The organism is Pseudomonas sp. ZY71 (assembly GCF_036542145.1).
GTDB classification, from domain to species: Bacteria; Pseudomonadota; Gammaproteobacteria; order Pseudomonadales; family Pseudomonadaceae; genus Aquipseudomonas; species Aquipseudomonas koreensis_A.
The window spans coordinates 3444786-3502456 of sequence record NZ_CP144274.1 but is presented as its reverse complement, the minus strand read 5'-3'; the positions used below and the strand labels follow the sequence as shown (position 1 = coordinate 3502456).

Genomic DNA, 57671 nt, shown 5'->3' with positions numbered 1-57671 from the left:
AGTTCGAACAGCAGCAACGAGCGGCCGGTCACCGAGTACTCGTGGCCGAAATCGAAGCGTTCCTGGCCACGGATCGACGGCTGATTGGTGTCGATCATGCACGTCCAGAAGCTGCCTTCCGGTACTTCCGGCAAGGTGAAATTGACGATGTCGTGATGGGCGTTGACCACCAGCAGCAGCGTCGCATCCGCCCCCTTGCGGCGAATCCCGGTTTCCTGTGCGCGACCGTCGAGCAACATGCCCAGGCAGCGGTTGTGCGCATCGTGCCAATGCTCGGTGGTCATCTCGGTGGCATCCGGCGCCAGCCAGGTGATGTCCTTGACGCCGATGTCCTCGTTGTATTCGCCTACCAGGAAACGGCCGCGACGGAGGATTGGGTAAGTCAGGCGCAACTTGATCAGGCGTTTGACGAATTTCAGCAGTGCTTTGCCATCCTCGCTCAGGTCCCAGTTGACCCAACCGATCTCGCTGTCCTGGCAATAGGCGTTGTTGTTGCCGTCCTGGGTGCGGGCGAACTCGTCGCCGGCGACGATCATCGGCGTGCCTTGGGCGAGCAGCAGGGTGGCGAAGAAATTGCGCATCTGCCGATGGCGCAGGGCGTTGATTTCCGGATCGTCGGTCGGACCTTCGACACCATGGTTCCACGACAGGTTGTTATTGCTGCCGTCCTGATTGTTCTCGTCGTTGGCTTCGTTGTGTTTGTCGTTGTACGAGACCAGGTCGTTGAGGGTGAAACCGTCGTGCGCGGTGATGAAGTTCACCGAGGAATACGGACGCCGCCCGCGCTGGTTGAACATCTCGCCGGACGCGGTCATGCGACTGGCGAAATCGGCAACCTGAGCGTCGTCACCTTTCCAGAAGGCGCGCACGGTGTCGCGGAACTTGTCGTTCCACTCGACCCAGCCCGGCGGGAAGTTGCCGACCTGATAGCCGCCGGGACCGCAGTCCCACGGTTCGGCGATCATTTTCACCTGACGCAGCACCGGGTCCTGACGGCAAGCGACGAGGAAGCTGTGACGCTCGTCGAAACCATCGTGATAGCGGCCGAGAATGGTTGCCAGGTCGAAACGGAAACCGTCGACGTGCATCTCGCTGGCCCAGTAACGCAACGAGTCGGTGACCATTTGCAGCACGCACGGGTGGCTCAGGTCGAGGGTGTTGCCGGTGCCGGAATCGTTGATGTAGTAGCGCTTGTCGTCGGGCATCAAGCGGTAGTACGAGGCGTTGTCGATGCCGCGCATCGACAGGGTCGGACCTTGCTCGTTGCCCTCGGCGGTGTGGTTGTAGACCACGTCGAGGATCACTTCGAGGTTGGCTTCGTGCAGGTGCGCGACCATCTCCTTGAACTCGGCGATCTTGCCGCTGGCGAGGTAGCGCGGGTCCGGGGCGAAGAAGGCGATGCTGTTGTAGCCCCAGTAATTGGTCATGCCTTTGTGCAGCAAATGCTGGTCGTTGACGAACGCATGGATCGGCAGCAACTCGACGGTGGACACGCCGAGCTTGCGAATGTGTTCGAGCACGTCGTCGACCATCAGCCCGGCGAAAGTGCCGCGCACGTTCTCCGGCACCGACGGGTGACGCATGCTGATGCCGCGCACGTGGGTTTCGTAAATGATGGTTTTGTCCCACGGCACGCTGACACGGTGGTCGTTGCCCCAGGTGTGCGCCGGGTCGATGACTTTGCACTTGGGCACGAAGGGCGCGCTGTCACGTTCATCGAAACTGAGGTCGGCGTCGGGGTGGCCGATGGTGTAGCCGAACAGTGCTTCCGACCATTTCAATTGGCCGACGAGTTGCTTGGCGTACGGGTCGATGAGCAATTTGTTGTGGTTGAAGCGGTGACCGTTGGCCGGGTCGTACGGGCCGTAGACACGATAGCCGTAAATCAGCCCCGGATGCGCATCGGGCAGGTAGCCGTGGTAAATCTCGTCGGTGTATTCCGGCAGTTCGATGCGTTCGAGTTCGACTTCGCCGGCATCGTCGAAGATGCACAGTTCGACCTTGGTGGCGTTGGCGGAAAACAGAGCAAAGTTCACCCCCAGACCATCCCAGGTCGCACCGAGCGGGAAGGGCAGGCCTTCACGGATTCTCGACGGCTCGGCGTGCGCGGTGGGTTCGGCTTTCTTTGGACGGGTCATGATTGCTCCTGCAAAACGGGTAAATTCTGGGCTTACACATCCCCCCTGTAGGAGTGAGCCTGCTCGCGATAGCGTTCTATCAGTCGACATTGATGTTGAATGTCAGATCGCTATCGCGAGCAGGCTCACTCCTACAGGGGGTTTTGTGTGTTTCTTGAGGACGAACGCGTCCTCGGTGGCGAGCGAACCCGCCACACGGTCATTCAGTTCAATAGTCCGGTAAGCGTCAGATCGCCGAAGGCTTCTTCGGCGCTCGAGGCTTTTTCTCGGCGGCTTTTTCGCCCGGGGGAATCACTTTGGCGGCGCTGGCCGGTTTGGCTTTAGCCGCAGGTTTCGGCTTGGCGGCCGGGCCCTTGGCCTCACTAACCTTGCCAGCGGTTTTGCTGCCAGCGGCTTTTGGTGGTTTCTTCGGCGCCAGGGCTTCGGCTTCGGCCAGTTTGCGCGCCATCTCCCAATGGCGCGCCTCCTGACCCTCAGGCTGGCCTTCCGATTCCCAGATTTGATAGGCGAATTCGCGGATGCGTTTATCGTCGGTACTCATCGCAATGCTCCTGAACTGAACTCATGCTTACGTTAAGTGTTGGATAAAGAGATTGACCGGGACATCCCCCAGCGCGTCGCTGATATTCAGCTCCCTGTTTTTTGTGACTGCGCTGCTTGAAAAAAGTCCCTTCAGGTTTGTTTCGGAGGCGGCGAACGGTAAAACCACCCGCGTATCGCCCCAGCGCAGCGCATCGACCTGAGGTACAGCACCGTTTTCCAGCAGGGTTGCGCAACGGATCGGCACGATCACGATGGCCTGCGTGCCCTCGTGCTCACGGGCAAACGCGAGCACGTTGTGCGCCTGACTGCCGAGCACTTCCAAGGCCTGGTAAGTGCCCCGGCGGAACAGCTCGGCATGCTCGACACGCAGGTTCAGCACCTCGGCGATCAAGGCTTGCTTGATGCGCCCGTCACGCCAGTTCGCCAGCAACTCCACAGGTGGCAATGGCTCCTGCAGTGCGTGCTCACGAGCGGCGTAATCCACCGGCCGGCGATTGTCCGGATCGACCAGACTGAAGTCCCAGAACTCATTGCCCTGATACAGATCCGGCACCCCCGGCACGGTCATGCGCAGCAAGGTTTGCGCCAAGCCATTGAGGGCGCCGGCAGCGGCGATGCTGTTGACGGTCTTGCTCAGCGCGGCGCGCAGCAGTTCGCCTTCTTCACCGGTGAGCAGCTTTTCCGTGAACGCTTGCGCGGCGTTTTCATAGGCTTCGTTCGGCGCGCTCCAACTGCTTTGCAGCTTGGCTTCGCGCAGAGCTTTCTGTTGCCATTGCCAGATACGTTTGGCGTACTCGGCGAACCCGGACTGATCGTCATCGCGCAGTTGCGGCGGCCAACTGCCGAGCAACGCTTGATAGAGGATCAGCTCATCGCCGCTCGACGGCATTTGCTCGTCAACCCGAACGGGGCGGGCGAGGGCGCGCCACAACTCGATCTGCTCGGCGTACCAATGGCTGCGCTCGCTAAGCACCGCCAGACGCGCGCGGGTGTCTTCGCCACGTTTGTGATCGTGGGTGGCAGTGGCCAGCAAGTTGTCGGGGAACTCGTCCAGCCGTTGCTGATTGACCGCATGAAAATCGCTGGCCGGGGCACTGAATTGCTCGGTGTTGTAGCCGACATCGTTGCGCGACAGCAGCACCGCCGAGCGATACAGCGCGGTGTCTTCCACGGCTTTCGCCGCTGCCGGTGAGGTCAGTTGCTGAAAACGCACGCAGGCATGCTTGAGGATTTTGCGTGAACGCCCGCGCGGTTTGCGTCGCCACGGTGTGCCACCGAGCCACGCAGCGACACAGTCGAGCACCGGCCAATCGGCTTCGCTCAGCGTTTGCCGCGCACCGTCCATGGCCTGCTGGAAAAACACCTCGTCCTGCGCCGAGCGGCCCATGGCGCTGATGTACGTGCGGTACACCGGGAAGTGCACGATCAACGCCTGCAACACCCGGCGGATCGCGCCGAGGGTCAAATCGCGGGTCATCAGGTCATCGCGGGCCACTTGCAGCAGGGCCTGGGCGACGCTTTCGCAGTCGCTCGCCAGCGAGCCGTTGAGGATCTGCTGACGCGCCAGTTGCGCTTCTTCGATGAACGCGGCCGGGCGTTCGGTGCGCCGTTGCCACAGATCACCGAGGACGAATTCGCCGTCCGGATCGTGTTGCAGCAGCGACAGCTGATTCATGAATTCATAACCGGTGGTGCCGTCCACCGCCCAGTCGCGGTGCAGGGTTTCGCCGGCGCCAAGGATCTTCTCGACGTAGATCGGCAAGTGCCTGCCGGGTGCCAGCAGATCGACGCGGCGACGCAGTTTGCGGCAATAACCACGCGGGTCGGCGAGGCCATCGATGTGATCGATTCGCAAACCGTCAACCAAGCCTTCGGCGATCAACTGGAAGATTTTGCCGTGGGTGGCTTCGAACACCGCCGGACGTTCGACACGCAGGCCGCCGAGTTCGTTGATATCGAAAAAGCGCCGCCAGTTGATGTCGTCCGCTGCGGTGCGCCAACTGGCGAGGCGATAGCTTTGGCGCTCGAGCAGTTGATGCAGCGCCTGGAAGCCTGCTTCGGTCGTTGAGTCGAAATGCTGCAGGTTGCTGTGTATCGCTTCAAGCGTCTGCGGATCGCTCGCCAGTTCGCGTAGCTCTTCCTTCAGCGGCATCGCCAGCGAATGTGCATCGGTCTGATAACTGAGCGTGCTGAACCGGTCAGCGAGGGATTTCAGCGTCTCTTGGTGTTTGAGGATCTCACCGTAGTCACTCGGGCAGATCGGGAAATGATGATCGTAGTGCTCGACGTAAAAGCTGCCGGTGTTTGCCTTGAACAGCAGTTTCAGCGTGCCTTCCTGCAACGCCACGCCGTAATCGCTGCCGAGGAACGGCAGCAGCAACTGGCCCTCCATCAACGGGTCCGGCGAGTGCCACTGAATATCGAAAAACTCGCCGTAAGGGCTCAGTCGCCCCCATTCGAGCAGGTCGAGCCACCACGGGTTGTCGCTGCCACCGACCGCCATGTGGTTGGAGACGATGTCGAGGATCAGCCCCATGTCGTGTTCACGCAGGATGCTGACCAAGCGCCGAAGCGCCGGCTCACCGCCAAGCTCCGGGTTGACCTGGGTCGGGTCGACCACGTCGTAACCATGCATCGAGCCGGCCCGTGCCGCGAGCAGCGGCGAGGCGTAAATATGGCTGATGCCGAGCCGGGCGAAATACGGCACCAACGGCACCGCGTGTTCGAGGGTAAAACCCTTATGAAATTGCAGGCGCAGTGTCGCGCGCAGGGGCTGGATGAGCGCTTGATTCATTGGTCACGCTCGGCAGCCTGAAGACGCGCGCACGCCAGCAATTCCAGACGTCGCGCCGCATCCGCGCCGTCGAGCAGCGCCTCACTGGTGCCGGGCAAGCGCCGTGACCAGTTCGGATGGGTGTCGATGGTGCCCGGCAGATTCGCCTGCTCGTTGATGCCCAGCGCATCTTCCAGCGGCAGCAGCACCAGCGGCGCGCGGGTGTGGCCAAGGAAACGCACCGCGGCATCGACCACTTGATCGGCCTCGTGAGATTCCTCGCGGAAATTCTGCGGGTCCTGACTCAAGGCACTGCGCAGGCCTTCACGTTCACGCTGACGATGGTGGCGCCATTCGATTTCACCGTTGGCATCGACAAAACCCAACCGCGCGTTCCAGTCGATGTCGCGGCCATGCCACCAACCGTTGAGCGTTGGCAGATCGTGGGTGCTGGTGGTCGCCAGTGCGTTATCCGGCCAGTCGAGAATCGGTTTGAAATGAGTGTTGTCCTGTTCGAACAGCAACACGCGCATGCCGAGCATTGAGCGGGCGATAAGCTTCTCGCGCAGGCCATCGGGCACCGTGCCGAGGTCTTCGCCGAGGACGATCGCCTGATGACGATGGGATTCGAGGGTCAGCAAGCGCAGCAAATCATCGACCGGGTAATACAGGTACGCACCATCGGCCGGCGCCGCGCCGTTGGGGATCACCCACAAGCGTTGCAGGCCCATGACATGGTCGATGCGCAAGCCGCCGGCGTGGGCGAAGTTGGCGCGCAGCATGTCGATGAAGGCGCGAAAACCGTTGCGGATCAGGCCTTCCGGCGAGAACGCGGAAATGCCCCAGCCCTGGCCCGAGCGATTGAGAATGTCCGGCGGCGCACCGACGGTGAGCGAGGCGAGCAATTCATCCTGAAAACTCCAGGCCTGACTGCCAGCGCCATCGGCGCCCACCGCCAGATCGGCGATCAGGCCAATGCCCATGCCGGCGCTGCGTGCGGCGGTTTGCGCACGCTCCAGGCAACGGTGGATCAGCCACTGGCAAAAAGCGAAATAGCCAATGCGTTCGGCGTATTCTTCGGCGAAAGCTTCCAGCGCTGCGCCGCGTGGGTCGTGCCAGTGTTCCGGCCATTGCCGCCAGTCGAGGTTTTCACCTCGGGCGGCGCGCATTTCCTGAATCGCTTCGAAACGGCAGTGATTTTCCAGTGCTTCGCCACCGGCGTGACGGAAACTGGCGAAATCCGGGTGCAACGGATGGTCACCGGCGATGAAACCTTCGTACAACGCTTGCAGGAGCTTTTGCTTGGCGTCGGCGGCGCTCGGCCAGTCAATCAGCGTCAGGTCTTCCAGTTGCGCGAACTGCTCGGCCAGGCCGGCCGCGTCGATCGCATCACGCAAGGCGCGTTCACCGAGAATCGCGCCGGGAGCGGCGTAAAGAGAGTTGAGGAACAACCGACTGGACGGCGAATAAGGGCTGTAGCGGCCGGTGTCGGCGCTGAACATGGCGTGCAGCGGGCTGATCGCCAAAGCATCGGCGCCGCGCTCACCGGCCACGCGGACCAGGTCTTCCAGTGCTTGAGTGTCGCCGAAGCCGCCGTCGCCGGCGCGGCGCAAGGCATACAGTTGCGCACTCAGACCCCAGACGCGGGGAATCGGATTATCCACCGCATCGCCGACGCTGAAGCAGCGCTCCGGCGCCACGGCCAGGGTGAAATACTGGTCGCTGATGTGCACCTGTTGATAGCCGACCGGGATCAGCCCCGGCAATATCGCCTCGGAATCGAGTTTCAGGCTCAGCCGCGAGCCGTCTTCAAGGTGGATTTCGCATGGCGTTTCCGGGGCGAAATAACGCGCCAGATCCACGCCGACACCGACATCGGCGGTCAACAGCGGCGGCAAGTGACGGTCTTGTTGCACGGCTTGCAGTTCCAGCAGGCTGGCGTCGATTTCCTGCGCCGTGCTGGCGGGGTGGCCGAGGCCGATCAGGACATTGCGCAGCACCGCCGGGGCGACTTTCTGCGGGCGGCCGTTGGCGTCGATCCAGTCGACGGCGAGGCCGGCTCGGCTGGCGAGAATTTCCAGTTGCGCATCGCTCATAGGCGCTCTCCATTCAGAGGTTGCAAAGGGGTTGCGGCCGTGAGGCTGACAAGCGCGCAATACGCGGGCAGTACGCCCGATTCCGACAGATCGGCGCTGGGTGGCTGCTGAAACAGCCACACGGCCTCGGTCTGTGGAGGGTTGACCACTGGTGTGTCGCTGAGGTTCAGGTCAATTCGCAGCTCGCTGCCATTGCCCAGACGCCAGCGCGCACTGACCGCGCCATAACCGAGCATGTGCGCGCCGAGCGCTTGGGTGCCGGACAGATGGGGAATGATGTATTGATGGCGAAACTGCAGGAGCTTCTGGTACAGCGCGAGGGTTTCCTGCTGTTTTTCGCTGCCATGGCCGATCAACCTTGGCTGTGAGGCGTGGAAGGTTTTTTCGCCATTCGGATCGGGAATCTGCTCGCGCTTGTGCGGATCGGTGAAGGCGCTGAACGCGGCGAATTCATTGCGTCGACCCTCGCGCACCAGTTCCGCCAGTTCGCCGTGGTGACTGGTGAAAAACAGGAACGGCTGCTCGGCGGCGAACTCGTCGCCCATGAACATCAGCGGAATCATCGGTGACAGCAGCAACAACACGGTCGCTGCCTGCACGGCACGCGGATCGGCCAGATGATGCAGGCGTTCGCCGAACGCGCGGTTGCCGATCTGATCGTGGTTTTGCAGGAACAGCACGAACGCGGTGGAGGGCAGATGTTCGCTGGGCTCGCCGCGCGGTTCGCCGTGGCGGGTGATGTGGCCCTGGAAGACAAACCCCTGACTCAGGCAGCGCACCAGTTGTTCGGTGGGTTGCGCGGCGTAGTCGGCGTAATAGGCGTCGGTTTCGCCAGTGAGCAGGACGTGCAAGGCGTTGTGGCCGTCGTCGTTCCACTGCGCGTCGTAGTCGTATTCGAGCAGGCTCGACTGGTTCAGTTCGTTTTCCACGGTCAGCCAGACATGCCGGCTCGGGTCAATCTGCGCGCGGACACGCTGGGCCATCTCGGTGAGAAAATCCGGGTCTTCGATGGCATGCACCGCGTCCAGGCGCAGACCGTCGAAGCGGTATTCGAGCAACCACATCAGGGCGTTTTCGATAAAGAATTCGCGAACTTCGCTGCGGCGAAAATCGATCGCCGCGCCCCACGGTGTGTGTTTGTCTTCGCGGAAAAAGCCTTTGGCGTAGCGGTGCAGGTAATTGCCATCAGGGCCGAAGTGGTTGTAGACCACGTCGAGAATCACCGCCAAACCGTGGCCGTGAGCACTGTCGATCAGGTGTTTGAGTTGTTCCGGGGTGCCGTAGGAGGCTTGCGGTGCGTAGGGCAAAACACCGTCGTAACCCCAATTGCGATCGCCGGGGAACTGCGCCAGCGGCATCAGTTCAATGGCAGTAATGCCCAGGCCCGCGAGGCGCGCCAGATGTTGTTCGACTTCAGCGAAACCACCGAGCGCACCGACGTGCAACTCATAGATCACCGCTTCACTCCAAGGCCGACCTTGCCAGGCAGTGTGGCGCCATTGATAAGCCAGCGGATCGACCACCACGCTGTGGCGGTCGAGGTCGCCATCCTGTGCTCTGGAGGCCGGGTCGGGCACTTCCAGTTCGCCGTCGATGTTGTAGCGGTAACGCGTGCCCGCCGGACAGCGGGCCTTGATCACGAACCAGCCGTCTACCTGAGACAGCATCGGCAGCGACTGGCCATTTTCAAGCTCGACACTGACGTAAAACGCATCGGGTGCCCACAGCGCGAACTGTGTGTGTTCGGCGTCCAGCATGATCGCGCCGTGGGGCCAAGTTTCAGTAGACCGTAACGGCATCGTGGTGAACCTCCCTGGTTATTTGTGGTGAGCTTTACCCAGCGCCTTGGCGACCAGTTGTTCGTAGAGTTCGGCGTACGGTTCAACCGCTTTGCACCAGTTGAACGGCGCGGCCATCGCCCGGCACCGCATGGCATTGAGCAGTTCGGGGAAGGCGAAGACCTTGAACGCGCGGCTCAGGGCCTCTTGATAGCTTTCAGCGGTGGATTCGTCGAAGAGGAACCCGGTGACACCGTTTTCAATGGTGTCGGCCAGCCCGCCGGTATTGCGTGCGACCGGCAGCGAGCCGAAACGCTGGGCGTACATCTGGCTCAAACCGCAAGGTTCGTAGCGCGAAGGCATCAGCAGGAAATCGCTGCCGGCGAACATCCGGCGGGCATCGGTTTCGTTGAAGCCGATGCGCACGCCGATCTGCCCGGGGAAGCGCAGCGCCAGCTCGCGCATGGCTTGTTCTTCTTCCGGCTCACCGCGACCGATGATTGCGATCTGGCCGCCGTTCTGCACGATGTACTCGGATACCGCGATCGTCAGGTCGAGACCTTTCTGATAGACCAGTCGCGACACCACGGCGAACAGCGGGCCTTCTGAGTCATTCAATTCAAATAGCTCACGCACATGCGCGGCGTTGACCGCTTTGCCTTCCCAGTCACCGATGGCAAACGGTGCGAACAGGTGCGGATCGGTGGCGGCGTCCCAGCTCTCATCGATGCCGTTGGGGATGCCGCTGAGCAAACCTTGCTGGGTCTTGGCGGCGAGAAAGCCGTCGAGGCCGCAGCCGAAATCCGGGGTGGTGATTTCCTGCGCGTAGGTGGCGCTGACCGTGGTGATATGGCTCGAATACGCCATGCCGGCCTTGAGGAACGACATCTTGCCGTAGAACTCCATGCCTTCCTGTTGCAGGGCGTGGTTGGGAATACCCAGCTCGGGGCAGGAGCCGAGGCTGGTCACACCTTGATAGGCGAGGTTATGAATGGTGAACAGGGTCGGCGTGCGCTGCCCGCGCCAGTGCATATAGGCCGGGGCGAGACCGGCAGGCCAGTCATGGGCGTGCACCAGATCCGGGCACCAGTGGATTTGTGCGAGGTTGGCGGCGATGTCGGCAGCGGCCAGGCCCAGACGGGCGAAACGAATGTGGTTGTCCGGCCAGTCGCGACCGTTGTTGGCGCCGTAGGGCGAGCCTTCGCGCTCATAGAGTTCGGGGCAGATCAACACGTAGATCACCAGCCCGTCCGGCATGTCCATACGGCCGATCTTGCACGGTGGCAGCGCGGCATGGCCGCCGAGTTCGCCGATGATGTGGATCGGGTTTTCGCTGTGCATCACCTGCGGGTAACCGGGGATCAACACCCGCACATCGTGCAGATGAGCCATGGCCCGGGGCAGGGCGGCTGAGACGTCACCCAAACCACCGGTCTTGACCAGGTCGGCGATTTCCGAAGTGACGAACAATACTTTTTTCTTGTTGGGGTTCTGGCTCGCTACTGGAGTCAGCGTTTTGGTGCCGGGGACGTTGATCTGTCGGCTGCCGGGAACACTGACGGTGCTCGATTCTCCAACCGCCTGCTGAGCACGCTCTCCCTGAATATCCAATGCCGCACTGATCATATGAATCTCCCGTATCGTTGATCTGATTCTTGTCTTGAACAAGCGATGTCCATGGCCAAGTCCTGTGGCCGGGCGCAAACGCGCCACGCATCGGTGAGCAAACGCTACCCAACACGCGCAAGCAGAATGGGTGATCGGGCCGTTGCAAGGATTGCACCAGTCGCTTTGGCCCAGTCTTTCTGATGACCCGTCGCGTGGAGCAAAAGTTTCGAGTTTTTTTGCGCAATGTGACCGGTTGGTTTTACCCCGCGAAAGTCAGTCTAGGCCAGATCCTAGAGCGGGCCAGAGCAAATGGGTAAATTGTTCGACAATCGGTTGGCAGTCTGAGCAAACCGTACTTTGCCGGGGCAAACGCACCGACGAAGTGCAGGTTTTTCTGCGAGGGAGGGCCAAAACGGTGACTGGGCGGTCACGATTTTGTGCTAGCGGGAAGGGTGGTTGCACTGTTGTGGTGCGGGCAGTTTGTTGATGGGGTGACTGTTATGTCGCTATCGCGAGCAGGCTCACTCCTACATTTGAAATGCGTTCCCCTGTAGGAGTGAGCCTGCTCGCGATAGCAATAGTGACTTCACCCTCTCTTTGCAGAAAGGGTCAGTTCAGCAGGCGAACCGGCTCCCCAGCCGCCCACCCCTGAATATCCTCGATCATCTGCGAAAAGAACTGCTCATAGTTCTGCTGGCTGACATAGCCCACATGCGGCGTCGCCAGCACATTGTCCAGTGTGCGAAACGGGTGCATGGCCGGCAGCGGTTCCTGCTCGAACACGTCCAGCGCCGCCCCGGCGATCTGCTGTTTCTGCAAGGCCTTGATCAGTGCCGCTTCATCGACAATCGGCCCACGCGCGGTGTTGACCAGCAGGGCCGTCGGTTTCATCCAGCCCAGCGCCTGCGCATCGACCAGACCGCGACTGCGCTCGCTGAGCACCAGATGCACCGACAACACATCGGCCTGCTCGAACAGTTGCTGCTTGCTGACGTGCGTCACGCCGGCCTGTTCAGCCCGTTCGGCGGTGAGGTTTTCGCTCCAGGCGATCACCTTCATGCCGAACACCTGGCCGAACTGTGCAACCCGCTGGCCGATGCTGCCCAGACCGAGAATGCCAAGGGTCTTGCCATGCAAATCACCGCCGAGCCCTTGCTGCCACTGGCCGGCGCGCAGGGCGTTGGCTTCTTTCACCAGATTGCGCGTGGCCGCCATGATCAGCGCCCAGGTCAATTCCGGCGCCGCATGCTTGTAACTGTCAGTGCCGCAGACTTTAATGCCCAGTTTTGCCGCCGCTGGCATGTCCAGCGCCGCGTTGCGCATGCCGCCGGTGACCAGCAACTTCAGATTGGGCAAGCGCTTGAGCAAGTCTTCGTCGAACCGCGTGCGTTCGCGCATCACGCAAATCACCTGATAGCGGCCCAGACGCTCGGCCAGTGTCGCGTTGTCGGCCGGGTAATCGTGTTCAAACGTCACTTCACCGAGGCTATCGAGGACTGACCAGTCGACTACGTCGCGGGCCACGTCCTGCCAGTCATCGATCACTGCAATCTGCACCGCCATCAGCCTTACCTCATCAACGAACGGGATTGGATGTATTCAGCCAGTCGAGCAGGGCCTTGTGGAACTGCGCCGGTTCTTCCATTTGCGGCGCGTGGCCCATGCCGGGGAATTCCACCAGCGTCGACTGCGGGATCAGCTTGGCCACTTGTTTGCCGAGCACCTCGTAATGGCCGATTTTCGCTTTCACCTCTGGTGGCGCGAGGTCCTTGCCGATGGCGGTGGTGTCGGAGGTGCCGATCAGCAGCAGGGTCGGCATCTTCAGGTCCTTGAACTCGTAGTACACCGGCTGGGTGAAAATCATGTCGTAGATCAGCGCCGAGTTCCACGCCACCTGGGTCTTGCCCGGGCCTTTGCTCAGGCCGGCGAGCATGTCCACCCAGCGATCGAATTCCGGTTTCCAGCGGCCATCGTAGTAGGTGGTGCGTTCGTAATCGCGAATGCCTTGGGCGCTGACTTTCAGCTCACGCTGATACCACTGATCCACCGTGCGATAGGGCACGCCGAGGGCTTTCCAGTCCTCCAGACCGATCGGGTTGACCAGTGCCAATTGTTCGACCTGTTCAGGGAACAACAAGGCATAACGGGTGGCGAGCATGCCGCCGGTGGAATGACCGAGCAGTGTGGCTTTCTGAATGCCCAGCGCTTTGAGCAACTGCTGGGTATTAGTCGCCAGTTGCTGGAAGCTGTACTGATAGTTGTCAGGTTTGCTGGAGGTGCAGAAACCGATCTGATCCGGCGCGATCACCCGGTAACCGGACTCGCTCAAGGCCTTGATCGAACTGTCCCAGGTGGCTGCGCAAAAATTCTTGCCGTGCATCAGCACCACGGTGCGGCCATTGGCCTTGCCGTGGGCGGCGACGTCCATGTAACCCATCTGCAGGGATTTGCCCTGCGACTGAAAGGCAAAGTGTTTAAGCGTGTAAGGGTATTCGAAGCCTTGCAGTTCCGGGCCGTAGGCCGGGCCTTCCGGCGCGGCTTCGCCTGTCGTGGCAGCCTGAGCTGACAGGGGCAGGGCGGCGCAGAGGAGCAGGGAGGGGAGCCAACGGGGAAACGTGACAGACATAAGGTCAAACTCCGTTTGAAATCGGCCGATGCTGGAACGGCTGGATTATGCCGACGTTAAACACAGGCAATGCCCGCACCCGAACGTTCAACCCAGCCAGCCCAGCGTCAGCACGGCCAGCACGCCGTAACGTGCGCCTTTGGCCAGGGTGACGATCAATAGAAAGCGCCCGAGTGGTTCGCGCATGACGCCGGCAATCAGTGTCAGCGGGTCGCCAATGATCGGCAACCAACTCAGCAGCAACGACCAATGCCCGTAGCGCTCATAGTGTTTGCGCGCCTTGGCCATGTGCGTGGGGCTGAGCGGAAACCAGCGGCGATCCTGAAAACGCTCGATGCCACGGCCCAGCCACCAGTTGACCAGCGAACCGAGTACGTTGCCCAGCGTTGCCACGGCGAGCAGGCCCCACAGCCAGTAACGCTCGCTGACGATCAAGCCGACCAGCACTGCCTCGGACTGCAACGGCAATAAGGTCGCCGCACCGAACGCGGCAAAGAACAGCCCGAAGTAAGCGGCGCCGATCAATGGGCCGGGTAGTCCGCCACGACGACGTCAGCGCCGTCCTTTTTCAGGCCGATCACTTGATAAGCATCGCTCATGCCGTCCATTTCCATGCCCGGCGAACCCATCGGCATACCCGGTGCGGCGACGCCGAGCAGGTCATCGCGCTTGCTCAGGGCCAGCACTTGTTCTGCCGGCACATGGCCTTCGACGAATTTGCCGTTGATGATCGCGGTGTGACACGACGCCAGACGCGGCGGTACGCCATGTTGTTGCTTGAAGCTGCTCATGTCGCTTTCGACGTGGTCTTCGACTTTGAAACCGTTGGCTTCGAGGTGGCTGATCCATTTTTTGCAGCAACCGCAATTGGCGTCGCGGTGCACTTCGATCGGGATCAGGTCGGCGGCTTGCGCCAGGGAAGAAATGAACAGGGCGCTCAGGGCGACCAGACGCAGGTGGGTTCGCATAGCGGATTCTCGGCTCGGTTGACGATCAGAAAAGAACGCATTTTGACCGGTTTTTCCTGCTTGGCATCAACGCAATGTTTCCAGTTGTTGCAAGGCAGGCTGGCAGGATGATCGTAGATCAAGCCTGACATTTCAGTGCTAGCGATGCAGTCTTCAGTGTTACAGCGATCTACTGTAGGAGTGAGCCTGCTCGCGATAGCGTCTGTTCAGGCACTGAAGTGATGACTGACAGACCGTTATCGCGAGCAGGCTCACTCCTACATGTATCGCGGTGGGTCAGGCAATGAAAAATTGGCTGGGCCGGCCCCATCGCTGGCAACCCAGCTCCCACAGGGGTTATCTGGTTGGCAGAAACCCCTGCATGAATCAGCGCACTTTGAAACGCCCCATGATTGCGCTCACCCGGCTATTGGCTTCGAGCAACTGATGGGTGTTCAGTTCGCTGGCTTTGCCACTTTGCACCAGTTCATCGACCATGTGGCGGATCTGCACCATGCTGCGGTTGATCTCTTCAGTCACGGCGCTTTGCTGTTCGGCGGCGGTGGCGATCTGGGTGCTGAGGCTGTTGATGTGGCTGACCGAGCCGGCCATTTCATCCAGACCCGAGTTGACCCGTGCGGTGGCATCGGCGGCGGACTGGCAGCTGGCCTGGGTGTTTTCCATGGCGCTGACCGACGAACTCACGCCCTGAGTCAGACGCGTCAACATTTCGTTGATTTCCGAGGTGCTGGCCTGCGTACGCGCGGCGAGGGCGCGGACTTCATCGGCGACCACGGCAAAACCACGACCCTGTTCACCGGCGCGGGCTGCTTCGATCGCGGCGTTGAGCGCCAACAGATTGGTCTGCCCGGCGATCGCACCGATCACCCCGAGGATTTCGGTGATGCGCTGGGCGTCCTGCTGCATGTTTTCAACTTTGTGTGTGGCACTGGCCACTTCATCGATCAATGCCACCACGCTGTTGGTCGCTTCGCCCACTACCACGCGCGAACGGTCGGCGTTTTCGTTGGCGCGCTGGGTGAACGCTGCGGTTTCGGCGGCATTCTGCGCAACGCTTTCTGCCGTCGAACTCATCTCGGTGATGGCGGTAACGGTCTGATCGGTTTCCGAGGCGTGACGCAGCAGGATCTGGCTGGTGTGCGCCGAAGTGCGCTGCAGGTTGTCGAGGCTCGAGGCCATGGCGCCGGTGGCCTGGGTGACTTCGCCGATCATGTTTTGCAAGTAGGCGATGAAGGTGTTGATCGAATGACCGATGGCGCCGAGTTCATCTTCGGCGCGAATGGTGATGCGGCGGGTCAGGTCGGCATCGCCACTGGACAGCAAGTCGATGTTGGCTTTCAACGCTTTCATGCGCTGTACCAATTGGCGAATCGCGTAGACCTGCAACAGCACCAGCAGGATCACCAGTGGAATCTGCAACAGGCTCAAGGTGCTGAGGACGTCATCACGCTGGGCGGTGAGCATTTTCGTCGGCAGGGCGGTGGCGAGGAACCACGGTGTGCCTTCAATCGGGCGCATGAAGAAGGTGCTGGCTTCACCGTTGTTGTCGAACTCGATGCGCTGCGCCTGATCACGATTCTGCAGCCCGGCTTTGACCTGGCTGGCGAAGGTCGACGTGGCGGCCAGTTCGCTGATGTTCTTCAACACGATCGGGCCACTGATGCGCGAGCTGTTACTGATGATCTTGCCGTCGGCCTCAATGATCAGCATCTCGGCGTTGAGGTCTTTTTCCTTGCGCGCCACCAGATCGTTGAAGAAGCCGAGGGTCACGTCGATGGTCGACACGCCCCAGGCATTGCCGTTTTTCTGGATGGCCATGGCGCAGTTGGTGCGCGGCTCGGCGCTGGCGTCATCTTTATACGCTGCCGCCCACGCGCATTGGCCGCGTGGCGTGGCCATGCCGCCCTTGTACCAGCTCTGGTCGTAATAGTTGGGGGCTGCGTCGCTGTTCCAGAACGTGTTCACCGCCAGTTTTCCCGACGCGTCGCGATGCCAGAACGTACTGAATTTGTTGCGCCCCGCTTCACGCTGCCCCGGCAGCGGCCAGATCCCGCCACCGAATACCTTCAACTCACCGTACTGATCGACCAAGCCTGGCAGTACCGTGTCGATGGCAGCGCTGTCGAGCAGCGGGATGGTCTGGGTGATGCTGCGCTGTTGCGCCTGCACTTTGTTCAACTCGCCCTGAATCTGCTCGGCCACTTCGGCGATGCGGTTGAGGACGACTTGTTCTTCGGTATGCCGCAGCTTGGGGGCGACCAGTTGGCTGATGCCGACCACGGTCAACACCGACAACAGCAAAATGAACAGAACCAGAAACAGCGTGTAGCGAGCCTGAATGGTACGGAATGCGGGCATGGACCGGTCCTTGAGCAGCGTTTCTTATTAGGGGGCAGAGGCAAAACAGTGCGGGTGTCCACAGCGTATCGTCGTTAAATCGCGAAGCTTTAGGTACTTGCGTCCTAATAAACCTGAGCGCCGATGACTGGTCAGTATCGGCTTCGATACGCAAGCGCTGGTCATCGCCTGCGACCGGCTGAAAAAGCCATTTTCATTTCATTGTGATGACGGCTCTGGGTCAGGGTTTGCGGGGCGTTGCGCTTTTGTATCGAGAATGTACAAGAATTGTAAAAAAGTGCAGAAAGAGGTTGGTGCCATCAGTTCGCCCGCCGATACTCGCGGCCATTAATGCCGTTCACTCGGATATTTCAGGTCATTTCACAGGGAGTCTTTTCATGACGATCGGTATTGTCGGCGGCTGGCAGGCCAAGGCAGGACTACTGGTGCGCGACACCGGCGCAAAGAAACAAGTGTCCCAGAGTGTCAAGGTGCAGCAGATGCTGACCCTGGTCGGTAATGATCCCACCGCGCTGAATACCGCCGAAATGGACAAGCAGGGTTTGCGCAAGGCGATCAAGGGTTTCGATCCAGCGAACGTTTCAGTCAAACAAATGGGCAATCTGAGCGAGATGCTGCGTAGTCGCGGGCTGATCTCCGAGATCACTTCCTTCACGTTGAAGAACGCGGGTGACAAGTTCGACCGTTTCGGCGTGACCAAAGATATTGATGCCAAATTCAACGCCCTGGAGTATTTCGCGACCCAGCTCGATGCGATCCAGAGCAATGGCCTCAATGGCAACGCCTACGGCAAGAACCTTATTCCCGAGTTCAAGAAAGCGATTTATGTCCTGCAGAACCTGAAGACCTACGGTGACGGCAACGTCGCCAAACCTGTCGACCAGGGCGTCAAGGCCAAGGCCTGAGTTCGAGCGTTGTAGCCCGCTCAATGTGTGAGCGGGCACTGGTTTTGACTCAAGAATGCGGCGCTGCCTCGCTGGCGCGCGCTGCGATCTGCTGTTGCGCCTGATCGTGCAGGCGCTGGATATGCGGGCAACGCAACTCCAGCGTACGTGGGCGATAACCCCGATGAAACAACGCCAACCATCCCGCGCAACGATCATTCGGGGCAATCCCGGTGAAGATGAATCCCATCGCCGACAGACTGTCCACGGCGCTGGCAAAACCTGTTGCCAGCCTGAGCCTGATCGAGATCATCCAATGCCGGGGCAATTGTCGTAGCTGTTTAAGCAAACAGCTGTCGAGTTTTTTCAGCAGCACCTCATAGCGCCCGGAACATTGTTCGACATGTATGGGCGGTCCGACCCAAAGCGGTTCTTTTTCCTGTGTTCCGTAAACGCCGGACAAATGTTCCATGAAGTCGCGACAGCCGGGCGGCCAGGGCAGTGCCGGAAGCGGGCGCCGATAACCGTCGATAGCGGTGAAGCCAATGACGATGGTCTCGGGCAACGGTTCACCAAATGGCGAGGGGACATAGTCGAGCAACAATCCCGTGCTGCAAAAGCCGAGCCGGTCAGCCATGCGTTGCGTGTAGGCATGCTGCGTCACTTGTTTGATGGTCACGCCATGGCACCCCAGTGCTTGCGCATGGATCAACAAGCGCGTGCCCAATTGCGTGGCGATGTTCTGTCCGCGTGTCGACGGGTGTACCACGCTCAAAGCCAGTTCGGCTGTGTGCGATCCGCTGTTTCTGCACAACGTCGCGTGCCCGAGAATTTTTTTCCCGGATTCCGCTACCAATGAATGCCACCTGCCATCGCCGTGGTTCTGGTTGATCATCAAAGGCAAGTACACATGCGGCTGCACGTAATGGTCACCATAGATTTCCCTGAACAGGCGGCTGACCGCCCCGGCGTCGGTACGGCGATAGCTGCGCAGCGTCAAGTTGTCCATGGGCATTGCTCCGACCGCAGGTTGTCATAGCGGCGCAGGTCGAGGACGCGTTGGTGTTTGCCGGAGCGTGGATGGCGAGCGAGTTCATCGTGTGTGCAATGGGCAACCTGCAATTCAAGTTGCCGATCAGCGTTGAGTTGCGCGATCAGCGGGTAGTGCTCGATCAAGTCACGGTGCAATGTTGAGCTGGCCGGTGCGGTTTCCGCCGTCAGCACATCGGGTACCCACTTCAGCTGCAAGATGTCGACGTTCGCCGGCTGGCTGATGACCAACTGCCAGTCATCACTGCCAGTGGCACGCCGGACCATTGCGCTGATGTCTTCGATGATCAGTGTCAGCGAGCCTACCCGCACGCGCGGGCTGCTCGCGCTGCGCCCCATCAAGGCAAACTTGCGCATCGGCGCCGTGCCAGGTTCTCGCCAACAGGCGAGGTCGCCCACGGGGTAGCGGATCAACGGCATCAGCCGACGGGTGAGGTTGGTCATCACCAGCCGCCCGGTGCGGTCGCATTCCTCAATCAATTCACCGGTGTGTTCATCGATGATTTCCAGCACGCTGTGACCGGGCAGCATCCGGTGCTCGCCCAAGGCGCAATCGCGGCCCGTGGTGCCGATGAGTCCCGCGTCGACACTGGCATAGCCGATGGAGGCGATCCGCGCGTTGGGGAACACCCGGCGCAACATCTGCATTTGCCCGTCAAACAGGCTTTCCCCGCCATACAGCAGGGTCTCGACCTCGGTCAGGGTTTGCGCCTCGCGCTGCAGCTCACTGGCGAACGTCAGCAATTGCGCGGGCACCCCGGCCAGTACGTTGATCCGGTGCTGCCGGATAGCGTCAGCCAATACCCCGTTCGCCACATCACCGGTGAACGGAAATTCGGTAACACCCGCTGTTTCGTGCGCCAGTGCATCGTGGATAAAAATGAAGCTGGCATACAGGTCGCCGACAAAGAACAGGTTGGCGACCCGGTCTCCGGGATTGAGTTGATGACCGAGCTGGTTGCCGAAGTCCCGCACCAGGGTCTGCCATTCTTCGCGGGTAAATACTGAAAGTTTACCGGCGCTGGTGGTTCCACCGGTTTTGAAGACCAGTGCGCGTTCGACGGTAGAAGTCAGCACCGGCCATTGTTCGAAGTTCAGGCTGTTTGCCCAATAGCGTTGTGGGTCCGTCACTGGAAGTTGATCCAGTGCAGTGAACTGTGGTGCAACGTTATGCAACTGTCTGGCGTAATACTTTGAATGCGCTCGGGCAAAAGTGACCAACTGATTGAGTTCGAGTGTTGCGTTCATGGTGTTCTCTTTAATTGTTATGACCGTGGGCGATAAATGTCTTAACGGCGCGCATCGATGACGGATGGAATCTTTCCGCTGTGTTTGTTTCTGCTGAACTGCTGGGGCTCGCAGATTTGCGCTTCTACCGTGAGCAGTCTGCTGCGCAGCAAAGTGGCCAGCGTCGAGTAACTTTGCAGTCGGTCGAGAATGTCGGCGGGGTTGCCAGGGCTGCGAATCAGCATTCGTTCCAGGCCATCGGGTGCTTGATCGAGGTGCAACTGAAACGCGGTTTGCAGGTGCCGTGCGAGTTCGTTCAGGCAGATGAAGTCGCTGCCGATACGCAGCAATCTGCCGTGCCGTTGCAGCAACTCGAAGCGTGGCGAACTCAGCCCGCACGGGCAGTCGCCAGGTCGCCAGCGACCGGTGTCGCCGACGTCATAACGCTGGACCTGCTGACCCTCACGAGCTTTCGAGGTGAACAGCAACCGGCCGACTTCATCACCGACGACAGGCACGTCCTGCTCCATTGCGACGATTTCCAGATGCTGGATGTCGTCCATCAGGTGAAACACACCATCAGCGGTTGCCGCGCAGGCGTGCCCGAACGGCCCCGCATCGACGCTGCCATACACTGCCGAGCGGATGCTGGCGACGCCGCAGCGCTGCAGTAGCTCGCGACACTCACCACTGATGTGTTCACCGCCGAGAAAGACTTTTTCAATGCCGCCGTAACGGCTCAGACGTAGCTGTTCGTTGAGGAACAATCGATGCAGGGTGCTGGGCATGCCGATCAGCACGGTGACGCGCTGCTCGATGATCACTTGAGCAATGTCGCTGTAGTCATCGTCGGCGGGTGCGCCCATGGGCAGGTGAGTTGCGCCCAACAGTTCCAGTACTTTGGCGAAACTGAAGAAGCCGCCGTACAGGCTGCCACTGAAGAACAGGTTCATGACCTTGTCGCGACCCGGATCGAGTCCTGCCGCAAACAGACCATCGGCGGCGGCGCGCATCTGGCGTTGAAAGTCGCGGTAGCTGAACCCCGCTAGCGCCGGTGTGCCGCTGCTGCCGCCAGAGCGGAAAAACAGTTGTGCGGCCGCTGTCGTCGGCCGCGCGATAAACGCCGCTTTGTCGGTGATCGGCAGGCCCGACAGCGACGGCGCGCGAGGCGGCCGGTCGAGGGTCATATGGCTAGGCAAATGCGTTGGCGCGATGCTGACCGAGACACGTCGGCTCAGGCGTTGCAGTGCGTAAACGCCGTCGTGAGGTTCGCCGTCGTAGCCGTCATGAATGGCATTGACGGGCGTAATGCGGCTGACGCCCGCGGCAATCAGCGTGCGCGACAGTTCAGCGATCTGCGGTTCGGCACACACCAGTGCACAACTCTGCAATACGTTGCGCCAGGGTAGCAGCGTCTGGGCCAGACGCGCGCGTGGCAGGGGCTTGAGCAGCAGCGTGCGAAACAGTGGCGAGGGCGCGAGCACTTGGTCATGGCGCCAGACAACTCGCCAGCCCGGCGCGCTCCAGACGTGCGCCGTCACAGCAGAAAAGCTCTGGGCCAGGCGCGTCATCAAGGTATGGGTGGTGATCTCGCTGGCTTCCTGGACCGTTGGGGTCAGCGCCGGCCATTGCCCGGCACGGCGCTCGAACGCCGTGGCCAGCGCTGAGCCGATTTCGTGCAGCACGGCCGGTTCGTCGCTGTCGACCAGTAACCATTGCGGGCTGGAACAGGCCTGCTGATCCAGTCGGCAAACCTCATCGGCTATCGCCTCGAGCGTTTGCGGCGTGGCAGCGTCCGGCGTCAGGTAGGCAAAACTGACGCGGTGGCCCCAATCGATCCAGCGGCATCCGGGCGGCAACTGTTGGCGGATGGCTTGCAGCGCGGCTTCGCCACCCCACGCCGATACGCCATTGGCCATTTTGCACAAGCGGCCGATTTGCGCGGTTGCCACTGGTAGCACGGCCACGTAATGGCGCAGTTGACCGCTGGGGTCGCATTGCACCAACGCATGCAGCAGACGTGCAGTCAGACCTTGGTCGCTGCGGCTGGGGCGTAGCCAGTTGATGTTGCCGGCCAAGAGGCTTTCGATCATCGCGCAGCAGGCCAGCAATGGCGCGTTGGCCGGTGTCACGTGGACCACCAGACCCAAAGGGCTCCAGCGCTCGAAACGCGATTGCCGACAATCGAAGCGGCGCAGGGAATCGGCGTGATCACCCAGTTCGCGTTCGAGTTTGTTTTGCAGGGCGTGAGGCTGACAGAAATCGATCAGGGCCTGGCGTTGTTCGTCATTCAGCGGCAACTCGACGCTGTGCAGTTGCTGCGCAAGGTTTGCCGCGGCGGTCAGCACAGTGGCGCGCTGCAGCGGTGTGCTCAGGTGTTGCGCTAAGGTCTGATGCAGCAGCGTCAGTGCGGTGTCGAGATCGAAGTCCGCGTGCAGTTCTCCGTTGATCAGGTACATATCAGTGCTTCCCCAATAATTCAGATGCCGCCATCGCGCAGCTTCTGCCGACGGTAGTGCCCGCGCGGCCATGCAGTTCGAACCAGTCACTGGCCAGGCCGCAGCCGCAACTCGAGCCGGGATACAGCGTCGCCAGGTCGCTCATCACCACCGCGTGCGCCGGACTGGATGAAATGTAAGGCGAGACAAAACCCAGCAAGCCTTGCTGGCCGTAGGGCTGGACGGAAAAGTCGCGCGGATTGCGCACGTAAGCCTTGGCGTAAACCGGGACATGAAAATGATGCCGGGCACATTCGATGTAGGGCACTGCGTGCTCGACCGCACCGTAACCGTCTCGGCATCGCGACATCTCGATGCCCAATTGCCGGGCGATGTGCTCATACAGTTGTTGTTTTGGAATTTCCTCGCTGGCGCGGGTTTTCCAGCCACCGCCGAAAAACACCAGCGAATCGGCCGGCAGTTGCAGGGCAGGCACGCCGGTGGCCTGCATCTGCTGCAGGGTCTGCCAGAGAAATGCCGGGAAACCGAAAATGCGCACCGGCAGGCCTTCTTCGGCGAACGATTGCAGGGCAGCGATGACGCCAAACACATCGAACTGATGCCCGTCGCCGTTACAGCGCAAGGCATAGACGAGCCGATTGACCGGGGCAAAGCGGCAGAGGAATTGGTCGGTGTAGGACGTCCCCAGCGTGATCGCGCCTTGCGGCTCGTAGCTCAGCAGCAGGTAGTTGCACGGCGTGTCCGGTGAATTCCAGCCGTAGTGGCTAAAGATCCGTTCGACCATGAACTGCGCGCTCGACAGACTGCGTGGGTCGTAGCGCATGCGGCTTTTCTGGCCACTGGTGCCGGACGAGGTCAGTTCCAGAGCGGTTTCTCCGGTCGGACTGAGCAGCAATTGCTGTTTGAAGAAATTGGCCAGAATTGGCGGCAGCCGGGACCAGTCATCGAGACCGTCCAGGTCCTGTACGTCAAAGCCGTTCGCGTTCAGCCAATGTGCGTAACCGGGAGTGTGCTGGCAATGAAACCGACTGATCTCGGCCATGGCCTGATCGAACAGGCCGGCAGGCACGGCCTCCGGGCAATAGGGGTGCGGCAACGCGCAGAGCGCATCGCTGGCGGGGAAGTGGTTCATTCAATATTCCTTTATTGAGCAGAAGCGGAGTCGGGTCGGTTGCGTTGCAACAGTCCCTGGACCAGAGGCAGGCACATCAGGCCGCTGAAGGCGGCGTAGAGCGCAAAGAGTTCGAGGCGTGCGCCACCACCGATGGCGGCAATGAGCGAACCGCCGAGGCCCATCACCGCAATCGAAATCATCCCGACCAGCGCCGAGACCAGGCCCTTGCTGTCATCGCTGGCAAACAGCGCCAGCCGATACACTGCGGCGTTGCTCATGCCCAGCCCTATCGCATACAGCGCCAGGCTCGCGACCACCGGACCAAGACCGGCGCCAGATAGTGCGCAGCCGATCAACGCCAGAAGTCCCAGGCAAAACGGCCAGAGCGCCAAGCGAATCAGCCGCGGTAACGAGTGCGTGGCCAGCAAGCGGTCGAGGATCAGATTGCCGACGATAACGGCGGAGAAAATCGGCATCTGCCACAAGGCATATTCCACTGGCGGCAGCCCCAGCAACTGCATCAGCAGCAACGGCGCCAGGCCGATCCACGCGATCAGCGGCAGGCTCATCAGCCCCAGCGCAAGGCTTGCGGCGAGAAACCGGCAATTGCCAAACAGCGCGCGGTAACGCTGGCCGGTCTGGCGCCAGGAAAAACCCACCGCTGGTTGCAGGCGTCCATCGCGACGCACGGTCCCGACTGTTTCCGGCATGCAGACGAAAAGCCCCAGCCAGACCATGGATGCGGCAAGACCCAGACCGAGAAACAACTCACGCCAGGACAGCCATTGCAGGAGCAGGATGCCCAGCAGCGGCCCCACCAACGGTGACAGCAGGGCGATATTGCCGAGCAGTGCCATCAAACGCACCGCATCGGCCTCGCAGAACACTTCTTGAAGGGCGGGATAACTGACCGCCACGACAAACCCCAGGCCCATGCCTTGCAGCAGTCGCAGCAGATTGAAGGCTTCAATGCTGTGGCTGGCAAATGCTCCCGCGCAGGCGACACCGAACACTGCGCAACCGATCAACAATACCCGCCTTCGACCCCATTGATCGGACAGCGGCCCGATCAGCCATTGCAGGCAGACGCCGCCCAGCAGATAGAGATTGAAGGCGTTGGGAACATGCCGTACATCCGCTTGAAGTTCTGTTGTAACGGTCAGCATGGCCGGCATGATCAAGTCGCTGGCCAGGTAAGTCAGAAGTTCAAAAGCGCTGATGGCCAAACAAAACCCGAGCACTTGGAGTGGCCCGATTGGTATGAGTGTTCTCTGCATATACGTCCCTGTTGGTGAATGGAAGAAAGTTGCCAGAGACTAGTTGCAGAGGCTTGTGCGACCTACTTTTTTGCTGCGACATTAGATTTCAAATACTTGCAACTTGTTTAGGGGTTTGCACTTTGCGCAGGAACACTTGTTACATCTGCGTGGCAGATGCCAGCGGCAAAAACAGAAAAGCCCGCTACACGGCGGGCTTTGTTTGAAGTGGGTCGGGCTGGTGAGTTTCCCGCCTCGGCTTGTTCATCGACAAGCGAGTGGGATGAACATTCCTGTTCTATCGATGTTGGTAATAGCCAGGGCCACCCTGGTAGTAGCGATGATGATCACCGTGCCAGCCGCCGTGGGGGAAGATGATGCAGCCACTCAGGGTCAGCAGGGCAAGAACGGGAATCAGCCAAGTGATTCGACGCAGCATTTTGAAAATTCCTCATGGTTACGCCGTCATGAAGCCAAAACTCTTCATCGGCTGTAACATGAGACCCCGATTGCAGCAGCGCATCCCCGTAGAACGGTAAGTGCATGGCATGCAAACGGATACAAACCGGATACATTTCAACGTTTCAGGAAGCCGTAATGACCCACAAGCAACGCTTGATTTATTCGATTCTGATCGCCGTGTCGGTCCTGGCGATCATGCTCGGCCTGTCCTGGCTGCAGAACGCCGGCATGATTTCGGAGAAGACGTTCCAGTTCGTCGCCATCGGTGTGGCGGTGATCGTGGTGGTGATCAACGGCGTCATGCGCCGCAAGGTCAAGCCTTGACGGCGATTGCCGTACGCTTCAATCGTTGTTGAGGACGGCCGCAGCCTGTGGATGCAGGCTGTAGCTCTTGTCTTCATTGAAGGTGATCACACCTTCGGCGCACAGGCGCTTGAGCACTTCGCGCACACTGAGAAAGGACAGCGGAATATCCAGGTCCAGCAATTGGCTGTGGACACCGCGCACGCCCAGACGTCGCTCGCTTTGTGCGGCAACCAGCAGGGCGTCGATGACTTTCAGACGAATCAGGCTGGTGCGCAGCCCGAAACTTTTCAGCAGCGAGCGGATGCGTTCGTTTCCGTGACGCTCGACGCGTTGCCCGAAATCGCTCGCGTGTGGGCTCATGGAAACTCCTTTGGGTGCCTGGCTACCGTCCGTTGGTAGTTGCGAGTTGTACATGCGATTACTCCTTTTCAGAGTCTGATCGGGGAGGGTTTTTTTGCTCTCTCTAAACAAGACGTATCAGCACGACAAATCATGAAAGAAAATATGTAGAAAATTTGTTGGGGGTTTGTCTTTTTCTTGTGATTTCGGGTTGGGGGGGGGTGTTGGCCGTGGCGGCCTTTGGGCCGACCAGGTTCTTGGGGTTTTGGGGGTATATCCGTTTTTTTGGGGGTTGCGGCTGGCGGTTCCGCCCTTACGGCGGGTCACTTTTTCAGACGCCAAAAAGTAACCAAAAGGCTGGGCCCCGGCGTTCGGCCCGCTCGCTGGGGCTCGGGGTTCCTTCGTTACGGGATCTATCCGGGGGCATCGCCTACGGTTTGCTTCGCTGCACCTCCTCTCGATGCATTTGGCTCCGCCAAACGGTCGCTGCGCTCCCACCCCCGTATAAATCCCTCCACTCAGCCTGCCGAAGGGGCCAGCACGGCAAGATCAAGAGCCGCAGTCGAGCTAACGCTCATCCTGTTGAGTGGTGAGTAGCGGGCGGGGGGGCGGCTTTTGATTTGTTTCTGAATTTGAGTGCGGCTCGGTATTTCACGTCGGTGTATCTCTCGCCATCACCTCGGTCAGTTCCCTCTCCCTCCGGGAGAGGGCCAGGGTGAGGGGCTTTTGATTTATTTCTGAATTTGAGTACGGCTCGGTATCTCACGTCGGCGTACCTCTACCAATCACCGCGATCAGTTCCCTCTCCCTCCGAGAGAGGGCCAGGGTGAGGGGCTTTTGATCTGATTCAGTATTGAGTTCAACTCGGTATTTCACGTCGGTGTATCTCTCGCAAATCACCTCGGTCAATTTCCTTTCCCTCCGGAAGAAGGCCAGGGGAAGGGGCTTTTGATCTGGCGCGGTATTGAGTTCAACTCGGTATTTCATGTCGCTGTATCTCTCGCAATCACCTCGGTCAGTTCCCTCTCCCTCTGGGAGAGGGCCAGGGTGAGGGGCTTTTGATCTGGTTCAGTATTGAGTTCAACTCGGTATTTCACGTCGGCGTACCTCTACCAATCACCGCGATCAGTTCCCTCTCCCTCCGGGAGAGGGCTAGGGTGAGGGGTTTTTGATTTGTTTCTGAATTTGAGTACGGCTCGGTATCTCACGTCGGCGTACTTCTACCAATCACCGCGATCAGTTCCCTCTCCCTCCGGGAGAGGGCTAGGGTGAGGGGCTTTTGATTTATTTCTGAATTTGAGTACGGCTCGGTATTCCACGTCGGCGTATCTCTCGCAATCACCTCGGTCAGTTCCCTCTCCCTCCGGAAGAGGACCAGGGTGAGGGGCTTTTGATCTGGTTCAGTATTGAGTTCAACTCGGTGTTTCATGTCGCTGTATCTCTCGCAATCACCTCGGTCAGTTCCCTCTCCCTCCGGGAGAGGGCTAGGGTGAGGGGCTTTTGATCTGGCTCGGTATTGAGTTCAACTCGGTATTTCATGTCGCTGTATTTCTACCAATCACCTCGGTCAGTTCCCTCTCCCTCCGGGAGAGGGCTAGGGTGAGGGGCTTTTGATTCTGCTTTGGGGGATTGCGTGGAGAACCTAAATTTTTTCCTCTGACTTCGTTTCTTCGACAGGCTCATTGCGCGTGGACGCGTGGGTGTTTCCAGGGCGGGTCCGCGTTAGCGCCAGATCCGCTCTTTGGCATGTCGATCAGGAGCGAGCGTGATTATTTCCAGACAGTTAACCGGATTGAGGCAGCTGCAAGCTTCGAGCTTCGAGCGGCAAGTTGAAAACTTCGGTTCGAATGTCAAATATGGCTTTTGCTCGAAGCTTGTCGCTCGTAGCTTGCAACTTACAGTGGCCAGCGTGCTTTTCGGACTGAGTTGCTCAGCCCATGCGTTCAGCCCGGCCACTGATGTCAGCGCGGATATCCGCCGTACCGCTTTTGGGGTGCCGCATATTCGTGCGCAAGACGAGCGCGGGCTCGGGTTTGGCATTGGTTACGCCTACGCGCAGGACAACCTGTGCCTGTTGGCCAACGAGATCGTGACCGTCAACGGCCAGCGTTCACGTTATTTCGGCCCGGATCAGTTCACCGTCGAACAACGCGAAAACCGTGTCAGCGACGTGTTCTTCACCTGGCTCAATACGCCCGAGGCGGTCAAGGCTTTCTGGCAGGCGCAACCTGCGCAGGTGCGTGATCTGGTCGAAGGCTATGCCGCCGGCTACAACCGTTATCTCGCTGAGCGCCGCCCGCAGGGCTTGCCGCAACAGTGTCAGGGTGAGTGGGTGCGAGACATCGCTGCGCAAGATCTGGTGAAGCTGACCCGCCGTTTGCTGGTTGAGGGGGGTGTCGGTCAGTTCGCCGAGGCTTTGGCCGGTGCTACTCCGCCGCATGCGAGCGCCGCAATCGAACAAAACGCGCAGGCCTATCAGTTGGCCGATGCGCGTCAGCAGCGCTTTGCCCTGGATCGTGGCAGTAACGCTGTCGCGGTGGGCAGCGAGCGCTCGTTCAACGGGCGTGGGATGTTGCTGGCCAACCCGCATTTCCCTTGGGTTGGCGGCATGCGCTTTTATCAGATGCACCTGACCATTCCCGGCAAACTCGATGTCATGGGCGCTGCCTTGCCGGGCCTGCCGATGATCAATATCGGTTTCAATCAGCACCTGGCCTGGACGCACACGGTCGATTCATCGAAACATTTCACACTCTATCGTCTGCAACTCGATCCGAAGGACTCCACACGCTATCTGCTCGATGGCAAATCATTGCCGCTGAACAAGCAGACGGTCACCGTGCAGGTGAAACAGGCCGACGGTCAGGTAGTGCCGGTCTCGCGTGATGTCTACAGCTCGCAGTTCGGGCCGATCGTGCAATGGCCGGGCAAGCTCGACTGGGACAATCAGTTTGCCTACAGTTTGCGCGACGCCAATATCGACAATGATCGGGTGCTGAACCAGTGGTACACGATGAATCAGGCGTCCACGCTTTCGGAACTGCAGGATTCAGTGCACAAGATTCAGGGTATTCCGTGGGTCAACACCCTGGCCGTCGATGACAAGGGCCAGACGCTGTACATGAACCTGTCGGTGGTGCCAAACGTCAACGCCGAGAAGCTGGCCAAGTGCAGTGACCCGCGTATCGGCACGCAAATGATTGTGCTGGATGGCTCCAACAGCGCCTGCGCGTGGGACATCGACCCAACTGCGGCGCAGAAGGGCATCTATGCCTCCAGTCAGTTGCCGCAGCTGTTGCGCAAGGATTTCGTCCAGCATTCCAACGACTCTGCGTGGCTGGCCAACCCGGCGCAACCGCTGACCGGTTTCTCGCCGCTGATCAGTCAGGAAGGTCAACCGCTGGGCTTGCGTTCCCGTTTCGCGCTGGACCGCTTGAGCACGCTGAGTAAAAAAGGTCCGTTGGCAGTGAAGGATCTGCAGCAGATGGTAATGGACGATCAGGTGTATCTGGCGACTCAGGTTGTACCGGATCTGCTGAAGTTCTGTGCCTCTGACCTTGGCGCCGACGCGCAATCCCTGAAGCCGGTCTGCACCAGCCTCAAGGCCTGGGATGGCCGGGCCAATCTCGATTCGGGCGTGGGCCTGGTGCACTTCCAGAACATCATGCAGGCATTGGAGGCCTCGCCGGATGTCTGGCGCGTGGCGTTCGATCCCAAGGATGCGCAACACACTCCGCGTGGCCTGGCCGTCGAGCAGCCGGCGGTGGCCAAGGCGTTGCGTGAGGCTATGCTGGCGTCGGTCGAATTGAGCGCAAAAATGGGTCTCAAGCCGCAAACCCGCTGGGGTGATATTCAGGTGGTCAGCAGTGGCGGGCAACAGACGCCGATTCACGGCGGGCCGGCTACCCTGGGAATCTACAACGCCATCCAGAGCGTGCCCCGTGAGGACGGCAAACTCGAAGTGGTCAGTGGCACCAGCTACCTGCAAGTCGTGACGTTCGATGACAAGGGCCCGCACGCCCAAGGGCTGCTGGCATTCTCGCTGTCGAGCGATCCGGCGTCGAAGTATTCGCGGGACCAGACCGAGGCGTTCTCGAAGAAACAGTGGAGTGTGCTGCCGTTCACCGAGCAGCAGATTCAGGCTGACCCGCAGTACCAGGTGCAGACTGTTCGCGAGACGTTGGACAAGGCGGGGAACGTTGCCGCTCAATAAACCCGAGCGTTAGTGTCGACGAGTCTGAAGGCCGCATCCTGCAAAGGGTGCGGCCTTCAGCTTTTTGGCGGCTGTTGCGGTATCGAGTTGATCACCGGGTTACCTTCCTTGTTACGGCTCAGGTAGACCGGCAGCGCCTTGGGCAGGCTGTTGGCGAGGTTGCTCAGCTCTTTGATGTTGTAGATGCCACCCACGCGAATCGAACCGGTGTGAGTATCAGCCAGCTCCAATGGATTGCTCAGATATCGATTGATCAGTGGCAGGGCGTCGCTCAGCGCGAGGTTATCCAGCACCAGTTTGCCGTTGCGCCAGGCCAGTGAACTGTCATCGGCGTAGGTCTGGCTGATCTGCGGCATGTAATCGCCTTGTTTGTAACGTGCCTGCATCGATGGGCCGAGGCGCAAGCCGTCGCCTGGTAATGAACGATTGCTGGTGACCAGCACTGAACCTTCGATCAGGTTCACGCGCACCTGGTCCTGATACATCCAGACATTGAAACGCGTCCCCGTGACGCGAATCCTGCCTTCGCCTGCGCGAACGACAAACGGGTGGGCCATGTCATGGCTGACCGTAAAGAACGCTTCACCTTTTTTCAGGGTGACGCGGCGTTCGTCCTTGTAATTGCTGAAGGTCAGGTCGGTGTTCAGGTTCAGTTCGAGCTGGCTGCCATCACTCAAGGTAACCTGCCGGACATTATCGGTGGCAGCGAAATGCTGGTAGCTGTTCGGCAACCAGCCCAGATTCCAGCCGGTATAAGCCGCCAGCGGCAGTGCGAGTGCAAAGACACCTGCGGCTACAGCGAACTGGCGCCACGAGCGCGAAGACGTTGGCCGCGGTGTCACGACCGAGGGCGATTCGGGGCGCGGCAGGTGTTCGGCCACGTCCCAGATTTCCAGCATGGCTTCATACTCGAACGCGTGCAGTGGATGAGCGTCGTGCCATTGCTTGAACGCGCGACGCTCTTCTTCCGTGCAGTCGGCGGCGTGCACACGCATGCACCAATGCGCAGCGGCATCGGTGATCGCATCGTATTCGGCTTCCGAAAGGGTGTCTTGGGTCATTGACTCGTCCTGATTTCGCACATTCTAACCTTGTCGGGAAGTTACCGAGAACATCCGTCATGGCATTTGCCCATCAAAGTGGAACTTATTTTTCGCTCAGGCACCCAAAAAGCAGGACGCCAATGACCACTATCCACAAATGGAGTGAAAAAATGATCAAAAAGACATTCGCAGCCTTGATCGCTACTGCCGGTTTGCTGAGTGCAGGCGCCGCGCTGGCTGACCGGCCGGGCGCAGGCTGGATTACCATCGAAAAAGCCATCGAGATCGTCAAAACCAAGGCCGGTTACGTCGAGGTCTATGAGATCGAGGCCGACAACGACGGCTACTGGAAGGGCGAAGGGCGCAAGGCTGATGGTGTTGTCTACGAGTTCCGTATCGACGGCGCGTCGGGCAATGTATTGCGGGATCAGAAAGACTGATTAGCCGGTCATGACCGCAAGCAGGCGCAGGTTTCGACCTGCGCTTTTTTTTGCGGTTCAGGGCAGCGGAACCGGATCGAGCTGTCGACCCATCTCGCAGACAATACGGGCGATCGAATCGGCGTTGCGCAAGATCACATCGATACGAATGTCCGCTGACGCCTGATCCAGAAACGCATCGCGCGCCTTCTCCATGTCGGAGCTGCGGGTTAGCTTGAGGATTTCCTTGGCCAGGCCCTTGGTAGACTTGAAGTGTTCCAGTGTGAGAAATGAGCCGCTATTTTTGTCCCATCGAGCAAACAGTTCATCTCGAGGTGTCGCGAGTGAAAGCGCCTCGGTCTGGAATCTTTCCAGTTCAGCCTGAGCAGCACGTCCATAGGCGGAGACGGTAGAGACCAGATCGTGAAACGGGCGTCGCGCCTCCAGCGAGGCTATGTCCTCAGCCATTGAAAACTGATGGGAAAATTCGTGGATTATCGTCGCGGCTTGGGCATGGCCATCAACATCGAAGTCGGCAGGCACTAGCGGTTTGTACAAATCCAGCAACGGGTGGAAGAAGTTCTCGGTGAAGTGCACCTTCTTCAGATCGTCATTGTTCAGTACAAACGCAATGATGTGGGAGAAGTAGGTGTTGGTGCCGACCACGAAACGTTCGGTATTCATCAAGTCATCGTTGGGGTCCACCAGTGCCTTGCAAATGGGCGCGATGCTTTTGTTGAGTTTGCTCAGCAAGTTCAGATCGACCTGGGGAACACCAAAGCACATCTTGAGAAAACCATCGAGTCGAGTGCCGGGGACGTTGGCTTTCAATTGCGCGAGGTTATGCAGGCAGTTGAAAGCATAAGAACGGGCAAGGTTGATGGCATGCTGGATGACCCAGGCTTTATACGGATAGTTGCGTCGAATTTCGTTCATGCCCACCGCTTCGATATTCATCAGCGCGCGACGATTCTGATTTACCCCGTGGCGCTTGTAGAGTGTCGACATCGCTTTGCCGTAGTGCACCGCGTGGCGGTCGGGCGCCAACAACAATCGTGAGCCAGACAGGGTCAATGACGGGCCGGCAATTTTCTCGTTGACCATCTGCCACACAGCTCCCGGCTGTTCAATCCGTACAACCTTGCCATCGATGGCTGTGTACGTGCGCTTGCTGATCGGGTCTTCGAAGGTGCCCTTTTTGGTCTGACGCTTGAGATCTTCCAGTGCCACGGCGCTCGTTTCGAAGGTTCGCAGTTCAGTGCGTAACGGCGAAGTTATCCGCAACTGCGACCAGGCAACGGCCGCTGGTGCGGGTGAATTTGTGATTTCGGCCCCGTCAGACGCGCTTGGGGAAGGTGTTGAGGATGCTGGCGCCGCCGCAGCGACGGCTTCCGTGGATTCAATGCTCAGCCGCCCCAGACTGATCATCTGAAGCGCACCCTCGATAAATGACTTCAGTGCACGTGACCAGTGATGATCCTGCAGGGTTTCCGCCGAATCCTTGAACGCTTTGTAGGCTTGCCAGAGAAACGTTATGTAGGAGATTTTGCCCGGAAGCAGCCCCGCCGTCAGATGGAAGCCGCGACTGAACAGGTGCTTCGCCGCCTCCCAGTCGGCCTGAGCATGGTGCTGTAACTGACACGCGAGCAACTGTGGCAGGAGCTTGAGATTGTCCGCATGGAAGCGGTGCAAGAGGTTGCCGGTTATGGCGTTGCTGGACAGGGTCATCTCACTGGTTTCCCCTACGGTCGATCGCAACAGGCCGGTAAACACCGACTGCTGCGCCGCCGGCAACCGGCGAATCAGCAGGTCCTGAAATTGGCCCGGTGTATTCACCGCCGCAATCAGGCTGGCCGCGTCAGTGAACTCGCGCAGCACCTGTTCGGCATACGGTGCGTACAGGACCAGTGGTCCTTCATGACCGCTACCGGGGCCGATCACATATAAACCCAGGGTTTGTACGGCGCTGGCACCGGCGGTTTTGACCAGCGACAGGGGCGAGACGATGGCGTGCGCACCCTCAACCGTTGTACGCGCAATGCCATCCGGCATATCCAGTACCTGACAGAGCTGATCGAACGCTTTGCTCGACAACAGCTGTTGCAACTTCAGTTCATGGGCGTGCTGCAGCAATTGCCAGGGCAATTGGCGAAAGAAGCGCTGCTTGCGTGCATCGGCCTCGGCGTGGCCAGTCGACAACGCAGCGGTCACGGACCGGGCGTAGGTGGTCGGTATGTCCAGCGACAGCAACAGTTGCCGGACTGCGTTCTGATCGAAGTCGGGCGGCAGCGTCTTGGCCGTTTTCGAGATAACGCTGAAGCCGGTGCCCTGGGCGATGTTGATGTGGTTCAGGGCAAATTCGCTCAGCGCCCGAGCGGGCCCGGCCAAGGCCAGGTTGGGAATGATCTCGATGTCCTGTGGATCGAGTTGATGGCCGCTAAATCGCGCATCCAGCAGTGTTTTCAGGGTTGTATTTACGTAATCGGGCAGGGTGGGCAGACCGCTGAGGTAATCCTTGTGGTCGGCCATGCTGTGGCGCCACTGCTCAAGCAGTTCGAGGTGCAATTGCTGCTCTTCCACTCGCGCCATGCCGAGCCAGGCGGGCAGTGATTGCTGTTGATTGATCGCCTTGGCCACGTCGATGCTGCGCAGCAGGTTGGTGTCGATCGGTGTTTTTTTCAGGCGATTGAGTGTCGCTGTCAGCCCGGGCTGGTCCTTGAACCGTTCGCGTGCCCAGTCACAATGCGCAAGGACGTGTTCGATGCCGGATTGCACGCAGTGGTGCAGGACATTGTCCTCGATCAAGCGCAACGCCCCCAAAGCGTAGTCTTGATGGAACAGGCGATCTTCCGGAGCGAGGTTTTCCAGCAGTGAAAGGCGCCCGACACTGTCCTGCAGTCGGCGGCCAAGTGCCCGCCGCGCACTGGCAATTCCGGGAAAACCCTCAAGGCCCTGAGCCGGTGTCCACAGCATGGCTTTGCCTGAATGCATGTCGTCAAGGCCACCGCGTTCGGTCAGCAAGACACAGTGAGCCAGTGGCAATGGTGCCTGGGTCTTGGGGTGCTGCACCGTGAGTGACCAGGCATCAGGCCGAAAACCGTTGAGCGAGCGCCGATTGTCACGGCTCGGTTGATCGGGATGGAATACGGTATCGACAATCGCCTGTTCAGCCGTGTCGAGCGAGCCACTGAGCACCCGCAACGCGGCTTCACCCGTGACGCCGACAAACAGTGAGTGGGCCAGTTGGGCCTTCATGTTTTCCAGGAAGCTACGTTGCTGGGTCGGCGTGATTGTCGGCTGGCTTCTGAACATGCCAGTGAGCAAGGCATCGATCCCCGAAAATGACCTGATGACTTCTTCTGCCTTGTGCGCGAGCACCACGGACGGTTGCTGGACCCCGGCGAACACCGGTCTGGTCGACCAGCGTTCGCCGGCATCCAGTGCCAGCAGGCGCTCGTGAATCATGGCGCGGATGTCCAGTGCCTTGTCGAACAGGGCATGCAGGTCCACCGCGCCATCGCTCTGCCGGAACACCTGCGTGGCATAGGCGATGTTCTGTCGTTGCTTGGTGATGATGGCCTCGAACAGCACTTTGAAGGTCTCACCGCTGATGCTTTCTCCGGTGACATGCGGCTGGTCGAAGCCGACGAAGCGTTTGCGCTCTTCGAGGTTCAGCAGTCCATACAATTCATCCTCGTGGCCGGGTGCGCGGAATTTGCTCAACACGGTGTTTTTCAGATCAAGGTAATCGTGCAGGACTTGCAGGCCCATGGTCGGCGTGTAGAGACAGGCGTCGGCATGACTGATCATCAACGATCCCGCGAGTTCGACGTAGTTGGGCTCGTACTCCCACAGGCGCACACTCTCGATGGTTGGACGGCGGGCCGGCACGTCGGTGGGTTTGATCATGTGATGCAGGGTGGCGAACTGTGTGGCGTCGATGATCCCGGTTTCGCGTTTGATCAGCAGTTCGGCGCGCGCCTGTTCCTCCAGCACCGCGCTGAAAAACGTGCGGCGCGCAGATCCCGAAACGGCGGGTGCACTCCAGTATTTTTCCAATTCGCCAAACAGCAACACCGGGAGCTTGTCCGAGGCTAGCTTGAGCGCGGCTTCCCAAATGGCGTGGTCTCCGGGGACAGAGGTGTGCCCGGGATTGATGAATTCGTGCAACTGGTCGACTGGCCATTTCTGGTGCCGATAGTACATAAGCAGGGCTTCGCTCAAGCTCATTGATGCGTGCCAATGCCTGCTCGTTGTCGGCGCGGAACCGCTGTCATCGCTGAGCGCGTCGGTATAAAAATTCACCCGGGTCTGCGCCTGACGTACGTCGGGAAAATTCACCTCTAGCAGGTCATCAAGGATTGTTTCCAGCAGGGCGGTGAGCGCCGGCAATTGTTTCAGTTCGCCAAGCACGGCCTCGGCATTGATGCGCTGGCTGGCGAGAATGACCTCTTGCTGGCTATCGAAAATATCGCCTTCAATGGTTTCGTAAGTCAGGCTGATGCCGCTCTGTTCGACTACTTGTCTGCGCTCCGACAGTGCAAGAAACGCTAGAACGTCATCCTCTTCACCCGCTTTGTTCAAGCGTGTTTCGAGCAGGGTTTTAAGGGTTTCCAGGTCTTCGTATGGCTTGATGCCTTCGTAGGGGGTGTAGAGAATCGCACGCTCTTTCTCGGCGTTTTCACTGAGGATGAAACTGCCCGACAGCGTGATGGGCGCCAGTTTGCCGGCATTGAGGCGAATACGCTGGGCGAACATCGGGCGGGGTTGCTTGATGCGCAGCGCATGGGTCGACAGTTTGATGTGGCCAAGCCATTTGAAATCCTCGTCTTCGAGACCGTGGTTTTTGCCCAGGGCCGGCCAGAGACCGGGGGAATTCAATGCTTCGGGGAAAAACAGGGGGGACGCCGCTTCAGACATGATCGAGCCTCGGTAGGGGCGCGTGTGTTCGACACGCAAGTGAGGCCAAGACTAGGAACAACGCTGTATGCACGGGTGGTAGCCAGTTACCGCATCCCGGCGGAATTTGGTGATCTCGCGACCAAGGGTTGACAGGCGGTCGTCGCGCCATGGTTAATCGGCGAGCAAGTCGTCCGTACGCTGTTGTTCCCTCCAATAATCATTCTGGAGCTTCAGATGTCTGCGCCACACGATCATGTGTCTTCCGCTGCCTCGTCTTCGTTGTCTCTCGACGCGCTGACGCAACTGCTTGAAACGATTTTTCTGCGCCACGGCACCTCTGTCGAAGTCGCGCGAGTCCTGGCCGCCAACTGCGCCGGGGCCGAACGCGATGGTGCCCACAGCCACGGTGTGTTCCGCATTCCCGGCTATGTCTCGACGCTGGCCAGCGGCTGGGTCAACGGACAGGCGGTCCCGCACGTCGAAGATGTCGCCTCGGGATTTGTCCGTGTCGATGCCGGTAACGGTTTCGCGCAACCGGCACTCGCCGCCGCTCGGCCGTTGTTGGTGGAGAAGGCGCGCAACGCCGGGATTGCCGTGTTGGCGATTCGCAACTCGCATCACTTCGCCGCACTGTGGCCGGACGTCGAGCCGTTCGCCGATGAAGGTCTGGTGGCGCTCAGTGTGGTCAACAGCATGACTTGCGTGGTGCCCCACGGCGCCGACCGGCCGCTGTTCGGCACCAACCCGATTGCGTTCGCCGCACCACGGGCCGGTGCGGCGCCGATTGTCTTCGACCTGGCTACCAGCGCGATCGCCCATGGCGACGTGCAGATCGCCGCGCGCAAAGGTGAGCGGCTGCCGGCCGGGATGGGCGTGGACAGCCTCGGTCAGCCGACTCAGGATCCCAAGGCGATTCTTGAAGGCGGGGCGTTGCTGCCGTTTGGCGGCCATAAGGGTTCGGCGCTGTCGATGATGGTCGAGCTATTGGCCGCAGCATTGACGGGAGGCAATTTTTCCTTCGAATTCGATTGGTCCAATCATCCCGGGGCGAAAACGCCGTGGACCGGGCAGTTGCTGATCGTCATCGATCCGAGCAAAGCCGCCGGGCAGAGTTTTGCCGAGCGCAGTGGCGAGCTGGTGCGGCAGATGCATGGCGTCGGACTCAAGCGTTTGCCGGGGGATCGTCGGCATTGGCAGCGCAGTAAATCGTTGGCTGAGGGTATTGTGCTGGAGGCGCAGACGTTGGCGCAGTTGCGTGAGTTGGCGGGGGTGTGAGCAAAGAGCAAAGAGCAAAGGCCCCTCACCCTAACCCTCTCCCGGAGGGAGAGGGGACTGACCGAGGTGAATGGGCGAGGTACGCCGACGTGAGAGATCGAGCTGAACTCGGGTTTTGAAAGCCCAGAACTGGTTCAAAACCGGCAAAAAAATGCAGGCATAAAAAAGGCGAACCCCGCGGGTTCGCCTTTTTTGTGTGCGTTTGACTCAGCGACGGCCGAGCAGCAAACCGACCACCAGACCGAAACCGGCGGAGATCGCCACGGTCTGCCACGGGTGGCCGCCGATATAGCTTTCGGTGGCATCGACTGCCGGTTTGGTGCGGTCACGTACGCTCGAGACCGAATCCAGCGCCTGCTGCAGTTTCAGGGCGATCTGTCCGCGCAGCGTTTCCGCTTCTTCGCCGACCAGTGAGGCGCTGCTCTTGAGCAGTTTGTCGGACTCTTGAATCAGAGCCTGAAGTTCGCTGAAGGCCTGATCCTTGATTTGATCTTCGGCGGCTTGCACGGCGGATTTGCGGGCCATTGGGTGACTCCTTGCAGTTGAATGGACAGTGATCAATGGAGTGTGGCGCTTGCTGAAAAGTTGCACTGAATTTAGGTCAGAAAGAAAAACCTGCGCGGGAGATTTCCGTCGAGCGTGTAAGATGTCGCCATTTTACGCAGCAGGATAATTCCCCATGAGTTTCAATCTGGCCGACAAATCCCTCGCAGAGCGCGCTGCGCTGGAAGACGAGAAATCCCGTCTGTTCGAACTCTGGCAGAACAATCTGGGCAAAGCCAAAGGCGAAGCCGCGCGTTTGTTCGGCGAGCGCGGCAAGCGCAAAGGCAAGTGGGCCGAGTGGGTCCGCGCGGAGCTGGACGGCATGTCGCCGCCGGAGTTCGCCAACATGGTGCGCAGTGAAGTCAATCGCCTGATGGCCGCCAACAAGTAAAGTCTCAGGTGAACGTTGCGGCAATCGCCTCGCGCACTTTGACCACCAGCGGATCGATCTGCGTGCTGGTGCGCCAGCCCAGTTCGATCGGATAACGCGGCAACTTCAGCGGGCAGGGCAGTAGCGCCAGACCGCTGAGTGCTGCGATGCTTTCGGCGGCATGCGCCGGAATCGTCGCCACCGCCCGGCTGCCCTTGAGCAGATACGGCAACGCGGCGAAATGTGTGGTCGAGGCGCACACCCGTCGACTCAGGCCCAGCGCCGCCAAACCCTCATCGGTAATTCCGATAAAACCGCCGGACGACACCAGAATGTGCTCGCGGGCGACGAACTCGTCGAGGTCGATCTGCTGCTGAGCGGGCGCAAGGCTCGCTGGATCGACCAGACAGGCATATCCACCTTCGCCCAACACCTGACGGCTGAGCAAACGCTCGGCAAAGCCACCGGCAGTAATCGCCAGATCGATACTGCGCTCCATCAGCGCGCGGGCGACGATCTGGCTGTGGGTCTGTCGGAAAATCAAGCGCAGCTTGGGTGCACTGCGGGCAATTTCCTCGATCAGGCGGCGACCGTAGGCAATCTCGAAGTCATCCGACAGCCCCACCGTGACCGAACGGCCCTCGTATTGGTTGGCCGCCGGGTCGACCATCGCCAGGCTCTGCCGACATTTGTCCAGCGCTTCGCTGACCACCGGTTTCAATTGATTGGCCTGGAGCGTCGGCGCCAGTCCGCGTCCGGTGCGCACGAACAACTGATCGCCGTAGACCTCGCGCAACCGGCGCAGCGCCGCACTGACCGCCGATTGCGTGACGCCCAGACGCAACGCCGCGCGGCTGGCGCTGGATTCTTCATGCAGGGCTTCAAAGACTTTCAGCAGGTTGAGGTCGACGGTAGCGATATTCATTTGGCTCATATCATTCAGCAGCGAACGGGGCTTTATTCATGATCGCGTGACGCCGCAGAATCGGCAACCACTGAACCTGATGGAGTTACCGCGATGGCCAAATCAATTGTTGCTGCGCTGCAAATCGGCGCCTTGCCGGAAGGCAAAGACGCGACTCTGGAACAGATTCTCAGTTGGGAAGGCGCGATCATTGAATCCGGCGCGGCATTGGTGGTGATGCCCGAAGCACTGCTGGGCGGGTATCCGAAAGGTGAGGGTTTCGGCACGCAATTGGGTTATCGCCTGCCTGAGGGGCGTGAAGCGTACGCCCGTTACTTCGCCAACGCGATCGACGTGCCCGGTGCCGAGACGCAAGCACTGGCCAACCTGTCGGCGCGCACCGGAGCCAATCTGGTGATCGGTGTGATCGAACGCTCCGGCAGCACGCTGTATTGCACCGCGCTGTATTTCGACCCGCAGGCCGGCCTCGTCGGCAAACACCGCAAGCTGATGCCCACTGGCACCGAACGGTTGATCTGGGGCAAGGGCGATGGCTCGACCTTGCCGGTGTTCGACACCCAGGTCGGCAAGCTTGGCGCGGTGGTGTGCTGGGAAAACATGATGCCGCTGCTGCGCACGGCAATGTACGCCAAAGGCATTGAAGTCTGGTGCGCGCCGACTGTCGATGAGCGCGAGATGTGGCAGGTCAGCATGCGTCATATCGCCCATGAAGGCCGCTGCTTTGTGGTCAGTGCGTGTCAGGTGCAGGCTTCGCCTCAGGCATTGGGCGTTGAAATCGCCAATTGGCCGGCGGAGCGTCCGTTGATTGCTGGCGGCAGCGTGATTGTCGGGCCGATGGGTGATGTTCTGGCAGGGCCGTTGCGCGGCGAGACGGGATTGCTGACGGCGGAAATCGACACCGATGAACTGGTCCGCGCGCGCTATGACTACGACGTGGTCGGCCACTATGCGCGGCCGGATGTGTTTGAGTTGTCGGTCGATGAACGCGCCAAACCCGGGGTGCGTTTCAACACATAGGGTACTGCCCGGCACCGAACCTGTAGGAGTGAGCCTGCTCGCGATAGCGGTCTGCCAGACACCATAATCGTTAACTGACAGATTGCTATCGCGAGCAGGCTCACTCCTACAATGGATCGGTGGTGTGTCTGGAAATCAGTGCCGTTGCTGCCATTCTTCGCGGGTGATTTCCCACAGCTCCCGAGGGAAACGCCCACCGACGAAATCGCCTTCATCTGTCTGGATCAAGCGCATCCCCGCACGCTCCGAGAGCTTGCGCGAGCCGATGTTCGGCGCCGCTTTCGGCACGCGCATCACTGGCCGTTGCAGAACGTTGAACCAGTAATCGGTCACCACCGCGCAGGCTTCCGTCATCAAACCCTGACCTTGCCACGCCGGCGCCAGCCAGAAGCCGCGGTGGTTGTCCGCCTGATCCATCAGGCTGATCTTGCCGATCAACAGTTCCGGTGCCGATTTCAGGCGAATCGTCCACGGCCATTCCTTGCCCGCCGCGACCGCCGGCAAGGCAATGTCGCGCAGGTAGGCGAAGGCACCGTCCTCCGGATACGGCCATGGCACTGCCGCGTTCAGATAACGCACCACGTCCCAATGCGGAAACTCGCGCTGCACCGCTTCGGCATCGGCCAGTTGCAATGGGCGCAGGATCAGTCGTTCGGTGTACAGCGTCGGTATGTCTTCCATAAACCTGCAGCCTCCCTGAATGTCTTTGATGAACGAAGCAGGCTAACGCATTTTTACCAAGTCGCGGCAGTGGCCTTGGGCAGGCTGAGCTTGCCGCTGTCGACAAAGCGCATGGTGCCGAACAGACCGCCGGCAAGCTTGCCGCGCAGCACATAGGGCAGGTTATCGAGGGTTTGCGTCTGACTCAGGCCCAACGTCTGGCGCAGTACCGAGAACGCCGAGATGCTGACCGGTACTGTGACGATGCTTTCGGAAAACCGTGGGATCGAGCCGCTCTGATCGCTGACACCGGACGCCAGCGAGTGGCCGTTGACCTCCAGATCCAACGCGATGCCGTTGTAATCAATGGCCGTCTCATTCGGGTTCTGTACGCGCAACTTGATGGCGAAACGCACTTCCAGATCTTGACTCGGCAACGGCTCGAGGCCGACCACGTTGATGTTCACCGGATCACGGTTGGGAAACAGCGCACAGGCGCTGAGGGACAGCAGGAGCAGTGACAGAATGACGGCTTGGAAGCGGCGCATAAACGGTCTCTCAACAAAAAAGGGCTGAACCGTCACCGGCTCAGCCCTTTCTAGCAAAGGCCAGACGTTAGCGGTTCAACTGTGCGACAGCCGCCGCCGGGGCAGGTTCACCTTTGGCCGGCATGTCCGGGTTTTCCATGACCTGAAGAATAGAAGCTTCCGGGTCGAAATCGTCTTCTTCCAGTTCGATGAACTCTTCCGGCAGGAAGATGTTCAGCACGATAGCGCACAAAGCGCCGACGGTGATTGGCGATTCGAAGATGTTGCGCAGCGCTTGCGGCAGTTCGCGCAATACTTCCGGCACAGCGGCGATGCCCAGGCCCATGCCCAGCGAAATCGCCACGATCAGCATGTTGCGCCGATGCAGGCCGGCCTCGGCGAGGATCTTGATCCCGGCCACCGCGACGGTGCCGAACATCACCAGTTCAGCGCCGCCCAGCACCGGTTTCGGCATCAGTTGCAGTACCGCGCCAATCATCGGGAACAGCCCCAGCAGCACCAGCAAACCGGCGATGAAGAAGGCCACGTAACGGCTGGCCACACCGGTCAGCTGAATCACGCCGTTGTTCTGCGCGAAGGTCACCATCGGCATGCTGTTGAACACCGCGGCCATGGCCGAATTGAGGCCGTCGGCGAGCAGGCCGGACTTGATTCGGCGGATGTACAGCGGGCCTTTGACCGGTTGCCGGGAGATCATCGAGTTGGCCGTCAAGTCACCCGCAGCCTCCAGCGGCGACACGAGGAAAATCACCGCGACCGGTACGAACGCCACCCAGTCGAAGTTGAAACCGTACTTGAACGGCACCGGCACGCTGACCAGTGGCACTTCGGGCATCGAGGCGAAATCCACGGTGCCCATCAGCCACGCGACCACATAGCCCAAAGTCAGGCCGATAACGATTGCGCCCAGACGCAAAAACGGCACGTCGACGCGGTTCAACACGACGATGGTGCCGATCACCAGCGCTGCCAGGAAGATGTGGCTGGCCGCGCCCAGATCCGGCGCGCCGAAACCACCGGCGATGTCGGTCATTGCCACTTTGATCAGCGACAGGCCCATCAGGGTGATGATGGTGCCGGTGACTACGGGAGTGATCAGCATGCGCAATTTGCCGATGAACTGGCTCAGCACCACTTCGATGAAGGCGGCGAAAAAGCACACGCCGAAGATCGTCGAGAGGATTTCATCGGTGCCGCCACCGCGCGCCTTGACCATGAAGCCGGCGCTGAGAATCACGCTGATAAAGGAAAAACTGGTGCCTTGCAGGCACAACAATCCCGAACCGACCGGGCCGAAACGCTTGGCCTGGACGAAGGTGCCGAGGCCGGAGACGAACAGCGCCATGCTGATCAGGTAAGGGATTTCACTGTGCAGACCGAGGGCGCCGCCCATGATCAGGGTGGGGGTAATGATGCCGACGAAGCTCGCCAACACGTGTTGCAGCGCAGCGAATACGGTGGCAGTCAGGTGCGGGCGGTCGTTGAGGCCGTAGATCAGGTCGTTGTTGCGCGGGGCTTTTTCAGAGGCGGTCATGGTGTTTTGCGCGCCGCGAGGCGGGGCCGGGTCAGAAAATGGAGGCGCAGGATGCCGCAAGAGGGCGGCGAGGGCAACGAGCAATAACTGCCTGAAAGGTCAGGTTTTATTGGTCGCTACGGCAAACGCCCGTGTAGGAGCTGTCGAGTGAAACGAGGCTGCGATCTTTGAAGATCAAAAGATCGTCCGATCGCGGCCCGAGCCTGCGGCAGCTCCTACGCGAGATTGAATGCGGCCAGTAAATCCTCTTCAAACGCCTTTTGCGCATCCCCCGGTACCTGCGCCCGATGCCGGGCCAGATGAAACGCCACCTCGAAACTCAACTCGCCCTCACGAATTGGCCGCAGCAGGCCCTTTTCCTGCCAGCTCCGCGCATAGTGATCCGGCAGATAACCCACATGTTTGCCGGACAGAATAAACGTCAGCGTGCCCTCAACCTGTTCCGACCGCGCCGAGCAGACCTTGCCCTGAAACGGTTCGTCACTGCGGAAAAAACGATAGGGGTGATCGACCCGGTCGCAGGCCTGTAACGCGGCATCGCTCGGCGTTTCATCGGAAAACAAGGGATGGCCGGCAGCGCAGTACAGGTGCTGGGTTTCGCTGAACAACTGCCGATAGTCGAAGGCGCTTTGCACTTGTGAGAAATAACCGATCGCCAGATCCAGCCGCTGTTGCAGCAGCAGGCGCTCCATCTCGCCGGGCATGGCGCTGATCAGCTCGATGCGCACCGACTCATCGCGCTCGCGAAAACGCCGGATCGCCTCAGCCACCCGTTGCAATACCGATTGATCGACCGACTCGGAAATCCCCAGGCGCACTTCACCGATCAAGCGGCCGGCGACGCCGTTGGATTGATGGCGGAAGGTTTCGATCGATTCAAACAACGTGCGCACCGCGATCAGCAACTGCTCGCCCTTGGGCGTAACGCTGAAGCCACCCTTACCACGGCTGCACAAACGGTAACCGAGGCGGGTTTCCAGTTTGGCCATTTGCTGGCTGATGCTTGACTGGCTCAGGCCCAGATCACCTTGGGCAGCGCTGAAGCCACCGCACTCGACCACCCGCGCAAACAGGCGCAACAGCTGCAAATCGACGTCGTGCAGTTGACCCAACATCACATTACTCCGGGATAAAGTCAGGATAATTATTCGGATATTTTTCTAATGTATCCGACGGCGCATCCTGCAACCACTTCCTCCGGTCAGGTGTTCGTCATGGCTCCCGTGTTCAAGCTGTGTTTCCCCGCGCTGCTGTTGTCCGTGGCTGTTCAGGCTCAGGCCGAGGACAAAACCCTCAACCTCTACAGCTGGGCCGATTACGTGCCGCCGCCAACCCTGCAACGGTTCGAGCAGGAAACCGGCATACATGTGCGTTACGACACTTTTGATACCTCCGAGGTGCTGGAGACCAAGTTGCTCACCGGCGGCAGCGGTTACGACGTGGTGGTGCCGTCGTCCAGCGTTCTGGCGCGGGGACTCGCGGCCGGCGCGTTGAAGGAAATCCCTCACGAGGGCCTTAAGGGCTACGCCAATCTTGATCCGGATTTGCTGGAGAAAATGGCTGCCGTCGACCCCGGTAATCGCTTCGGTGTGCCGTACACTTGGGGCACGCTGGGTCTGGGTATGAACGTCGAGGCCGTGAAGCAGCGTCTGCCTGATGTGCCGCTGAACAGCCTGGATCTGCTGTTCAAACCGGAGAACGCCAGCAAGCTCAAGGACTGCGGCATCGCGATCCTCGATTCGCCGCAAGAAGTCATCGGTCTGGCCCTGCATTATTTGGGCAAGGATCCCTACAGCACCGACAAAAACGACCTGGCCGCCGCCGAGGCGTTATTGCAGAAACTCCAGCCATCGGTGCTGTACGTCGCCAGCGGTCGGCAGATCAATGATCTGGCCAGCGGCAACGTGTGCCTCGCGCTGACCTACAACGGCGACGCGAGCATGGCTGCAGATCAGGCGCACAAGGCCAATAAACCGTACAAAGTGGCCTACCGCATTCCCAAGGAAGGCACGCTGGTATGGCAGGACAATCTGGCCATCCCCAAAGACGCGCCGCACCCCGAAGCCGCGCGGGCGTTCATCGAATTCATGCTGCGCCCGGACTCGGTGGCCGAACTGACCAATACGCTGTTTTTTGCCACCGCCAACCAGGCCGCGACGCCGCTGGTGGATGAAGCGGTGCGCAACGATCCCGACATCTATCCGCCGAGCGATGTACGCGCTCGGCTCTATGCCGATCGCAGCATGAGCCTCAAGGACATGCGTCAGCGCACGCGTCTGTGGACCACTTTCCGTAGCCATCAATAACAACAGGAGCACCACGATGGATGTGCCCATGCAAAATGACCAGGCCCTGACCCGCGACAGCCTCTACGGCACCGCTGCCGAAAGCACCTACGCCGGCATCACCAGTTTCATGCGCCGCCGCTACAGTCGTGACCTGCGCGGCGTTGATGTTGCGGTCAGCGGCGTGCCATTCGACACCGCCACCAGCAACCGCCCCGGCGCACGTTTCGGGCCACGGGGGATTCGCGCCGCGTCCACCGGGATTGCCTGGGAACGCCACTGGCCGTGGACGTTTGACCCGTTCGATCATCTGGCGGTCATCGATTATGGCGACTGCGACTTTGATTTCGGCTCGCCGCACAGCGTCCCGGAAAGCATCGAAGCTCATGCCGAGCAGATTCTCAACGCCGGCAGCGCGATGCTGACGTTTGGCGGTGATCACTTCATCAGCTACCCGCTGCTCAAGGCCCACGCGCGCAAGCACGGCACGCTGTCGCTGATTCACTTCGATGCGCACAGCGACACCTGGCCAGACGAGGAGGGCAAACGCATCGATCACGGCACCATGTTCTGGCACGCGGCGCGCGAAGGTCTGGTCGATCCGGCGCGTTCGGTGCAGATCGGTTTGCGCACGACCAATGACGATCACATGGGTTTTCAAGTGCTGGACGCCCGGCAGGTGCATCGCCGTGGCTGCGAAGCGATTGTCGAAGCGATCCGCGCGCGGGTGGGCGATAACCCGGTGTATTTGACGTTCGACATCGATTGTCTGGATCCGGCCTTCGCACCGGGCACTGGCACCCCTGTCTGTGGAGGCTTGAGCACCGTGCAAGCGCTGGAAATTCTCGGTGGTTTGCGTGGGATCAATCTGGTCGGGATGGACGTGGTGGAAGTCGCCCCGGCCTACGACCACGCCGAAGTCACTTCATTGGCTGCCGCGACACTGGCGATGGAAATGCTCTGCCTCTACGCCGCCCGCCACAAAGTCGATATTTGACGCAACACTGCATACCCCTGTGGGAGCGAGCCTGCTCGCGAAGGCGTCAGCTCAGCCAACATCATTGTTGCCTGACACACCGCTTTCGCGAGCAGGCTCGCTCGCACATTGCTCCTGCCAGTTTCTGACACTAGCCTTTGCTAAGCTCCGCCATCCTTCCCGTCCAGAGCCTGAACATCGTGTCGCGTACCCTCGTCTTTTGACTTTGCTGCAAGTGTTGCGTGGCAAGAAGCGCCCGGTGACGGCGGCGACTCTGGCTGCCGAACTGGAAGTGTCCAAACGCACGCTTTATCGCGATATCGCGGAACTGACCGCCCTCGGCGCGCCGATCCACCTTCCCCGGCAGTCCGGCGCAACTGCGCTACACGTTTCGATTGAACGAACAGGGGAAAATCGCCCGACTGGATATTTCCCTGTAATCGGCGTGGCATACTGCCGCGCATGACTTTCGACTCCCCCCTCAGCGCCTGGCAACACGCCGTGCAACACAAGGGCTTCATCCAGGATGAAGCTCAGGAACACGCGGTCTGGGCGCTGCAAAAATGCCACGAAGCCCTGCACGCCGGTGCCCGTTCGGTCACCGGCGTTTATCTGTGGGGGCCGGTCGGGCGTGGCAAGACCTGGCTGATGGATCAGTTCTATCAGAGCCTGCGCGTGCCGGCGCGACGCCAACACTTTCATCACTTTATGGGCTGGGTGCATCAGCGCTCGTTCCAGTTGACCGGGATTGCCGATCCGTTGCGCGCGCTGGCCAAAGAGCTGGCGGCCGAGGTGCGGGTGCTGTGCTTCGATGAGCTGTTCGTCAACGACATCGGTGACGCGATCATTCTTGGTCGGCTGTTTCAGGTGATGTTCGACGAAGGCGTGGTGATCGTGTGCACGTCCAATCTGCCGCCGGATGACTTGTACGCCGATGGTTTCAATCGCGACCGTTTTGTACCGGCAATTGCCGCGATCAAGGCGCATATGCAGGTGGTCGCGGTGAATGGCGCCGAGGATCATCGATTGCATCCGGGGGCGGGGATGCAACGCTACTTTGTGGCCACATCCGGGGTCAGTGCGCTGGACGAAGTTTTTCAGGCACTGACCGCCGGGCAATCGGCCAGCGCGGAACCGGTGTCGGTCGGGCATCGCCGGTTGAACGTGGTGCAGGCCAGTGAAACGGTGGTGTGGTGTCGCTATGCGGATCTCTGCGAGCAACCGTTCGCCGCCATGGATTTCATCGCGCTGTGTGACCGCTACACGGCTATTCTGTTGAGCGAAGTGCCCAACCTGAGCGCAAAGAAACGCGAAGGGCGCATCGCGCGCGGCACAGAAGATGGCGCGCAGCGGGTGGTGGCCGGTGATCGCGAGTTGCCGCAATTGTCGGTTCACGACGACGGCGTGCGGCGTTTCATCGCGCTGGTCGACGAGTGCTACGACCGCAAAGTGCCGCTGTACATCGAGGCGCAAGTACCGATGGATGCGCTGTACACCGAGGGTTATCTGGAATTCCCGTTCCGCCGCACCCTCAGTCGCTTGCAGGAGATGCAACTGCAGCGCTTTGCCGAAGCTTGAGTGAAGAGGGCGCCAACATGAGCCAACCGCTTTCCCATCATCTGCTGACCATGGCTTATCAGAATGCCTGGGCCAATCATCGTCTGGCCAAGGCCTGGAGCCAGCTCGAAGCGGCAGATCTGGTCGCGCCCCGGGTGAGTTTCTTCCCGAGCATTCGTCTGACCCTCAATCACATTCTCACCTGCGACTGGTTCTACGTCGATGCGCTGGAACGCGAGTTGCGTGGGGACGAGCCGCATCCCGACTGCTATGTGTTTTTCAACGCGGATGAGCCGTTTACCGAGGGCGCGCAGTTGCGTGAAGAGCAGGCTCACGTTGATCGGCGGCTGATTGCTTATTGCGAGCAACTGCGCGATGCCGATCTGGCCCGCATCGTCACCATCGCCCGCGATACGCCGCAGCACGACAGTCGTTTGCGCATGCTGTCGCATCTGTTCGAGCATCAGCTTCATCACCGGGGCCAGGTGCACGCGATGCTCAGCGGCACCGCGGTGAAGCCGCCGCAACTGGATGAGTTTTTCTGTGTCGGTGAGAGCAGTCTACGCGCCGAGGACTTTGCTGAACTGGACTGGACTGAAGAGTTGATTTGGGGCCACTGAAAAAGCCAAAGATCGCAGCCTTCGGCAGCTCCCACAGGTAATCGGGTGTAGGAGCTGCCGAAGGCTGCGATCTTTGGCTCTTTTGCATTTGCGGGTTGCCCGCCCGATCACCCCCGCGCTAAGGTCAGACAGCCTTTCAGCACGCACTTTGCGCGCCGGGGCTTTTGTGTGTTCGGGGATGGAAATGGATTCCGCAGAAATTCTTGTGCTTCAAGCCAGCTACAGCAATCCAACGCACGCCGAGGCCATCGGTATCGTGCTCAATCATTACGCAGAAGACCCCATGGGCGGCGGTCATTCGCTCGACCCTGAGCTGTTGCGTCGACTGCCCGAAGAACTGGCCCGACGCCCGCATGCGTTCAGTGTGCTGGCCTTTGTCGGGGGCGAGCCGGCGGGGCTGGTGAACTGCTTTGAAGGGTTCTCCACGTTTGCCTGCAAACCGTTGGTCAACGTCCACGACGTGGCGGTAGTGGATAAATTCCGCGGTCTCGGTCTGAGCCAGAAAATGCTGCAGAAAGTCGAGGAGATTTCTCGCCAGCGCGGTTGCTGCAAGATCACCCTCGAAGTGCTGGAAGGCAACGCCGTGGCGCAGAATGCCTACAGCAAATTCGGCTTTGCGCCGGGCATGTTCGACCCGGATCACGGGCGCATGCAGTTCTGGATCAAGAGTTTGCAGGCCTAAAAGCCCCTCACCCTAGCCCTCTCCCAGAGGGAGAGGGGACTGACCGAGGTGTTTGGGCGGGGTACGCCGACCTGAAATATCGAGCCGAACTCAGGTTTTGAAAAGCATACAGATCGGCTCCTGTGTCTTGGGAGAGGGGACTGACCGAGGTGTTTGGGCGGGGTCCGCCGACCTGAAATATCGAGCCGAACTCAGGTTTTGAAAAGCATACAGATCGGCTCCTGTGTCTTGGGAGAGGGGACTGACCGAGGCGTTTGGGCAAGGTACGCCGACCTGAAACATCGAGCCGAACTCAGGTTTTGAAAAGTATGAAAATCGGCTCCCTTTCCCCCTCGCCCCTTTGGGGAGAGGGCTGGGGTGAGGGGGTTGGATCTTGCTGACCCAACCCAATCTGCGAACTCGCGACAGCATAAGGTCGAACACCCAACTCAACGCCCATAAAAAAAGGCGCCCCAATCAGGGCGCCAAACTGTCTTCTTCCAGGCCAGAGCGGAGCCACGGAAGGTCCATCGGTTGCTCGGTCAATCTCAGTCGCGGTAGGACTCGGTCACTTGCGCCGTCTGATCGGCGGGAACGCGAATTTCTTTTGCGTTGGCGTCGCTCTTCTGTTCGCTCTGGGCGTGGTGGACCGGGAAGTTGTCGTAGTAATAACGCATACGCTCAGCGCCGCCCTCGGCGAACACGCTGGCAGAACCCAAGGCCAACAGCCCGGCAAGCATTACGGTAGTGATTTTCATGGTGCCTCCTACTGAACAAGTGGGAGCCGTTCGTCCATGAAGCAGATCTCGGAACAGAGTCTGGGTGGCATGAATTAACACGGGGTTAACGCCCGTTGCGTTTAGGTTTTGCAGTATGTTGCGGGGCGATATCGGACAGACGCGGCACACAGCACCGCGTCAGAAAGCAAGCGTCAGAGCTTCCAGTCGAGACTCACCGTTAGCGTGCGCGGATCACCCCAATACACACCGTCGTAGAAGCCGACATTGTCGTAATATTTCTTGTCGAACAGATTGTTGACGTTAAGCGATGCTGACAGGTGCCTGTCGAATTCATACCGCGACATCAGGTTGACCACGGTGTAGCCGCTCTGGTTGATGCGCGTGTCTTCAGTGTCGAGGCCAACCGGTCGGGGCGCGGTGCCATACATATCGCTTTGCCAATTCACCGCACCACCCACGGTCAGCGCTTGCCATTCGCCCGGCAGACGATACGCGGTGGAGACGCGCAGCAAGTTCATCGGCTGATTGGTGTTGGTACGCTCGCTTTCACCGTCGACCGAGTGGGTATAGGTGTAACCGGCAGTCATGTTCCAGCCACGCAGAATTTCCCCGGACACTTCAGCTTCAAAGCCGTTGACCTTGTTGCCCTTGCCGTCGGATTTGTAGAACTGCTCGCGGGTAACCGGATCCGCCGGGACCGAGTTGTCGACTTCAGCGACGTTATCCTGTTTGCTCCAGAACAGCGCCGTGGACAGGTTCAGGCGTTCCTCGAGCAAACTGCCTTTGACGCCCACTTCATAATTTTTGCCGACCACCGGGTCGATGTATTTGCGGTTCTTGTCGCGGTTGCCCTGGGGTTTGAAGATGTCGGTGTAACTCACGTACGCCGTGTATTCCGGGGTCAGGTCATAGAGGAGCCCGGCGTAAGGCGTCCAGACATCGTTCTGTTTCTGGCTGGTGTAATCGACCTTGGTCAACTGTCGATTGGCGTTGTAGCTGTTAGTGGTGTTGGAGGCTTGCCAGCTGCCGTAGCGACTGCCCAACACGGCGTGCAGTTCATCGGTCAGGCTCAGGCGTGTGGCGATGTATCCGGCTTTCTGCCGGGTATCGTCTTTCGAACCGGTGAGGTCGGTGACGGTGTCGCTGAATTTGGCAATATCGCCCATGTATTTCCAGTCGCGAATGGTCCCGTAGCCCCTGGGGCGCGCACCGGCAATGGTGTACGGGGAGTTCGAGCGGCGCTCGGCCTCTCCGTAGCCGAACATCATTTCGTGCTCACGGCCCAGCAGCGAGTAGGGGCCGGAGACGTTGAAGTCATACGCCTGCATTTTCTGCGTGCCGATCATGTGCGAGGTGTAGGCGCTCATGCCGCTGCGGTCGGGCTCGGGATATCCGGTGCCCGCGTAATAGACCTTGCCGTCGGTATTGCTGTCACGGTGGGTGTACGCCGCTTTCAGACGCCAGCCGCCGGCCAATTGCTGATCAAGGGTGGCGAACGCGGTTTTGTCTTGCAGCGGCCAGGAACTCCACGACGTCGCCATGTTGGTCGAACGCCCCAGACCGGCCTTGCTGCCATCGGCATTCCAGTAGGGCACGGTGCCCCAGGACGAACCTTGCACATGCTTGTTCTGATAATCGTAACCGACCGCCAGCACGGTGGAATCGCTCAGATCTGCCTCGAGCACGCCATAACCGACCTCCCGTTGCAGCGCGTATTTGTCCTTGATCGCCTGATTGTCGCGATAGGCCAACACCGTGCGTCCGCGCAGGCGACCGTCGAACGCCAACGGCCCGCCGACATCGACGTAGCTGTAGTAATTGTCGTAGCTGCCGCCACTGACCCCGGCCAGCGCTTGCCACTGCGCGGTCGGACGCTTGCGCACCATGTTGATGGTCGCCGATGGATCACCGGCCCCCGTGGTCAAACCCGTAGCGCCGCGCACCACCTCGATGCGGTCGTAAATGATCGTGTCGGAATCGGACTTCATGCGATCGAAGGTGTTGAGCATCCCGTCGATCTGGAAATTATTGATCGCATAGCCGCGCGACGAGTAACTGACCCGGTCCGAATCCAGATGCTGGACCACCACGCCGGTGGTCTGGCGCATCGCTTCAGACAATGTACCAAGCTTGAAATCATCCATCTGCTGACGGGTGATCACCGACACCGATTGCGGGGTTTCCTTGATCGACAGGTTCAGGCGCGTCGCCGTGTTCATGGCGCCGGTGGTGTAGGACTGGGTGTTCTCGGTGGTGGTGCCCAGGCCTTGTGCGCTGACATTGGTCGCGGCCAGCTCCAGCGCTGTGTTGCCGGGTTGCGGCGGTTTTTCGGCTTCGGTTTCAGCCAGCAGATCGGCGCTGAACGCAGCACTGCACAGGCCGAGGGTGAGGCTCATGGAACGGGTAATGGGCGCGAACATCGCAGCCGACTCCTTGTCTTCGAGGGAAAAAATCCGTTTGTTCAAAGACGAGGGGTAGGGCGGGGATTTAGTGTCAAACGAGAAATATTGTTATTTGGAAGTGTTTCAGCGGTGGGGCTCGACCATGCTTCAAAAGCAGAAGATCGCAGCCTTCGGCAGCTCCTGCACTGATTTCTGTAGGAACTGCCGAAGGCTGCGATCTTTTGCTCTTGCCGCTATCAGACGCGCAAACGAATCTGCCGCCCCAACACATCCATCACATCACAGCCATCGCGCAACAACATTGCCGCCGCATGCGCGAGTTGCTGCACATCCGCGCCTTTCGCTGACGAGATATCCAGGCTCGCCAGACTTTCCATCATCTGCGTCACCGCCAGAAAACGGCTCGCCGCGCTGCTGTGCAAGACATCCAGCGGCGCCTCAGTGGAAACGAGCAGAACTGGAATACTGTCCTCGTTGTGCGTCATCGAAATATGCGAGTTCATACGTCACCCCGGGCCTGCGCGGCGTGCACACGAGCGATGGCAGCAAGCATCAGTGCTCGGGCATTGGCAAGCATTTGCTGGCTGGCCCAGCGCATCGAGTTGCTGTGTTCCGGGCGAGCGACGCTAGGGGCTTGGTGGGCGAGGGTTTCGGCGCAGTTGAGGTAGACGGCCGCGTGTTCGAGGGCGTCGAGGAGCGAGATGTCGGGTCGGACGTTGAAAGGGTGGTGAGCGACCTGGTCGCGGGGGATGGAATTTGTGGTTGGATCGGTCATTGGTGAAACTCCTTAGTCATCAAGAGCTGCCACCAGATCGCCGTCAAACGAATGGGTGGCAACTGTGCGCAGGTTGACGGACCGGTCTAAGGTACCCGGCGCACTCGAAAGTGCCCTGCACACAGTCACCATTTAGCTTTGTTTCGAGCACACGAGCGCGCTAGCAAAGTTGGAGAACAATGCACACCTTAAAATCGCCGAGCCGTCAAACCCGATCACGAATGAGTCGTGACAGGCGCGAGGATAGGGAGTGAGGGCAGGGCAGTCAACCGCTGCAGTCTGCTGGAGTTTGTCGAGATTCCTTGTAGGCGCAAAGCTACTCGCTTTTGACAATCCGGATGTTTTTTCAAAGTGAAAGATTGCAGTCTGCAGTACTGTCTAAGCTGGTTTTTAAGAATTACTGCAGGCTGCGATCATAGTTATAAATGAACCCAACGTTGCTTGCTCCCATTTAGTCCAACAGGTAACACATGGCATTTTTTTACCTTGGTGCAGCCAAGCTTCAAACCTTATTGGGAAATGGGTTCGATCTCAATAGATTTGAAGTAGGCTGCCTTCAATGAAAAACATTTTAATCAGTAAGCATATTTCGTAAAGGATATCTATGTCTTCTGTTTTTAGGAGTTACGGTGTGCAAGGTTTGTAAATGGTTATTTTGTCAATGTCGAAGTTGGCAGTGTGTTTAGGGGATGTATGGGGTTTATATAGTACGATTAATGTTTTTTCACTTTTGGCTACAAAGGGTACTCGAAGAGAACCCCATTCAGCTCTATCGATTATGTCAATAAATAAGTCGTCTTTTGCTGCGAAATATTGAATGGCAGCAGGGCCTCTTCCATCAACAACCGAAGCTCTTGCTACGACTTCAAGTTCGTAGCGGCTACCTGGCTCAGTCGCAATTTCCTTTTCCAGGTAGTTTCCTGAAGGCTGTTGATTTTCCGTCATATTGCTGAATAGGTAAAAGCCGCCGTCCGCGCCCACAAATTCAAATTTTGCTCCGGCTGGCCCTGACTTCCATCCGTTGTAGCTTCTGTCGTTGAAGTCTGCGAGGTCGATAATGGTTTCTGATGCTCGTTGATTAGTAGACATTAGTAGAACTCCATTGGTAGGAGTAAGTATTACAGCGTTTTTATTTTAATTGCGCACCTGTCAGATCTGACAGGTGCGCGCAGATTCCAGACGAACGGTAGAATACTCGGTGCTAGGCTCAAACCAAAAACTCTACATATTCGATGCGGAGCTTTTATAAGATTATCAACAGGTTCTAGCTTTCAGGGGATAGTTGACGGACCAGCCCTAGAAACCGGAGCACTCGAAGGCGGCCTACGCAAAGCTCCCATAGAAGCTATGCAAGGACCCTGGAATACTTCGGGCGGTGAAATCCGATCTCGAATGAATCGTGACAGGGGGGAGTATAGGGAGGGCATGGCAGTTAACCGCTGCAGCTGTTGCAAAATAACTCCATTCTTTTTGGGAGCGAACCTGTACGCAAAAGCGTTTTATCATTCAATCTCTATTGACTGACTCGTCGCGGTTGCGAACAGGCCCCCTTACAAGCAGAAAGGTTAGTTGCTGTCGTCATTTGCTCACAAACAGCCTGGCCGTTTTCATAGGGTAAATTGAAAATTGTCCAGCTCTAGTTGTTGTGCGCTTAATGTACCTTCGATTCGTAATCTGAATATTGTCGGAGTTGAAAATTTAATAGCAGTTGGCCGAATGCGCTCTGATCGAAAGACTTTTGTCTCTAAGGTTCTTCCGGATTTGTCATAAGTTGTCAAATTGCACTCTACATCGGATTTCCCCACAATCCAGAAACTGAGGCTGGAGTACGTTGATCTGAACTGGTAGTCCACTATGCTGTTGTCGAATATCATTAATCTTGATTTGTCGAGTGGGCTTATTGTATAAGAACTGGTTGCAACCCTTACACTGCCTGACCCGCTGACCCATGTTAGTTGCCCGCTGCGAAGTTCATGATAGGGCACACCTTTAGGCTTTACTTCGAAATTGTCCGAACGAAAATCCTCGCTCAGTGAAAGCTCAATTGGACGCACATCAGCAGAGTCAGATCTTAATCCATTATGCAAATCCTTAACCCAAAATCCATACATGGTAGCTGTGTTAAGGCCCGTGACAGATTTTTCCCAATAGCCAGTTGTCGCATTGGCAGAAACTTGACCTAAGGACGTTCCAGAGAATATTTGGACTTTGGATCCCTTAGTGGCATAGCCACTTAGCTTGACAGCGGTTTCTAATGTGAAGCGATTAAGTCCGGGGATTTCAATCCCGCTCGGTAAGCCTTTTATTGAGGTGATCGTCGGACGGACTGCCTGCGCAACCTTAACGGTGTACGTGCGCAGCGGAAATTCCACTGCAGTATCAAAATTAGCGACCTTGTCATAGTTCACCTTGAACGTAATCGTCAGCGTAGTTCCATCCTTAAGCTCCCGTAACCATGCAACTAGCGCAGCTGTCACCAACCCCTCCGCCTGCTGATGCGCCTCACCTGCCCAGAACACGTACTCTACGGGCTTGCCGTTTTTGTCAGTACCGTCATAGCGCAACCAGATGCACTGGTACAAAGCCTGCAGCAACCATTTGTCGATGCGTAACTGCGCCGAATCTTTCAGTAGTGTTACATCCAGTTCATTGCCGACCGCTCCATCGATTGATGGCGTTGGCAGATTGTTATCGCCATCAACAATCGCCGCTACATGCAGCGTCGACTCTTTCGAACCCTGCGGTGTTCCATTAAGAGTAACGATGTAACTGACCTTCACATCTTTATTGCCCAAGTTGAGCGGCACCACCGAATTAGGCAGCGGAATCTCCAGATCCTGCTGTGCCGTCACGTTGACCGGGCCGACTGTAATGCTGCCTTCACCCGGCGTGCCAGCCCAGGTCACGCTCACCTGTGTACCGACCATGTTCGGGAACGCGCGGACAATCGCGGTCAGTGTGTCTTTGGCGGCGAAGGGCTGAAGGACATTATTGACTGCTTCCTTGATCTCGGGATCTTTCAGATCCGGCTTTACCCCGACATTGAACTTCAGCGTATCCGAATAACTCGTCCCACCCGCCGCCCACTCGATCTGGTAATCCGCCTCCGCCGTCCCGCCTTCGTTGTCCTTGATCAGTTCGGCCTTGATCGGGAACGGCACAGGCTGGCCGGCGGTGAAGGAGCTCAGTTTGACCCAGTCGCTGTTTACGCCAGTGTTTGAGCCTCTCCAGAAGCGGGTGACGATGTCGCCAACGGAAGTCTTGAGGTAGTTCACGGTCAGCGTGGTGCCGTTGGTGTCGGGCGGCAGCATGCCGTCGACTACGCCGTCCACTTGAGGCTCGGGCAATTCCTTGCGTGGTTCGCCGATCTGCAGGATGTCGGCGTGGATCGATTCGCGGATGGCGTGGGTCTGGTTGAGTTGGGTCATGGTGCCGAGCACAGGGTCTTCGATCAGCAACTGGTAATACAGCTCCAGTTTTCCGCCAATGATCGCTGTCAGGTGCTGAATGTCGACGATGATCAGCAGCGGATCTTTGGCCTCGTAATCGCCTTGGCTAATCGGCCGTAATGGCAGGGTCGGCAAGTAGGCACTCAAGTCGGGGCGGGTGCCGAGCCAGAACAGTTTGATCGCCTGGCCGGGCAGGAACGAGGCATCGAACGGTATCTCGATACGCACCTGTTTCAGATCCGGGTCCAGAGGGTCAATGGCGCCTTGCTCCGCGTCCAGGGCCACGGGGGCGGCCAGCCGGTGGATCTCGCCGATGGCGCTGATGAATTGGGTCTTGGATTTCAGTTCAGTTGAGCCGTCGGCCTTCTCCAAGCGGTAAGAGAGAGCAATCTGGGTTTGCACCAACTGGCGCAGTACGGCGTTGGGAATATTGGTTTCATGAGTGCTTGGCACGCTGACCAACACTTCACCACGCACTTCGAGATCAATCGGTTGGCCTTCGCGCGGAGTCCCCCTGATTCGCAGGACGGGCCGGTCGCCGACTTTAAACGAGTTGCCTGAGATCCAGACCTGGGCCGTACCGGCGGCGCCGGCCAGTTTATCGACATCCAGCTCATTGTTGATGGCCTCCTTGAGCAACGGTGCGACCAATAACGTCGTGTCAAGTGTCACCACCACCCGTTGTTCGATACTCCAGTCTTCGGAACGGTTGTGGACGGGGTCGTAGACCTCGAAGGCTATGGCCATACCTGTAGCGTCGGAGTCGCCGGCT

General features: G+C 59.2%; 43 protein-coding genes and 4 pseudogenes (2 of these 47 cut by a window edge). 14 read left to right on the top strand and 33 right to left on the bottom strand.

The genetic code is table 11. The features are described from left to right. The 12 genes and pseudogenes from glgX to VY732_RS29970 form a co-directional block, all read right to left on the bottom strand. On the bottom strand, window positions 1-2138 hold the 5' portion of the coding sequence (glgX, locus tag VY732_RS15460) for a glycogen debranching protein GlgX (RefSeq protein WP_331691134.1). 22 nt of this gene lie to the left of the window's left edge; the window shows 2138 of its 2160 coding nt (coding positions 1-2138); the start codon lies at window positions 2136-2138; its stop codon lies off the left edge, out of view. Window positions 2139-2364: 226 nt separating this feature from the next. After that, window positions 2365-2679 (bottom strand): DUF2934 domain-containing protein, encoded by a 315-nt coding sequence (locus VY732_RS15455; RefSeq protein ID WP_331691133.1) that lies wholly within the window; start codon window positions 2677-2679, stop codon window positions 2365-2367. Between the two features lie 27 nt (window positions 2680-2706). Beyond that, the gene (locus VY732_RS15450; protein WP_331691132.1) at window positions 2707-5475 is read right to left on the bottom strand and encodes a malto-oligosyltrehalose synthase; all 2769 of its coding nucleotides are present in this window, start codon (window positions 5473-5475) and stop codon (window positions 2707-2709) included. Next, window positions 5472-7550: a 4-alpha-glucanotransferase gene (gene malQ, locus VY732_RS15445; RefSeq protein ID WP_331691131.1), complete on the bottom strand. Its 2079-nt coding sequence runs from the start codon at window positions 7548-7550 to the stop codon at window positions 5472-5474. Before malQ ends, VY732_RS15450 begins: the two co-directional genes overlap by 4 nt. After that, window positions 7547-9349, bottom strand: coding sequence for a malto-oligosyltrehalose trehalohydrolase (treZ, locus tag VY732_RS15440; RefSeq protein ID WP_116032957.1), 1803 nt, complete (start codon window positions 9347-9349; stop codon window positions 7547-7549). Before treZ ends, malQ begins: the two co-directional genes overlap by 4 nt. 18 nt (window positions 9350-9367) lie before the next feature. After that, window positions 9368-10954, bottom strand: coding sequence for a glycogen synthase GlgA (gene glgA, locus VY732_RS15435; RefSeq protein WP_134177084.1), 1587 nt, complete (start codon window positions 10952-10954; stop codon window positions 9368-9370). A gap of 591 nt (window positions 10955-11545) precedes the next feature. After that, window positions 11546-12499 carry a D-2-hydroxyacid dehydrogenase family protein gene (locus VY732_RS15430; RefSeq protein WP_331691130.1) on the bottom strand — a complete coding sequence of 318 codons (954 nt, stop codon included), beginning with the start codon at window positions 12497-12499 and terminating at the stop codon, window positions 11546-11548. Between the two features lie 13 nt (window positions 12500-12512). Beyond that, on the bottom strand, window positions 12513-13562 hold the full coding sequence (locus VY732_RS15425; protein ID WP_331691129.1) for an alpha/beta fold hydrolase: 1050 nt from the start codon (window positions 13560-13562) through the stop codon (window positions 12513-12515). A gap of 87 nt (window positions 13563-13649) precedes the next feature. Further along, entirely contained in the window at window positions 13650-14084 is a 435-nt protein-coding gene (locus VY732_RS15420) for a YqaA family protein (protein ID WP_331695876.1), read from the bottom strand. Next, window positions 14084-14530: a DUF411 domain-containing protein gene (locus tag VY732_RS15415; protein WP_077572718.1), complete on the bottom strand. Its 447-nt coding sequence runs from the start codon at window positions 14528-14530 to the stop codon at window positions 14084-14086. The genes VY732_RS15420 and VY732_RS15415 overlap by 1 nt, the downstream gene beginning before the upstream one ends. A 366-nt stretch (window positions 14531-14896) precedes the next feature. Next, window positions 14897-15424, bottom strand: a pseudogene (locus VY732_RS29975) (methyl-accepting chemotaxis protein); the annotation flags it as partial. Between the two features lie 333 nt (window positions 15425-15757). After that, window positions 15758-16888 (bottom strand): annotated as a pseudogene (locus VY732_RS29970) (HAMP domain-containing protein); the annotation flags it as partial. Window positions 16889-17265: 377 nt separating this feature from the next. On the opposite strand from VY732_RS29970, the gene VY732_RS15405 reads away from it, so the two are divergent. Beyond that, complete coding sequence (locus tag VY732_RS15405; RefSeq protein WP_123593335.1) at window positions 17266-17793, top strand: hypothetical protein; 528 nt, start codon at window positions 17266-17268, stop codon at window positions 17791-17793. Between the two features lie 49 nt (window positions 17794-17842). Here VY732_RS15405 and VY732_RS15400 read toward each other — a convergent pair whose 3' ends face one another. From VY732_RS15400 to VY732_RS15375, 6 genes are all read right to left on the bottom strand, one after another. Continuing rightward, window positions 17843-18781, bottom strand: coding sequence for a GNAT family N-acetyltransferase (locus VY732_RS15400; RefSeq protein ID WP_077572721.1), 939 nt, complete (start codon window positions 18779-18781; stop codon window positions 17843-17845). Then, complete coding sequence (locus tag VY732_RS15395; RefSeq protein WP_331691127.1) at window positions 18769-20070, bottom strand: AMP-binding protein; 1302 nt, start codon at window positions 20068-20070, stop codon at window positions 18769-18771. The genes VY732_RS15400 and VY732_RS15395 overlap by 13 nt, the downstream gene beginning before the upstream one ends. A 41-nt stretch (window positions 20071-20111) precedes the next feature. Further along, complete coding sequence (locus tag VY732_RS15390; RefSeq protein ID WP_331691126.1) at window positions 20112-22508, bottom strand: acyl-CoA reductase; 2397 nt, start codon at window positions 22506-22508, stop codon at window positions 20112-20114. 1 nt (window position 22509) lies between these two features. Then, the gene (locus VY732_RS15385; protein WP_331691125.1) at window positions 22510-23640 is read right to left on the bottom strand and encodes a LuxE/PaaK family acyltransferase; all 1131 of its coding nucleotides are present in this window, start codon (window positions 23638-23640) and stop codon (window positions 22510-22512) included. A gap of 11 nt (window positions 23641-23651) precedes the next feature. Beyond that, entirely contained in the window at window positions 23652-24899 is a 1248-nt protein-coding gene (locus VY732_RS15380; RefSeq protein ID WP_331691124.1) for an MFS transporter, read from the bottom strand. Window positions 24900-25176: 277 nt separating this feature from the next. Further along, a complete protein-coding gene (locus VY732_RS15375; protein ID WP_008077622.1) occupies window positions 25177-25317 on the bottom strand; it encodes a hypothetical protein in 141 nt (46 codons plus the stop codon). 158 nt (window positions 25318-25475) lie between these two features. On the opposite strand from VY732_RS15375, the gene VY732_RS15370 reads away from it, so the two are divergent. Beyond that, the gene (locus tag VY732_RS15370) at window positions 25476-25664 is read left to right on the top strand and encodes a hypothetical protein (RefSeq protein ID WP_038363103.1); all 189 of its coding nucleotides are present in this window, start codon (window positions 25476-25478) and stop codon (window positions 25662-25664) included. 18 nt (window positions 25665-25682) lie between these two features. Here the strand turns inward: VY732_RS15370 and VY732_RS15365 are convergent, their stop codons facing one another. Beyond that, on the bottom strand, window positions 25683-26060 hold the full coding sequence (locus VY732_RS15365) for a fe2+ zn2+ uptake regulation protein (RefSeq protein WP_331691123.1): 378 nt from the start codon (window positions 26058-26060) through the stop codon (window positions 25683-25685). A 1825-nt stretch (window positions 26061-27885) separates the two neighbouring features. Between VY732_RS15365 and pvdQ the strand changes: the two genes are divergently transcribed. Then, window positions 27886-30198: a bifunctional acylase PvdQ gene (pvdQ, locus tag VY732_RS15360; protein ID WP_442968545.1), complete on the top strand. Its 2313-nt coding sequence runs from the start codon at window positions 27886-27888 to the stop codon at window positions 30196-30198. Window positions 30199-30254: 56 nt separating this feature from the next. Here pvdQ and VY732_RS15355 read toward each other — a convergent pair whose 3' ends face one another. Then, window positions 30255-31259: a FecR family protein gene (locus VY732_RS15355; protein ID WP_331691121.1), complete on the bottom strand. Its 1005-nt coding sequence runs from the start codon at window positions 31257-31259 to the stop codon at window positions 30255-30257. A gap of 152 nt (window positions 31260-31411) precedes the next feature. On the opposite strand from VY732_RS15355, the gene VY732_RS15350 reads away from it, so the two are divergent. Continuing rightward, window positions 31412-31681, top strand: a complete 270-nt coding sequence (locus VY732_RS15350; RefSeq protein WP_077572729.1) for a PepSY domain-containing protein — start codon at window positions 31412-31414, stop codon at window positions 31679-31681. A gap of 57 nt (window positions 31682-31738) precedes the next feature. On the opposite strand, the gene VY732_RS15345 is transcribed toward VY732_RS15350, so the two are convergent. Further along, window positions 31739-36580 carry a dermonecrotic toxin domain-containing protein gene (locus tag VY732_RS15345; RefSeq protein WP_331691120.1) on the bottom strand — a complete coding sequence of 1614 codons (4842 nt, stop codon included), beginning with the start codon at window positions 36578-36580 and terminating at the stop codon, window positions 31739-31741. A gap of 216 nt (window positions 36581-36796) precedes the next feature. On the opposite strand from VY732_RS15345, the gene VY732_RS15340 reads away from it, so the two are divergent. Next, the gene (locus VY732_RS15340) at window positions 36797-37837 is read left to right on the top strand and encodes an Ldh family oxidoreductase (RefSeq protein WP_137216776.1); all 1041 of its coding nucleotides are present in this window, start codon (window positions 36797-36799) and stop codon (window positions 37835-37837) included. Between the two features lie 207 nt (window positions 37838-38044). On the opposite strand, the gene VY732_RS15335 is transcribed toward VY732_RS15340, so the two are convergent. After that, window positions 38045-38362, bottom strand: a complete 318-nt coding sequence (locus tag VY732_RS15335) for a DUF883 family protein (RefSeq protein WP_007917413.1) — start codon at window positions 38360-38362, stop codon at window positions 38045-38047. A 154-nt stretch (window positions 38363-38516) separates the two neighbouring features. On the opposite strand from VY732_RS15335, the gene VY732_RS15330 reads away from it, so the two are divergent. Next, window positions 38517-38771: a hypothetical protein gene (locus VY732_RS15330; protein ID WP_007917411.1), complete on the top strand. Its 255-nt coding sequence runs from the start codon at window positions 38517-38519 to the stop codon at window positions 38769-38771. 4 nt (window positions 38772-38775) lie between these two features. On the opposite strand, the gene VY732_RS15325 is transcribed toward VY732_RS15330, so the two are convergent. After that, window positions 38776-39684 carry a LysR family transcriptional regulator gene (locus VY732_RS15325; protein WP_331691119.1) on the bottom strand — a complete coding sequence of 303 codons (909 nt, stop codon included), beginning with the start codon at window positions 39682-39684 and terminating at the stop codon, window positions 38776-38778. 84 nt (window positions 39685-39768) lie between these two features. Here VY732_RS15325 and VY732_RS15320 point away from each other — a divergent pair, with 84 nt between their 5' ends. Then, window positions 39769-40692: a carbon-nitrogen hydrolase family protein gene (locus VY732_RS15320; RefSeq protein ID WP_331691118.1), complete on the top strand. Its 924-nt coding sequence runs from the start codon at window positions 39769-39771 to the stop codon at window positions 40690-40692. 135 nt (window positions 40693-40827) lie between these two features. On the opposite strand, the gene VY732_RS15315 is transcribed toward VY732_RS15320, so the two are convergent. The 4 genes from VY732_RS15315 to VY732_RS15300 form a co-directional block, all read right to left on the bottom strand. Further along, entirely contained in the window at window positions 40828-41373 is a 546-nt protein-coding gene (locus tag VY732_RS15315) for a GNAT family N-acetyltransferase (protein WP_331691117.1), read from the bottom strand. 53 nt (window positions 41374-41426) lie between these two features. Further along, on the bottom strand, window positions 41427-41900 hold the full coding sequence (locus VY732_RS15310; RefSeq protein WP_034156003.1) for an LEA type 2 family protein: 474 nt from the start codon (window positions 41898-41900) through the stop codon (window positions 41427-41429). 67 nt (window positions 41901-41967) lie between these two features. Further along, a complete protein-coding gene (locus VY732_RS15305) occupies window positions 41968-43434 on the bottom strand; it encodes a nucleobase:cation symporter-2 family protein (protein ID WP_077572736.1) in 1467 nt (488 codons plus the stop codon). A gap of 215 nt (window positions 43435-43649) precedes the next feature. Beyond that, entirely contained in the window at window positions 43650-44549 is a 900-nt protein-coding gene (locus VY732_RS15300) for a LysR family transcriptional regulator (RefSeq protein ID WP_331691116.1), read from the bottom strand. A 99-nt stretch (window positions 44550-44648) separates the two neighbouring features. Here VY732_RS15300 and VY732_RS15295 point away from each other — a divergent pair, with 99 nt between their 5' ends. The 7 genes and pseudogenes from VY732_RS15295 to VY732_RS15265 all read left to right on the top strand — a co-directional run bounded on the left by VY732_RS15295 (window position 44649) and on the right by VY732_RS15265 (window position 49554). Further along, complete coding sequence (locus tag VY732_RS15295; RefSeq protein ID WP_331691115.1) at window positions 44649-45740, top strand: polyamine ABC transporter substrate-binding protein; 1092 nt, start codon at window positions 44649-44651, stop codon at window positions 45738-45740. Window positions 45741-45756: 16 nt separating this feature from the next. Then, the gene (gene speB, locus VY732_RS15290) at window positions 45757-46716 is read left to right on the top strand and encodes an agmatinase (protein WP_077572738.1); all 960 of its coding nucleotides are present in this window, start codon (window positions 45757-45759) and stop codon (window positions 46714-46716) included. Window positions 46717-46924: 208 nt separating this feature from the next. Then, window positions 46925-47050 (top strand): annotated as a pseudogene (locus VY732_RS15285) (helix-turn-helix domain-containing protein); the annotation flags it as partial. After that, a pseudogene (locus tag VY732_RS15280) lies at window positions 47049-47135 on the top strand (nuclear transport factor 2 family protein); the annotation flags it as partial. The pseudogenes VY732_RS15285 and VY732_RS15280, both read left to right, overlap by 2 nt. Window positions 47136-47157: 22 nt before the next feature. Beyond that, a complete protein-coding gene (zapE, locus tag VY732_RS15275; RefSeq protein WP_331691114.1) occupies window positions 47158-48273 on the top strand; it encodes a cell division protein ZapE in 1116 nt (371 codons plus the stop codon). A gap of 17 nt (window positions 48274-48290) precedes the next feature. After that, window positions 48291-48872 carry a DinB family protein gene (locus tag VY732_RS15270; protein ID WP_331691113.1) on the top strand — a complete coding sequence of 194 codons (582 nt, stop codon included), beginning with the start codon at window positions 48291-48293 and terminating at the stop codon, window positions 48870-48872. A 184-nt stretch (window positions 48873-49056) separates the two neighbouring features. Then, window positions 49057-49554 (top strand): GNAT family N-acetyltransferase, encoded by a 498-nt coding sequence (locus VY732_RS15265; RefSeq protein WP_077572741.1) that lies wholly within the window; start codon window positions 49057-49059, stop codon window positions 49552-49554. A gap of 527 nt (window positions 49555-50081) precedes the next feature. Here VY732_RS15265 and VY732_RS15260 read toward each other — a convergent pair. The 6 genes from VY732_RS15260 to VY732_RS15235 all read right to left on the bottom strand — a co-directional run. Next, the gene (locus tag VY732_RS15260; RefSeq protein WP_331691112.1) at window positions 50082-50291 is read right to left on the bottom strand and encodes a hypothetical protein; all 210 of its coding nucleotides are present in this window, start codon (window positions 50289-50291) and stop codon (window positions 50082-50084) included. A gap of 173 nt (window positions 50292-50464) precedes the next feature. Then, complete coding sequence (locus VY732_RS15255) at window positions 50465-52693, bottom strand: TonB-dependent siderophore receptor (protein ID WP_331691111.1); 2229 nt, start codon at window positions 52691-52693, stop codon at window positions 50465-50467. 218 nt (window positions 52694-52911) lie between these two features. Beyond that, window positions 52912-53178 carry a short-chain dehydrogenase gene (locus VY732_RS15250; protein WP_150751474.1) on the bottom strand — a complete coding sequence of 89 codons (267 nt, stop codon included), beginning with the start codon at window positions 53176-53178 and terminating at the stop codon, window positions 52912-52914. Then, window positions 53175-53450 carry a hypothetical protein gene (locus VY732_RS15245; RefSeq protein WP_331691110.1) on the bottom strand — a complete coding sequence of 92 codons (276 nt, stop codon included), beginning with the start codon at window positions 53448-53450 and terminating at the stop codon, window positions 53175-53177. Before VY732_RS15245 ends, VY732_RS15250 begins: the two co-directional genes overlap by 4 nt. A gap of 624 nt (window positions 53451-54074) precedes the next feature. After that, on the bottom strand, window positions 54075-54539 hold the full coding sequence (locus VY732_RS15240) for a hypothetical protein (protein ID WP_331691109.1): 465 nt from the start codon (window positions 54537-54539) through the stop codon (window positions 54075-54077). Between the two features lie 518 nt (window positions 54540-55057). Continuing rightward, on the bottom strand, window positions 55058-57671 hold the 3' portion of the coding sequence (locus VY732_RS15235) for a hypothetical protein (protein WP_331691108.1). Its footprint extends 689 nt past the window's final position; 2614 of the gene's 3303 nt are visible here — the last part of the coding sequence; the start codon falls outside the window, past its right edge — the gene reads right to left on this strand; it ends in the stop codon at window positions 55058-55060.

Excerpts from the sequence above, each read along its gene's own strand:
- VY732_RS15365 (WP_331691123.1), bottom strand. The coding sequence starts at position 26,060 with ATGTACAACTCGCAACTACCAACGGACGGTAGCCAGGCACCCAAAGGA.
- VY732_RS15385 (WP_331691125.1), bottom strand. The coding sequence starts at position 23,640 with ATGAACCACTTCCCCGCCAGCGATGCGCTCTGCGCGTTGCCGCACCCC.
- treZ (WP_116032957.1), bottom strand. The coding sequence starts at position 9,349 with ATGCCGTTACGGTCTACTGAAACTTGGCCCCACGGCGCGATCATGCTG.
- VY732_RS15310 (WP_034156003.1), bottom strand. The coding sequence starts at position 41,900 with ATGCGCCGCTTCCAAGCCGTCATTCTGTCACTGCTCCTGCTGTCCCTC.
- VY732_RS15335 (WP_007917413.1), bottom strand. The coding sequence starts at position 38,362 with ATGGCCCGCAAATCCGCCGTGCAAGCCGCCGAAGATCAAATCAAGGAT.
- VY732_RS15300 (WP_331691116.1), bottom strand. The coding sequence starts at position 44,549 with ATGTTGGGTCAACTGCACGACGTCGATTTGCAGCTGTTGCGCCTGTTT.
- zapE (WP_331691114.1), top strand. The coding sequence starts at position 47,158 with ATGACTTTCGACTCCCCCCTCAGCGCCTGGCAACACGCCGTGCAACAC.
- VY732_RS15305 (WP_077572736.1), bottom strand. The coding sequence starts at position 43,434 with ATGACCGCCTCTGAAAAAGCCCCGCGCAACAACGACCTGATCTACGGC.
- VY732_RS15405 (WP_123593335.1), top strand. The coding sequence starts at position 17,266 with ATGACGATCGGTATTGTCGGCGGCTGGCAGGCCAAGGCAGGACTACTG.
- VY732_RS15395 (WP_331691127.1), bottom strand. The coding sequence starts at position 20,070 with ATGAACGCAACACTCGAACTCAATCAGTTGGTCACTTTTGCCCGAGCG.
- VY732_RS15415 (WP_077572718.1), bottom strand. The coding sequence starts at position 14,530 with ATGCGAACCCACCTGCGTCTGGTCGCCCTGAGCGCCCTGTTCATTTCT.
- VY732_RS15400 (WP_077572721.1), bottom strand. The coding sequence starts at position 18,781 with ATGGACAACTTGACGCTGCGCAGCTATCGCCGTACCGACGCCGGGGCG.
- VY732_RS15390 (WP_331691126.1), bottom strand. The coding sequence starts at position 22,508 with ATGTACCTGATCAACGGAGAACTGCACGCGGACTTCGATCTCGACACC.
- VY732_RS15425 (WP_331691129.1), bottom strand. The coding sequence starts at position 13,562 with ATGTCTGTCACGTTTCCCCGTTGGCTCCCCTCCCTGCTCCTCTGCGCC.
- speB (WP_077572738.1), top strand. The coding sequence starts at position 45,757 with ATGGATGTGCCCATGCAAAATGACCAGGCCCTGACCCGCGACAGCCTC.
- VY732_RS15375 (WP_008077622.1), bottom strand. The coding sequence starts at position 25,317 with ATGCTGCGTCGAATCACTTGGCTGATTCCCGTTCTTGCCCTGCTGACC.
- malQ (WP_331691131.1), bottom strand. The coding sequence starts at position 7,550 with ATGAGCGATGCGCAACTGGAAATTCTCGCCAGCCGAGCCGGCCTCGCC.
- VY732_RS15270 (WP_331691113.1), top strand. The coding sequence starts at position 48,291 with ATGAGCCAACCGCTTTCCCATCATCTGCTGACCATGGCTTATCAGAAT.
- VY732_RS15345 (WP_331691120.1), bottom strand. The coding sequence starts at position 36,580 with ATGTCTGAAGCGGCGTCCCCCCTGTTTTTCCCCGAAGCATTGAATTCC.
- VY732_RS15340 (WP_137216776.1), top strand. The coding sequence starts at position 36,797 with ATGTCTGCGCCACACGATCATGTGTCTTCCGCTGCCTCGTCTTCGTTG.
- VY732_RS15355 (WP_331691121.1), bottom strand. The coding sequence starts at position 31,259 with ATGACCCAAGACACCCTTTCGGAAGCCGAATACGATGCGATCACCGAT.
- VY732_RS15250 (WP_150751474.1), bottom strand. The coding sequence starts at position 53,178 with ATGAACTCGCATATTTCGATGACGCACAACGAGGACAGTATTCCAGTT.
- VY732_RS15430 (WP_331691130.1), bottom strand. The coding sequence starts at position 12,499 with ATGGCGGTGCAGATTGCAGTGATCGATGACTGGCAGGACGTGGCCCGC.
- VY732_RS15255 (WP_331691111.1), bottom strand. The coding sequence starts at position 52,693 with ATGTTCGCGCCCATTACCCGTTCCATGAGCCTCACCCTCGGCCTGTGC.
- VY732_RS15260 (WP_331691112.1), bottom strand. The coding sequence starts at position 50,291 with ATGAAAATCACTACCGTAATGCTTGCCGGGCTGTTGGCCTTGGGTTCT.
- VY732_RS15455 (WP_331691133.1), bottom strand. The coding sequence starts at position 2,679 with ATGAGTACCGACGATAAACGCATCCGCGAATTCGCCTATCAAATCTGG.
- VY732_RS15320 (WP_331691118.1), top strand. The coding sequence starts at position 39,769 with ATGGCCAAATCAATTGTTGCTGCGCTGCAAATCGGCGCCTTGCCGGAA.
- VY732_RS15325 (WP_331691119.1), bottom strand. The coding sequence starts at position 39,684 with ATGAGCCAAATGAATATCGCTACCGTCGACCTCAACCTGCTGAAAGTC.
- VY732_RS15450 (WP_331691132.1), bottom strand. The coding sequence starts at position 5,475 with ATGAATCAAGCGCTCATCCAGCCCCTGCGCGCGACACTGCGCCTGCAA.
- VY732_RS15350 (WP_077572729.1), top strand. The coding sequence starts at position 31,412 with ATGATCAAAAAGACATTCGCAGCCTTGATCGCTACTGCCGGTTTGCTG.
- VY732_RS15295 (WP_331691115.1), top strand. The coding sequence starts at position 44,649 with ATGGCTCCCGTGTTCAAGCTGTGTTTCCCCGCGCTGCTGTTGTCCGTG.
- VY732_RS15380 (WP_331691124.1), bottom strand. The coding sequence starts at position 24,899 with ATGCAGAGAACACTCATACCAATCGGGCCACTCCAAGTGCTCGGGTTT.
- VY732_RS15245 (WP_331691110.1), bottom strand. The coding sequence starts at position 53,450 with ATGACCGATCCAACCACAAATTCCATCCCCCGCGACCAGGTCGCTCAC.
- VY732_RS15240 (WP_331691109.1), bottom strand. The coding sequence starts at position 54,539 with ATGTCTACTAATCAACGAGCATCAGAAACCATTATCGACCTCGCAGAC.
- VY732_RS15370 (WP_038363103.1), top strand. The coding sequence starts at position 25,476 with ATGACCCACAAGCAACGCTTGATTTATTCGATTCTGATCGCCGTGTCG.
- VY732_RS15330 (WP_007917411.1), top strand. The coding sequence starts at position 38,517 with ATGAGTTTCAATCTGGCCGACAAATCCCTCGCAGAGCGCGCTGCGCTG.
- VY732_RS15315 (WP_331691117.1), bottom strand. The coding sequence starts at position 41,373 with ATGGAAGACATACCGACGCTGTACACCGAACGACTGATCCTGCGCCCA.
- glgA (WP_134177084.1), bottom strand. The coding sequence starts at position 10,954 with ATGATCAGTGCGGCATTGGATATTCAGGGAGAGCGTGCTCAGCAGGCG.
- VY732_RS15265 (WP_077572741.1), top strand. The coding sequence starts at position 49,057 with ATGGATTCCGCAGAAATTCTTGTGCTTCAAGCCAGCTACAGCAATCCA.